This window comes from Vibrio mimicus CAIM 602, from assembly GCF_000338875.1.
In the GTDB taxonomy this organism is placed as follows: domain Bacteria; phylum Pseudomonadota; class Gammaproteobacteria; order Enterobacterales; family Vibrionaceae; genus Vibrio; species Vibrio mimicus.
Window position 1 is genome coordinate 55,905 of record NZ_AOMO01000023.1, and the last position, 42,032, is coordinate 97,936.

34 protein-coding genes, 1 tRNA gene and 7 pseudogenes (1 of these 42 only partly in view) are annotated in these 42,032 nt (G+C 48.1%); 20 read left to right on the forward strand and 22 right to left on the reverse strand.

All coding sequences use genetic code 11. The features are described 5' to 3' along the window. Positions 1–1,483: pseudogene (gene thiP / locus D908_RS0118990) on the forward strand (thiamine/thiamine pyrophosphate ABC transporter permease ThiP); it begins 114 nt to the left of the window's first position. An 8-nt stretch (positions 1,484–1,491) separates the two neighbouring features. After that, positions 1,492–2,214: a thiamine ABC transporter ATP-binding protein gene (gene thiQ / locus D908_RS14210; protein WP_005523205.1), complete on the forward strand. Its 723-nt coding sequence runs from the start codon at positions 1,492–1,494 to the stop codon at positions 2,212–2,214. 81 nt (positions 2,215–2,295) lie between these two features. On the opposite strand, the gene yjgA is transcribed toward thiQ, so the two are convergent. After that, positions 2,296–2,865: a ribosome biogenesis factor YjgA gene (gene yjgA / locus D908_RS14205; RefSeq protein WP_000101593.1), complete on the reverse strand. Its 570-nt coding sequence runs from the start codon at positions 2,863–2,865 to the stop codon at positions 2,296–2,298. Positions 2,866–2,975: 110 nt separating this feature from the next. On the opposite strand from yjgA, the pseudogene pmbA reads away from it, so the two are divergent. Next, a pseudogene (pmbA, locus tag D908_RS0118995) lies at positions 2,976–4,318 on the forward strand (metalloprotease PmbA). 73 nt (positions 4,319–4,391) lie between these two features. On the opposite strand, the gene mgtE reads toward pmbA, so the two are convergent. The 12 genes and pseudogenes from mgtE to D908_RS14150 form a co-directional block, all read right to left on the reverse strand. After that, complete coding sequence (gene mgtE, locus D908_RS14200) at positions 4,392–5,753, reverse strand: magnesium transporter (RefSeq protein ID WP_000840445.1); 1,362 nt, start codon at positions 5,751–5,753, stop codon at positions 4,392–4,394. Positions 5,754–5,924: 171 nt separating this feature from the next. After that, entirely contained in the window at positions 5,925–6,203 is a 279-nt protein-coding gene (locus tag D908_RS14195) for an HPr family phosphocarrier protein (RefSeq protein ID WP_001135900.1), read from the reverse strand. Between the two features lie 8 nt (positions 6,204–6,211). Beyond that, on the reverse strand, positions 6,212–7,072 hold the full coding sequence (rapZ, locus tag D908_RS14190; RefSeq protein ID WP_001237193.1) for an RNase adapter RapZ: 861 nt from the start codon (positions 7,070–7,072) through the stop codon (positions 6,212–6,214). Between the two features lie 12 nt (positions 7,073–7,084). Next, positions 7,085–7,531 (reverse strand): PTS IIA-like nitrogen regulatory protein PtsN, encoded by a 447-nt coding sequence (gene ptsN / locus D908_RS14185; RefSeq protein ID WP_001177162.1) that lies wholly within the window; start codon positions 7,529–7,531, stop codon positions 7,085–7,087. A gap of 2 nt (positions 7,532–7,533) precedes the next feature. Beyond that, complete coding sequence (gene hpf / locus D908_RS14180) at positions 7,534–7,821, reverse strand: ribosome hibernation promoting factor (RefSeq protein WP_001166645.1); 288 nt, start codon at positions 7,819–7,821, stop codon at positions 7,534–7,536. A 24-nt stretch (positions 7,822–7,845) separates the two neighbouring features. Further along, a pseudogene (locus tag D908_RS0119000) lies at positions 7,846–9,308 on the reverse strand (RNA polymerase factor sigma-54). A 55-nt stretch (positions 9,309–9,363) separates the two neighbouring features. Then, positions 9,364–10,089, reverse strand: a complete 726-nt coding sequence (gene lptB, locus D908_RS14175; RefSeq protein WP_000996177.1) for an LPS export ABC transporter ATP-binding protein — start codon at positions 10,087–10,089, stop codon at positions 9,364–9,366. A gap of 2 nt (positions 10,090–10,091) precedes the next feature. After that, a complete protein-coding gene (gene lptA, locus D908_RS14170) occupies positions 10,092–10,589 on the reverse strand; it encodes a lipopolysaccharide transport periplasmic protein LptA (protein WP_000830442.1) in 498 nt (165 codons plus the stop codon). After that, entirely contained in the window at positions 10,570–11,133 is a 564-nt protein-coding gene (gene lptC / locus D908_RS14165; RefSeq protein ID WP_000056799.1) for an LPS export ABC transporter periplasmic protein LptC, read from the reverse strand. Before lptC ends, lptA begins: the two co-directional genes overlap by 20 nt. Beyond that, positions 11,130–11,687, reverse strand: a complete 558-nt coding sequence (kdsC, locus tag D908_RS14160) for a 3-deoxy-manno-octulosonate-8-phosphatase KdsC (protein WP_000099417.1) — start codon at positions 11,685–11,687, stop codon at positions 11,130–11,132. Before kdsC ends, lptC begins: the two co-directional genes overlap by 4 nt. Further along, positions 11,687–12,661 (reverse strand): arabinose-5-phosphate isomerase KdsD, encoded by a 975-nt coding sequence (kdsD, locus tag D908_RS14155; protein ID WP_001133833.1) that lies wholly within the window; start codon positions 12,659–12,661, stop codon positions 11,687–11,689. Before kdsD ends, kdsC begins: the two co-directional genes overlap by 1 nt. A gap of 24 nt (positions 12,662–12,685) precedes the next feature. Beyond that, a complete protein-coding gene (locus D908_RS14150; RefSeq protein WP_005523212.1) occupies positions 12,686–13,645 on the reverse strand; it encodes a calcium/sodium antiporter in 960 nt (319 codons plus the stop codon). 503 nt (positions 13,646–14,148) lie between these two features. On the opposite strand from D908_RS14150, the gene mlaF reads away from it, so the two are divergent. The 8 genes and pseudogenes from mlaF (at position 14,149) to D908_RS14115 (ending at position 19,515) form a co-directional block, all read left to right on the forward strand. Next, positions 14,149–14,952, forward strand: coding sequence for a phospholipid ABC transporter ATP-binding protein MlaF (gene mlaF / locus D908_RS14145; protein ID WP_000083176.1), 804 nt, complete (start codon positions 14,149–14,151; stop codon positions 14,950–14,952). 4 nt (positions 14,953–14,956) lie between these two features. After that, positions 14,957–15,733: a lipid asymmetry maintenance ABC transporter permease subunit MlaE gene (mlaE, locus tag D908_RS14140; protein WP_005523213.1), complete on the forward strand. Its 777-nt coding sequence runs from the start codon at positions 14,957–14,959 to the stop codon at positions 15,731–15,733. Between the two features lie 2 nt (positions 15,734–15,735). Beyond that, positions 15,736–16,226, forward strand: a pseudogene (mlaD, locus tag D908_RS0119005) (outer membrane lipid asymmetry maintenance protein MlaD). A 3-nt stretch (positions 16,227–16,229) separates the two neighbouring features. Next, positions 16,230–16,868 carry a phospholipid-binding protein MlaC gene (mlaC, locus tag D908_RS14135; protein WP_000265668.1) on the forward strand — a complete coding sequence of 213 codons (639 nt, stop codon included), beginning with the start codon at positions 16,230–16,232 and terminating at the stop codon, positions 16,866–16,868. Beyond that, on the forward strand, positions 16,865–17,194 hold the full coding sequence (locus tag D908_RS14130; RefSeq protein ID WP_005523219.1) for an STAS domain-containing protein: 330 nt from the start codon (positions 16,865–16,867) through the stop codon (positions 17,192–17,194). Before mlaC ends, D908_RS14130 begins: the two co-directional genes overlap by 4 nt. Beyond that, entirely contained in the window at positions 17,187–17,441 is a 255-nt protein-coding gene (ibaG, locus tag D908_RS14125; protein WP_000376481.1) for a BolA family iron metabolism protein IbaG, read from the forward strand. The genes D908_RS14130 and ibaG overlap by 8 nt, the downstream gene beginning before the upstream one ends. Positions 17,442–17,448: 7 nt before the next feature. Continuing rightward, entirely contained in the window at positions 17,449–18,714 is a 1,266-nt protein-coding gene (gene murA / locus D908_RS14120) for a UDP-N-acetylglucosamine 1-carboxyvinyltransferase (protein WP_005523220.1), read from the forward strand. A 72-nt stretch (positions 18,715–18,786) separates the two neighbouring features. Further along, positions 18,787–19,515, forward strand: coding sequence for a 1-acylglycerol-3-phosphate O-acyltransferase (locus tag D908_RS14115; RefSeq protein ID WP_000561034.1), 729 nt, complete (start codon positions 18,787–18,789; stop codon positions 19,513–19,515). 81 nt (positions 19,516–19,596) lie between these two features. Here D908_RS14115 and D908_RS14110 read toward each other — a convergent pair whose 3' ends face one another. The 5 genes from D908_RS14110 to D908_RS14090 all read right to left on the reverse strand — a co-directional run bounded on the left by D908_RS14110 (position 19,597) and on the right by D908_RS14090 (position 24,343). After that, positions 19,597–19,986, reverse strand: a complete 390-nt coding sequence (locus D908_RS14110; RefSeq protein WP_000170063.1) for a Rid family detoxifying hydrolase — start codon at positions 19,984–19,986, stop codon at positions 19,597–19,599. A 167-nt stretch (positions 19,987–20,153) separates the two neighbouring features. Further along, entirely contained in the window at positions 20,154–20,621 is a 468-nt protein-coding gene (gene pyrI, locus D908_RS14105; RefSeq protein ID WP_000159857.1) for an aspartate carbamoyltransferase regulatory subunit, read from the reverse strand. Between the two features lie 12 nt (positions 20,622–20,633). Then, the gene (pyrB, locus tag D908_RS14100; RefSeq protein WP_000013849.1) at positions 20,634–21,563 is read right to left on the reverse strand and encodes an aspartate carbamoyltransferase; all 930 of its coding nucleotides are present in this window, start codon (positions 21,561–21,563) and stop codon (positions 20,634–20,636) included. Between the two features lie 249 nt (positions 21,564–21,812). Further along, on the reverse strand, positions 21,813–22,817 hold the full coding sequence (argF, locus tag D908_RS14095) for an ornithine carbamoyltransferase (RefSeq protein WP_005523232.1): 1,005 nt from the start codon (positions 22,815–22,817) through the stop codon (positions 21,813–21,815). Positions 22,818–22,966: 149 nt separating this feature from the next. Further along, positions 22,967–24,343 carry a PhoH family protein gene (locus tag D908_RS14090; protein ID WP_005523233.1) on the reverse strand — a complete coding sequence of 459 codons (1,377 nt, stop codon included), beginning with the start codon at positions 24,341–24,343 and terminating at the stop codon, positions 22,967–22,969. 410 nt (positions 24,344–24,753) lie between these two features. Here D908_RS14090 and rapA point away from each other — a divergent pair. From rapA to D908_RS14065, 5 genes and pseudogenes are all read left to right on the forward strand, one after another. Continuing rightward, positions 24,754–27,662 (forward strand): annotated as a pseudogene (gene rapA / locus D908_RS14085) (RNA polymerase-associated protein RapA). Positions 27,663–27,758: 96 nt separating this feature from the next. After that, positions 27,759–28,496: a pseudouridine synthase gene (locus tag D908_RS14080; protein ID WP_001251800.1), complete on the forward strand. Its 738-nt coding sequence runs from the start codon at positions 27,759–27,761 to the stop codon at positions 28,494–28,496. Between the two features lie 39 nt (positions 28,497–28,535). Beyond that, a complete protein-coding gene (locus D908_RS14075; RefSeq protein ID WP_005523236.1) occupies positions 28,536–29,498 on the forward strand; it encodes a D-2-hydroxyacid dehydrogenase in 963 nt (320 codons plus the stop codon). Between the two features lie 125 nt (positions 29,499–29,623). Then, positions 29,624–30,796, forward strand: a complete 1,173-nt coding sequence (locus D908_RS14070; RefSeq protein ID WP_005523237.1) for a YjgN family protein — start codon at positions 29,624–29,626, stop codon at positions 30,794–30,796. Further along, a complete protein-coding gene (locus D908_RS14065) occupies positions 30,796–31,791 on the forward strand; it encodes a M48 family metallopeptidase (RefSeq protein ID WP_001223100.1) in 996 nt (331 codons plus the stop codon). Before D908_RS14070 ends, D908_RS14065 begins: the two co-directional genes overlap by 1 nt. 112 nt (positions 31,792–31,903) lie before the next feature. On the opposite strand, the pseudogene D908_RS0119010 reads toward D908_RS14065, so the two are convergent. The 3 genes and pseudogenes from D908_RS0119010 to pepA all read right to left on the reverse strand — a co-directional run bounded on the left by D908_RS0119010 (position 31,904) and on the right by pepA (position 36,902). Beyond that, positions 31,904–34,764, reverse strand: a pseudogene (locus D908_RS0119010) (valine--tRNA ligase). Positions 34,765–34,857: 93 nt separating this feature from the next. Then, the gene (locus D908_RS14060) at positions 34,858–35,307 is read right to left on the reverse strand and encodes a DNA polymerase III subunit chi (RefSeq protein ID WP_001141711.1); all 450 of its coding nucleotides are present in this window, start codon (positions 35,305–35,307) and stop codon (positions 34,858–34,860) included. A gap of 83 nt (positions 35,308–35,390) precedes the next feature. Further along, positions 35,391–36,902 (reverse strand): leucyl aminopeptidase, encoded by a 1,512-nt coding sequence (gene pepA, locus D908_RS14055; RefSeq protein ID WP_000397175.1) that lies wholly within the window; start codon positions 36,900–36,902, stop codon positions 35,391–35,393. A gap of 192 nt (positions 36,903–37,094) precedes the next feature. Between pepA and lptF the strand changes: the two genes are divergently transcribed. Both lptF and lptG read left to right on the forward strand, forming a co-directional pair. Continuing rightward, positions 37,095–38,195 carry an LPS export ABC transporter permease LptF gene (lptF, locus tag D908_RS14050; RefSeq protein ID WP_005523238.1) on the forward strand — a complete coding sequence of 367 codons (1,101 nt, stop codon included), beginning with the start codon at positions 37,095–37,097 and terminating at the stop codon, positions 38,193–38,195. Between the two features lie 3 nt (positions 38,196–38,198). Beyond that, a pseudogene (gene lptG, locus D908_RS0119015) lies at positions 38,199–39,268 on the forward strand (LPS export ABC transporter permease LptG). 108 nt (positions 39,269–39,376) lie between these two features. Here the strand turns inward: lptG and D908_RS14045 are convergent. Further along, a complete protein-coding gene (locus D908_RS14045) occupies positions 39,377–39,850 on the reverse strand; it encodes an RDD family protein (protein ID WP_001110169.1) in 474 nt (157 codons plus the stop codon). A gap of 190 nt (positions 39,851–40,040) precedes the next feature. Here D908_RS14045 and D908_RS14040 point away from each other — a divergent pair. Together D908_RS14040 and D908_RS14035 are read left to right on the forward strand one after the other, a co-directional pair. Beyond that, positions 40,041–40,125: transfer RNA gene (locus D908_RS14040), tRNA-Leu, on the forward strand. Between the two features lie 156 nt (positions 40,126–40,281). Next, positions 40,282–41,535, forward strand: a complete 1,254-nt coding sequence (locus D908_RS14035) for an HD-GYP domain-containing protein (RefSeq protein WP_005523251.1) — start codon at positions 40,282–40,284, stop codon at positions 41,533–41,535. The last annotated feature ends 497 nt before the right edge of the window (positions 41,536–42,032 follow it).

Here is a 42,032-nt window from a genome sequence, read left to right on the forward strand (position 1 = left end):
TGGCAAGATGCTTATTATCGGCATGTTACTCAGTTCAGCTTTTATCAAGCCTTCTGGTCAACCGTGCTCAGTGTGGGGTTGGCAATTCCGGTTGCCCATGCGCTCAGTCAGCGCCGTTTTCCCGGCCATGGGTTGCTGCTGAAACTGTTCGCTATGACACTGGTCTTGCCTGTGCTGGTGGCAGTTTTTGGCTTGATTGCTATCTACGGTAACAGCGGTTGGTTGGCCAAAATACTCCAAAGTTTTGGCTTGTCCCTACCGTTTTCAATTTATGGTTTAAACGGTATTTTGCTCGCCCATGTGCTGTTTAACTTGCCTTATGCCAGCCGCTTGTTGCTGCAAAGTCTAGAAGCGATTCCCAATGAGCAGCACAAGTTGTGCGCCCATCTCGGGATGAGCCGCTGGCAGAAGTTTAAATGGGTGGAGTGGCCGCGTCTGCGCCAGCAACTTCCTCATGTTGCAGGCTTGGTGTTCATGCTCTGCTTTACCAGTTTCGCTACCGTAATGGCGCTCGGTGGTGGGCCAAAATCAACCACAATTGAGCTGGCTATCTACCAAGCGATCAAATTCGATTTCGATCTGCAAATTGGCGCGTTGTTGGCAATTTGGCAGATGTTGCTGTGTACCTTACTGACTTTTACGTTGCATCGTTTTTCTCATTCCAGGCCAATGAACAGTGCTGCGAGTGATGTTCCAACTCCTTGGATGCGTGATTCATGGCTTGCCAAGTTGTGGGATAGCAGTTGGATTATTGCGGTGTGTGCGTTGGTCTTGCCGCCATTATTGATGGTGATACTGGCTGGGTTGAACTCAAAACTAGGCAAGGTACTAAGTAGTGGTGATTTTTGGTCGGCAGTGAGTCATTCTTTGCAAGTGGCGACCTTAGCCAGCAGCTTGGCACTGGTCAGCGGGGTAGCTATGTTACTGACCAGCCGAGCACTACGTTTGAAAGCGGCAAATCGACGAGCCAATGGTGTGGAGTGGATCGCGACTTTAATTCTGGTGACGCCAGGATTAGTGGTGAGTACCGGGCTCTTTTTACTGCTGCGCAATATCACTGATGTGTTTAGTTTTGCTTACTGGATCGTGGTGGCGGTGAATGCATTAATGGCGCTACCTTATGTGGTGAAAACTTTGAGCCAGCCGATGTGGCATTTGGCACAGCAGTATGAATTGCTGTGTGCAAGTTTGGGGATGTCAGGTTGGCGTAGGTTTCGATTGGTGGAGTGGCGAGCGCTGCGTAAGCCGATCTCTCATGCATTTGCGATTGGTTTTCTGCTCTCGGATGGGGGATTTAAGTGCGATTGCCCTGTTTGGTAGCCAAGATTTTCGTACTCTGCCGCTGTATCTCTATCAACTGCTGGGTAGTTACCAGATGGATACCGCCGCCGTGGTTGCGTTAGCCATGTTGATCATGAGTGTGGGTTGGTTTTATGTGATTGAGCGGCTGTTTACCCAACGCCTGTTTGCCCAACACCGATGAGGAAAGGCATGTTAACTCTAGAAAAAGTACGTTATGAGTATGAGCACGAATGGTTTGAGTTTGATCTGACGGTGGCCGACGGCGCGATTGTGGCACTGATGGGCCCCAGTGGTGCAGGCAAATCTACTTTGCTTAGTCTGGTCGCGGGTTTTATTGAACCGGTGAGTGGCAGCATCAAAGTGAATGACCAATCGGTGTTAGGTTTAGCGCCTTATCAACGTCCGTTTTCGATGCTCTTTCAAGAGCACAACTTATTTGCCCATCTTTCGGTGCGCGAAAACATTGGTTTAGGCTTACATCCAGGCCTCAAATTGAATGCTGAGCAGAAACAACTGGTGATTCAAGCCGCGCAGCAAGTAGGTATCGCCGACTATCTGGATCGTTTGCCTGAGCAGCTCTCTGGTGGGCAACGCCAGCGTGTTGCGCTCGCCCGCTGTTTTGTACAACCTAATCCAATTTGGTTACTCGATGAACCCTTTTCCGCACTCGATCCTTTGCTACGTGAAGAAATGCTCGCTTTGGTGAAACAGTTAGCCAGTGAGCGGAATCGTACAGTGGTGATGGTGACGCATCATTTAACCGATGCGCGAGCGATAGCCAGTCAAGTCGCTTTTCTTAGCCAAGGCAAAGTGCAAGTGGTGAGTGATTGCCAGGCGGTGACTGCGCAGCATCCTCATCCTGAACTGGCTCAGTTTGTGGCAGCGGCGCTTAATGAGCCGAACTCATTTTGAAGTAAAAGAAAAAGGTTAGCTTGCGCTAACCTTTTTTGAGGATCTCTCTGAGTGGATCTGGATGGCGTGATGCCTCGCGTTTTATTCCGCTTGATCCAGATCGTCTTCACTCTCTTCTTCGATCTCTTGTTTTGCCAACATCGCTTCTTTCAGCAGTTGGAAGATCTCGCGTGAAGATTTTGGCGGCTTATTACCCGCTTTCTCTTTGGTGGCTTGACGCGCTAACAGACGCAGACGTTGACGATCCGCTTCTGGGTACAGTTCCATCGCGACTTCAATGGCGCTATCACCTTCAGCAACGATACGATCACGCAGTTGCTCCAGTTTGTGCAGCAAGGCAGTGGTTTGCGAATGTTTGTTACGCAACTTATCCAACGCCGTTTGTAGTGGCTCAGGATCAATATGGCGCATCAGTTTGCCAATGTATTGCAGCTGGCGGCGACGAGCTTCATTTTTGAAACGCTGCGCATCTTTAATTGCCTCCGCCAAATCTTCTGGCAGTGGGAATTTGGCTAACGCGGAAGGTTTTAATTCAACCAGTTCTTCGCCGAGCTTTTGCAGAGCCAGCATGTCATTTTTCATTTCGGTTCTACTGACCCAAATGATCTCTTCTTCCTCTTCCCAAGGGGCTTTTTGGTTTTTACGTGCCATCTTCTTCATCATGATGAGTTACTTATGTCGGCTATTTTAGCAAGAATCGTGGGGAGAAAGCGAAATTCTTGTTATCCTAATAACATCAATAACCAATGGTTGAATGAAATATGGATGTAAAAGAGCGAGTTGCGCTGCAGCGTCAAGAGCTGGAAGCCGCGGTTGCTAAGGCATTAGAGATGGCAGCGGCGAGTTCTGATGCTGCTGAAGTTGCAATCACCAAGAGCACTGGGTTAAGTGTCTCGACCCGCATGTGCGAAGTAGAGAATGTCGAATTTAACAGTGATGGTGCATTGGGCATTACCGTTTATCGCGGTCAGCGTAAGGGTAGCGCTTCAACGTCGGACTTGAGTGAAAAAGCGATCCAACAAACCGTGTTGGCTGCGCTGGATATTGCTCAGTACACCTCTGAAGATCCTTATGCCGGCCCTGCGCCGAAAGAGTTGATGGTGCAGGAGATTCCTGACCTTGACCTATTCCATCCTGATGAACCCAACCCAGATGTGGCGGCGCAAATTGCCATTGCGGCAGAACGCGCGGCGTTAGGTTACAGTAAGAAAATTAAACAAAGCGATGGCGGTAGCTACGATAGCCACTACGGCGTCCGTGTTTACGGTAACAGCATGGTTTACTGGCCAGTTATGCATCAAGTCGCCACAGCATTAGCTGTAGTGTGATTGGCGAAGGTCGCAACGGTGAAATGGAGCGTGATTACAGCTATACCGTTGCGCGTCATCGTGACGATTTATGGACGCCAGAAAGCGTTGGCCTGCAAGCAGCGGAAAATACCGTGAGCCGTTTGGATCCACAAAAATTGAAGACCGGTCAGTTTCCAGTCATGTTTGCTGCGGATGTCGCGACTGGCTTAATCGGTCATCTGGTGATGGCGATCAGCGGTGGCAACTTATATCGCAAATCGAGTTTCTTACTCGACCATCTCGGAAAAACCATTCTGCCTACATGGTTCAATATCAGTGAGCGCCCGCATGTGATGCGTGGTCTGGCTTCAAGCCCGTTTGATAGTGAAGGGGTACGCACACAAGATCTTGAGATCATCACCGATGGTGTACTAGCGACTTACTTACTGACCAGTTACGCGGCGCGCAAAATGAACATGACACCAACCGGTCATGCGGGTGGCATCCATAACTGGTATGTGAAATCGACTGGTCAAAACTACCAACAGATGCTCAAAGAGCTGGGTACTGGCTTGCTGGTGACCGAAGTGATGGGACAAGGGGTGAATGTGGTGACGGGTGATTACTCACGCGGCGCAGCCGGTTTCTGGGTGGAAAACGGTGAAATCAAATACCCAGTTTCTGAAATCACCATTGCTGGAAACCTCAAGCAGATGTTGCAGCAGATTGTGGCGGTGGGTAGTGATATCGAAACGCGCTCACAGATCCAAACGGGTTCTATTTTGATTGAATCAATGAAAGTGGCTGGCGAGTAAGCCACTTTCATTCAATGAAAAAAGCCGACGGAAGGTCGGCTTTTTTATGGATTAAAGATTTGGAAATCGGAAACTAACTGGCGAGCAGCAAAGTCGCTAGACCGAGAAAGACTGATAATCCAATCACATCCGTAACAGTGGTCAGTGCCATGCCTCCAGCTAGAGCGGGATCGATATTCATCTTTTTCAGCAGAATAGGGATGGTTACCCCGGCAATGCCGGCCACGATCAAGTTCGTCATCATCGCTGCGGAAATGATCCCGCCGAGCATCCATTCGCCTTTCCAGACCACGACGATCGCACCGATGATCAATGCCCACATAATACCGTTGAGTAGACCGATGGCGGCTTCTTTCATCAGCAATTCGCGCTTGTTACTGTCACCGATATGGCCCAGTGCCAGCCCACGAATAACCAGAGCAACGGTTTGGTTACCGGCCACACCGCCCATAGAAGGCACGATAGTCATCAGTACTGCAACGGCGGCCATTTGCTCAAGTGTGGCTTCAAACATGTTAGAAACCGAAGCCGCAGCAAGGGCGGCCAGTACGTTGGCACCGAGCCAAATACTGCGTTTACGGGCAGATTTCACCACGGGGGCGAAGGTATCTTCATCATCATCCATACCCGCCATACTCATCATTGAGTGTTCGGCGTCTTCACGGATGATATCAACCACGTCATCGATGGTGATCCGGCCAACCAGATGCTGATTTTCATCCACCACAGGTGCAGAAACCCAGTTACGACGCTCGAACAGATTGGCGATGTCGGAGTCTTTCATATCGACTTTGATTGCTTCATCCGCATCTTCCATCACTTCACTGACGGGGACGTCAGGTTGGGTGGTGAGCAAGGTGACAAGGGAAAGATGGCCAATCAGTTTACTTTCATCATCAATCACATACAGCGCATCGGTGGCTTCGGGGAGTTCCCCTTTCATACGCAGATAACGCAGTACCACATCGACATCCACATCCGCACGGATGGTGATCACGTCGGTGTTCATCAGACCGCCAGCGGTATCTTCCGGATAGGAAAGCGCGGTTTCTACCCGCATTCGATCCGCGGCATCCATCTGTGCCAGAACTTCGCGCGAAACATCATCGGGCAAGCTACGTAAAACGTAGGCGACGTCGTCGATGTCCATGCCTTCGGTCGCTTCGGCGAGTTTCTCTGGTGCCATTTTCGACACCAGTGCGTCCTTAACGTCTTCGTTCAGTTCGTCAAGGATTTCACCGTAATCTTCTGGGTCCGTCAGTTGCCACAGTACTTCACGAGCTTTACGTGGTGAGGCTTCCAGCAGATGAGCAATATCTTCTGGCTCCATGTCCTGCAATTGGCGACGAACATGAACAAAGCGGCCGTTATCTAAGGCTTCGGTGATTTCTTGGAGGGTGAGGTGAGCTTGGTCAAATTCGATCTGCTCGGCCATGGCTTCCCCCTAGGTTGGAATTGGAATAATGGTCAGCATGGTAACTTAATTTACCCGCTTATTTAATAAGATCTTATTAAGGAAGAAGGATTTCTTTTCTCTTCTTAGTACTTGATGTGGCAAGCGTGTTTGCTGCGCTTCAAGTTATAGGGGAATAGTACGCAGGGAGGCTTAATCGTCTTCATCAAACTTCTGTTCGATAAGCTGACAAACTGCCTGTAGCGCTTGTTCAGCTTGAGTACCTTCCGCGGAGATTACCACGTTTTGTCCTTGCGCCGATTCAAGCATGAGTAGGCCCATGACACTGTCTGCTGTCGCTTCACGACCATCTTGGCTTTGTACGGTAAGAACGGCATCAAATGACTGAGCCAGTTGTACCAGTTTGACTGCTGCGCGAGCATGCAGACCAAGGCGGTTTTGGATGAGGACGGTTTGGCTCAATTGCGGCATGGTGACTCCTAGGATTGATGTTTTTCCAATGAAGTATGGCGGATCTGAACCTGATGACCAAGTTGGGCAAAATATTCGCCGATCTGCTGAGTGAGATAGACCGAGCGATGCTTACCGCCAGTACAGCCAATCGCAATGGTGAGATAGCTGCGATTGTTTTTCTCCAGCATGGGCAGCCAATATTCAAAGAATTTTTGGATCTGCTGTTTGAGTTCCATCACTTCACTATGGCCTTCCAAGAAGGATTTGATCGGAGCATCAAGCCCAGTCAGTGGGCGTAAATCAGGTTCCCAATGTGGATTTGGCAAAAAGCGCACATCAAACACATAGTCGGCATCACTCGGCAAGCCATACTTGAAGCCAAACGACTGGAACACCATCACCAAATCTTTGCGCTCACGGCCTTCAATGCGCATACGCACCGTTTCACTTAACTCATGCAGAGATTGGTTACTGCTGTCGAGTAAAAGATCGGCTTGCTCTTTGAGTGGGCCAAGCAGTTGCTTTTCTAACTCAATGGCTTGCGCAAGAGAGGGTTTGTTTTGACTCAGAGAGAGGGGATGAATGCGCCGTGTTTCGCTGTAGCGTTTGAGCAGGGTTTCTTTGCTGGCGTCAAGGAACAGCATGCTCACATCATTGTTCTGTTTGAGCTGATCGAGCACATCCTGTACTAAGCCCGGTTCTTTGGGCAAATTACGGATGTCGATACTGACGGCCACATTTTGCTGACTACCTTGTACCGACTGGATAAACGCCGGCAGCAGACTGACCGGTAGGTTATCAACACAGTAGTAACCCAGGTCTTCAAGTACCCGAAGAGCAACACTCTTTCCGGCTCCCGACTGTCCGCTGACCACGATCAAACGCATTGTGTTTGCCTGCTATTGGTTAACCATGATGTTGTACAGCTCTTGGTCACTTTCTGCGTGGCGAAGCTGCTTGAGGATCTGCTTATCGTTGAGGCGTTCTGCCATACAAGCGAGGGTTTTCAAATGTTCTTTGCACTGATCTTCAGGAACCAGCAGTGCAAACAGCAGATCGACAGGACGATTGTCAATCGCATCAAATTCAATTGGCTCTTCACATTGCAGCAAAACCGCCACCGCTTTTTCGCTGTCGGACATGCGTGCATGAGGGATTGCAATCCCGTTGCCAATACCTGTACTGCCCATTTTTTCGCGGCTTAGCATGCACTCGAACAGTTCGGTGGCATTCTGGCCAGTGTGAAGGGCAGCGATTTCGCTGATGATTTCTAGTGCTCGTTTCTTACTAGAACATTGGACTGCACTTTTGGTGCAGTCCAATGAAAGTACTTCGCTCAATTGCATGATTAATGACTACTTAGCTTTTCTTTATGCTTGTTCAATTGTCGAACCAATTTATCCACCAAAGTATCGATGGCGGCATACATGTTTTCATCGTCCGCATGGGCGTGAATTTCAGCTTGGTTTACGTGGAGCGTAGCTTCGGCGATCTGGCGCAGTTTTTCAACACGTAAAATGACCTGAACGTGATTAATGTGGTCGAAAAAACGCTCAAGTTTGTCAAATTTGGAGTGAACATAGTCTTGCATTGAATCGGTAAGATCAATGTGGTGGCCTTGAATATTGATTTGCATAGACTTTCCTTCTCTAGTTTAGGCCTATAGCAGGCGTTTGCGCTGACTCGATGGAGCAATGCCAAGTGACTCGCGATATTTAGCAATAGTTCGCCGCGCCACTTGTATGCCTTGATCAGCGAGTAGGGTTGCGATCTTGCTGTCACTGAGTGGTTTAGCTGGGTTCTCCGCCGCCACCAGTTTTTTGATCAACGCTCTGATCGCTGTGGACGAGCACTCTCCGCCATTGTCGGTACTGACGTGGCTGGAGAAGAAATACTTCAACTCAAAAATGCCGCGAGGGGTATGCATGTATTTTTGCGTAGTGACACGCGAAATTGTCGATTCATGCATTTCCACCGCCATCGCTACATCGTTGAGCACCATCGGCTTCATCGCTTCTTCTCCATACTCGAAGAAATCGTGTTGGTGTTCAACTATGCACTTGGCAACTTTGAGCAGTGTCTCGTTTCTACTTTCTAAACTTTTGATCAGCCATTTTGCCTCTTGCAAATTGGTACGGATGTAGTTGCTCTCCGCATTATTACCGCGCATCAGGTCGGCATACTGCTGATTGATCTTTAGTTTAGGCACACTATCCGGTTGATGGTGACCAGCCATCGTCCTTGTTCTTTATACACAGAAACGTCTGGAATAACGTATTCAGCGTGATCTTGCGCAATGCGACTACCAGGGCGTGGATCCAACTGCTGGATGAGCTGCAGGATCTCGCGTAAGTCCTCTTCTTTGAGCTTAGTCTCTTTCAGAATGGTTTTGTAATCGCGATTGCCTAAATCATCAATGTATTGTGAGAGCAGTAGCCGCGCCTCTTCCAGCCAAGGAGTGTCGTTGGCGTAGGTGGTGAGTTGCAGCAGTAAACAATCTTGTAGATTGAGTGATGCAACACCGAACGGATCGAATTGTTGAATGCGTTTACGTACGGCTTCGATTTCATCCAGCTCGATGTCATCACTGCGCAAGCTCTCTTGGATTTCTTCTAGTGAGACAGTTAAATAACCGTAATCGTCTATGGCATCGATGAGTGCCACTGCAATGGTGCGATCCACATCGCTAAATGGAGTTAAATCGAGTTGCCAATGGAGGTAGTCTTGCAGGGTTTGGGTGGTTTCGCCTTGATAAATCGGTGCGTCATCATCCAGTGCTAAGCCAGTACTGCCAGTATTGGCACTGTAAACTTCATCCCAAGTGGTATCGATTTCTAATTCGGCGCTGATTTCGGACTTTTCAATCAAGTCCGAGCTATCTTGTGGCTCAGGTTCGTAGAGTTCTTCTGGCTCGCGAGAGCTCTCTTCCGTCATGCGTACACTATCGATCGATGGTGTATCGTCTTGGTTGTCTTCCACCTCTAACAAGGGATTTGATTCCAATGCTTCTTGGATTTCTTGCTGCAGATCCAGCGTCGAAAGCTGCAACAAGCGGATGGCCTGCTGGAGCTGCGGAGTCATGGCTAACTGTTGACCTAGCTTGAGCTGTAATGACGGTTTCATGCAGTAATGGATGCCTTGTTATTGTTGGTATTAGTCGAACTCTACTCTGTTTTAATCATAGACGGAATTGTTCGCCGAGATAAACCTGCTTCACTTGTTCATTATTAAGTACATCTTGTGGAGTGCCTTCCGCAATCAGTCGGCCTTGGCTAACAATGTATGCCTTTTCACAGACATCCAGCGTTTCACGAACGTTGTGGTCAGTAATCAGCACACCTAAACCACGATCACGTAAGTGCTCAATGATTTTTTTGATGTCGATAACGGAAATTGGATCAACCCCAGCAAAAGGCTCATCAAGCAAAATGAATTGCGGATTGGCTGCCAGCGCACGAGCGATCTCTACTCGGCGTCGTTCACCACCGGATAACGCCATACCCGCACTTTTACGAATATGCTGAATGTGGAACTCTTCGAGTAGGTCTTCGAGTTTGTCTTGACGTTCCTCGTGACTCAATTCTTCGCGGGTTTGCAGCACGGCCATGATGTTGTCTTCTACCGAGAGCTTGCGGAAAATCGAGGCTTCTTGCGGTAGATAACCAATGCCCATTCGTGAGCGGCTGTGCATAGGTAAGATACTGATGTCGTTGTCATCGATAGTGATGGTGCCTTCGTCACGCGCTACGAGACCAACAATCATATAAAACGAGGTGGTTTTTCCTGCGCCGTTTGGGCCAAGTAGGCCAACGATCTGGCCTGACTCAACTTGCAAACTTACGTCTGAAACCACTTTGCGTTTTTTGTAGCTCTTGGCTAAGTGTTGTGCTTTTAGAATTGCCATGGTTACTCTTGCTGAACTGCTTGTGGTTGAAGAACGGTTGAAACACGTCCTTTGCCATCGCTATCGGCAATCAACTTCTGTGAGCTGATTTTGTAGCGGATTTTGCTGCCGCGAATTTCGCTGTCATCTTGCGACAGCATGGCTTTGTTAATCATCACCAATTCGTCATCACGCACTTTGTAATACAGTTCTTTGGCTTCGCCGTAGAGGGTTTTGCCTTCATCGGTAAGCTGCGAGAAGGTGGCAACGTTACCGTAGCCTTCAATCTCTTCAATCTTGCCGTTGTCCGCATTACGGATCACGATAAGCTTATCAGCATTGATGTTGATGCTGCCTTGTTTGAGTTTTACATCGCCCAAGAAGGTGACGCGGTTGCTCTTCATATCCAGTTGTTGACTGTCAGAGTCGATGTAAACCGGTTGTTCTCTGTCGGTAGAGAGTGCATAAGCCTGAGTCGAGGCGAGCAAACAAGCAATAAGACTAAGGTGTGAGCGTTTCATATCTACCTTGTACATTGTTATAAAGTTCAGCCGAGTGATCAGCAAAGTTACCTTTCATCGATTGACCATGAGTTTCAAATTGTGGGCCACGCAGTTCAACGGGCTTATCCGCCCAGAAGTCACGACTTTTTAGTTGGATACTCATCTCACTGGTGGTGAGAGTATCAAAGCCGGAGTCTGGGAGCAGATTCTTTGCCAGTACGTCATCGTATAAAGTCAGTACTTGATCTTTGCTCAGAATGCCTCTGCGCGCAGTGATTTCCCACTCTTGTAATGTGCCTTCCCGATACACTTTGAGTATCGGGGCTCTAAACAAGGTATTACCGCTTTTCGCGTAGTGATCCAAATGGATGGAGGTGATCACATAGTTGCGAATACCTTGTTCGCTGTATGAAATATTCTCTAAATTCTCGCCACTGAACATAGGGAGCTCAAGGTTGGGAGCGACCTGAATCGTGCTGTCTTGCTCTTGCTCCAGCAAGTAATAGAGCGACCAAGAGGCGATAAACAACAGCAAGATGTAAACAATGCGCGGCAAGCTCATAGGCTCAAGCCTTTATGTACATCCAATTCGTTACGCGCCTGTAAGATCAAATCACACACTTCACGTACAGCGCCATGGCCACCTCTGATGTGAGTGACGTAGTTAGCACGTTTTGCTAGCAGTGGGTGTCCATCAGCCACACAAACACGCAGCGCGACTTTTTCCATCACTGGCCAATCGATGAGATCATCACCAATGTAGCCAGTCTGTTCAGGAGCAATGGCGAGCTTTTGACAGATGTCATAATAAGCTTGCACTTTATCATCCTGCCCCTGATAGATCAGTGAAATGCCTAGCGCTTTCATGCGATTTTCAACAATTTGTGAACGGCGACCTGTAATGATGGCGATTTCAATTCCCGCATTCATTAAGGCTTTAACTCCGTAACCATCTCGGGTGTGGAAGGTTTTCAGTTCTTCTCCTTGGTTACCCATGTAGATCAAGCCGTCAGAAAAGACGCCATCCACATCACAGATTAACAGTTTGATCTGTTTGGCAATCTCTAGCAGGGAAGGTTCCACTTCACCGTATAAAGTCGAAATGGTTGAACTCATTACATCACTCCGGCTTTGAGCAGGTCGTGCATATTCAGCGCACCGACCAGTTTGTTATCGTCGACCAGCATTAGGCCGTTAATTCGTTTCGCTTGCATCAGATTAAGCCCTTCGACCGCCAGCAAATTAGGGTGTGCCACGGTGGGTTGACGAGTCATCACATCTGCAATGGCAGTGGTGTGAATGTCGATACGTTTATCGAGGATGCGTCGTAAATCACCATCAGTAAAAATGCCGAGCAAGGTATCTTGTTCATCAACCACGGCTGTCATGCCTAGCCCTTTTTGGCTAATTTCCAGCAGCGCATCGCGGATCAAGGCTTGTGGTGGCACTTTAGGCAGAGCTTCACCACTGTGCATAATATCGTTCAGCTTGAGTAAGAGTTTACGTCCAAGTGCGCCGCCTGGGTGAGACAAAGCAAAATCTTCTGCTGTGAAACCACGAGCTTGCATGAGTGCCACGGCCAAAGCATCCCCCATCACTAGGGTTGCTGTTGTGCTTGACGTTGGGGCAAGCTCCAGTGGACAAGCTTCACGAGGAACTGTGATTTGCAGGTGAATATCCGCCAGTTTGGCCATGTTGGAGCTTGGGTTGCCCGTCATGCTGATCACGCGAATATTCAAGCGTTTTAGCACTGGAAGTAGGGCAAGGATTTCCGATGATTCACCAGAATTCGAGATGGCGAGCACGATGTCGCCACGCTCAATCATCCCTAGATCGCCGTGTGAGGCCTCACCAGGATGAACGAAGAAAGCCGAAGTGCCCGTACTGGCTAAGGTTGCCGCAATTTTCTTACCTATGTGGCCTGATTTGCCCATGCCCATCACCACTACTTTACCAGTTTGGTTGGCTAAAATCGTGGCACAAGCGCTAGCGAAATCGGCGTTAATGTACTGCTCTAACTGCTGCAGAGCGGCGATTTCAGTACGCAGAACCTGTTTGGCTACATTTTGGTAATCAAATGAATTGGGCATCCTCAACTTTCCTCTTTAGCGCACTTAAATATTCATCAACAGATAAGTAATGTAACCGATGAAAGCACACAACAGTAGTACACCTTCTAGACGTGTGATTTGACGCTTTTTGCCTAAAGCCACGGCAACCAACAGCAGCGACACGCCAAGCATAACCCAAAAGTCACGGCTCATCGCTTCTGGGCTAAGTAGAGAAGGGTTCAGTAAACCCGGTAAACCCATAACCGCCAGAATGTTGAAGACGTTTGAGCCGATGATGTTACCCACCGCCATATCATCTTCACCTTTGAGTGCGCCCGCTAAAGAAGCTGCAAGCTCTGGCAAGCTGGTACCGACAGCAATAATGGTTAAGCCAATCACCAGATCGCTCATACCGAAATGTTTGGCGATCACGACTGCGTTATCGACCAACATGCCTGCACCAATCGGTAGCAGGATCAAACCAACCACGACCCAAAAAGCGGCTTTAGAGTTGCTGACACCGACTGGAATTTCCGATTCTTGTTCATCCAGTAGTGCATCACCATTTTGTTTCTCTTTTCGGCTGACTTGTAGCATCACCAAAATAAAGGCGGCAAACAGAACAATCAGCAAGATACCTTCATGAAAGCCAAGGTGGTTATCCCACAAAATGGCACCCGCAATCAGAGTAACCCCGATCATCATAGGCAATTCACGGCGTAAAACCGCAGAGCCTACAGAGAGTGGCTTAATTATCGCTGTAATACCTAAAATTAAAGCAATGTTGGCAATGTTTGAGCCTAACACGTTACCCACGGCAGTATCTGTTTTGCCTTCTAAAGCGGCGGTAGCAGAAACCATCATTTCTGGAGCAGATGAACCCATTGCCAGAATAGTCATACCGATGACTAAAGGAGAAATACCCACATTGCGGGCTAACGCAGCTGAACCGAACACCAACTTGTCTGCACCCCATACTAGGATTGCTAGACCAATAAACAGAAAGACCACCGCTTCGAGCATGATGATTCCCAAACAATAAGTGAAAACGAAGCCCTAGTGCTTTGATACAAGATTGGCGACATAACAGTGCCTTATCATTCAGAGGGGTGAGCCATCAATAGATGAAATTGCTCGCTCTTATGCATCTTCAGCGGTTTAGGCAGAGAATTGACCGCCAATTTTGACGTGTTGGTCATTAAAAGGGAAGTCGAAGTTCCAATTAATTGTCGTTATCCCACGTCAGATCGTTGCTGGTTACATGAGTTTGTGTAACGGAGTCGATAGGCGACAAACCTGAGTGAAAAGGGTGAAAAGTCTCATTAATCAAGGTTGCCCTCAGCAAGCTATCGGCTATGCTGAGTGAGGAGTTTAAATCTTGTTTTGTGTAACAAAACGCAAAGCACAGCTTTGACAAATCTTGGTCAAGAACCGCGCGGCGTACTGATGTGTGCTTTTAATTGCACCATGTTGTGCATTATCATGCGCATTCTTTCAGGATGTCGACCTAACAGTGAAGTGCCCATATGTCTCAATCTGACTTAGTCACCATCAAAAATTTACGCTTTTCTCGCTCGCAACGAGTCATTTTTGATGACATAGATCTTCATGTCCCCAAAGGAAAAGTGACCGCTATCATGGGGCCTTCCGGGATAGGTAAAACCACACTCTTGCGCTTAATTGGCGGTCAACTACTGCCTGAGCAAGGTGAAATCTGGTTTGATGGCGACAACATTCCAACCCTCAGCCGCCGCAAGCTTTATCGTGCTCGTAAAAAGATGAGCATGTTGTTTCAATCTGGTGCGCTGTTTACCGATCTCAATGTGTTTGACAATGTGGCTTACCCATTGCGAGAACATACCGACCTTGATGAATTGCTGATCAAAACGCTGGTACTGCTCAAATTAGAAGCCGTTGGCCTGCGTGGTGCCGCGTATTTAATGCCGAGTGAGCTTTCGGGTGGCATGGCTCGCCGAGCCGCTCTGGCGCGTGCTATTGCGCTCGATCCCGAACTAATTATGTTTGATGAGCCTTTCGTGGGGCAAGATCCGATCACTATGGGCGTGTTGGTTGAGCTTATTCGTAATCTCAACCAAGCTTTGGGCGTCACTTCAATTGTGGTTTCGCACGACGTTCCAGAAGTGATGAGCATTGCCGATTGGGTCTATCTGCTGGCGGATGGTAAGGTAATTGCTCAAGGCTCACCACAAGCGTTACGTGAGAATCCCGATCCACGTGTACAACAATTTTTATGTGGTGATGCAGATGGACCTGTGCCATTTCGTTTTCCTGCACAGCCAATAGAACAGGAGCTTTTTAGTGCTAAATGATGTGATGCGGTGGGTTAGCTCCATCGGGCAGCGCACGCTTGCGGTCAGTGAAACCTTTGGTCGCGCAAGTTTGATGTTGTTTGGTGCTCTGATTGGGCGTCCACAACCGATTCGCAACTTTCCTTTATTGGTGCGTCAACTGTACAGCATTGGCGTACAGTCATTGGCGATCATCATGGTATCTGGTCTATTTATTGGCATGGTGCTTAGCTTGCAAGGCTATGTCATCTTGGTCGATTACGGTGCAGAAACCAGCTTAGGACAAATGGTGGCGCTATCACTGCTGCGTGAGTTGGGCCCTGTTGTGACCGCGCTGCTGTTTGCAGGACGCGCTGGCTCAGCATTAACCGCAGAAATTGGCTTGATGAAAGCCACTGAGCAGTTATCTAGCTTGGAAATGATGGCGGTCGATCCTTTGAAACGAGTCATTGCGCCACGCTTCTGGGCTGGGGTGATCTCTATGCCACTGCTGGCAATGATTTTCATGGCCGTCGGTATTTGGGGTGGTCAACTGGTTGGTGTCGATTGGAAAGGGATTGATCACGGTAGTTTCTGGTCTGCCATGCAAGCGTCGGTTGAATTGGGTCAAGACATAGGTAATAGCACCATCAAGTGTGTAGTGTTTGCCTTCACCGTGACTTGGATTGCTCTATTTAATGGCTATGATGCCATTCCGACTTCGGAAGGGATCAGCCGAGCCACAACCCGCACTGTAGTGCACTCATCACTGGCCGTACTCGGGCTGGATTTTGTTCTAACCGCATTGATGTTTGGGAACTGATCATGCAACAAACACGAAAAATTGAATTTTGGGTTGGCAGCTTTGTACTCGCAGGAATTTGCGCGATTTTAGTGATGATTTTTCAGGTCGCTGACGTGAAAGGTCTGGGCTCTAGCGATACTTACCGCCTGACAGCTGAGTTTGACAATATTGGTAGCTTGAAAGTGCGTTCTCCGGTGAAAGTTGGGGGCGTGGTCGTTGGACGAGTTGAGTCAATTACGTTGAACCCCAAAAGCTTGCTACCTACAGTAACGCTGGCGATTGATAGCAATATAACCAGTTTTCTGAGAACTCAAGCTTACAGATCCTGACTTCGGGTCTTATCGGTGAACAGTATTTAAGTCTAGTGCCTGGGTTTGTGTTTGAAGATGAAACCATGCTGAAAGAGGGTGATCGAATTGAAGACACCAAGTCTGCATTAGTGTTGGAAGACTTGATCGGCCAAGTGTTGTATAGCGTAGGCGGCGGATCTGACAAGGATAAAAAGGAATAAATGATGTGGAAGAAAACCCTGTTATTGGTTAGTGCTCTATTAATGCCTTGGTTGGCAACGGCTGCCACCATTGATACCAGCAATCCTTATCAAATGATGAAAGCGGTGGCTGAGAAATCCTTTGACCGTCTTAAAAACGAACAAGAGAAAGTGCACCAAGATCCGCAATACCTAAAAGTGATTGTGGAAGAAGAATTGATGCCATACGTCAATGAGCAATACGCCGCACTTAAATTGCTTGGGCCTAACCTCAAAGGGGCAAAGCGAGAAGATGTGGCTGAATTTGTGAAAGCCTTTCGGGCGTATTTGGTTACCAACTATGCACAAGTGCTGACTCAATACACCAATCAAACCATCGAGTTTGGTCCAGAAATGCCGCTGGAAGGCGATCGTCGGATCACCAGTGTTAAAGTGGAAATCGTGGATACACCGCGTCCCAATATCAAACTTGAGTTTAAGCTTCGCCAAGAAAAATCCGGTGAATGGAAAGCGTTCGATATGATTGCTGAAGGCGTGAGTCTGCTTTCAAGCAAACAATCAGAGTGGAGTGGAAAAATTCGTCAGCAGGGCATTCTGGCGGTAGCGCAAGAATTAGATCAGTTGGCAAATCAACCGATCCGTTTTGAGAGCCAAAACCAATGAGTCATCCACAATGGCTAGTCGAAAATGAACAAAAGTTCAGTTTAATTGGCGAATTGGATCGAGAAACGGTGCCTGAATTGTGGATCTTTCTCAAAAATTGGCAGCCGCAGGTAAAGCAAATCGAGATTTCTTTGCAGCAAGTTGTCAGAATCGACTCCGCGGGAATGGTGCTGTTAATTCACTTAATAGAGCATGCAAAAGTGAGAAACTGTCATATAATGCTCAGCTTCGTGCCAGAGCAACTGCGCACACTATTTCAGTTGAGCAATATTGAACATCTGATGTCTCAACACATAGCCAAACCAGCAGAGGTGAATTGTGGATAGCGCACAAGTCCAACAAATTTTACAACAAGCCCTTAATCTTGAAGAAATTCATGTGAAAGGTGAGGGCAGCCATTACGAAGTGATCGCTGTCGATGCTTGTTTTGCCGATATGAGCCGAGTGAAGAAACAGCAGATGATTTATGCCCCTTTGATGGGTTACATCCAGCGTAATGATATTCACGCGGTCACAATGAAAACATTTACCCCACAAGAGTGGGCACGCAATAAGAAGTTGATGTCCCTTTAAGGTTTTTATGGAAAAGTTTCGTGTTATTGGGTCAACTCAGCCGCTACAAGGTGAAGTGACCATTTCAGGCGCTAAAAACGCCGCCCTACCGATTTTATTTGCTTCAATCCTGGCTGGAGAGCCCGTTGAAGTGGCCAACGTTCCTCACCTACGTGACATCGACACCACCATGGAACTGCTTGAGCGCTTGGGCGCGAAAGTTGAGCGTAATGGCTCGGTTCATGTTGATGCAGGTCCTATCAACCAATACTGTGCGCCTTATGATTTGGTGAAAACCATGCGTGCTTCGATTTGGGCATTAGGTCCGTTGGTGGCCCGTTTTGGTCAAGGACAAGTTTCTCTACCTGGTGGTTGTGCGATTGGCGCTCGTCCAGTGGATCTGCATATCCACGGTCTGGAACAGCTTGGTGCGACCATTACTTTGGAAGATGGCTATGTAAAAGCCCACGTTGATGGCCGCTTGCAAGGCGCGCATATCGTGATGGACAAAGTGAGCGTGGGTGCCACGATCACCATCATGTGTGCAGCAACACTCGCTGAAGGCACCACTGTGCTCGATAACGCAGCGCGTGAACCTGAGATTGTTGATACCGCCATGTTCCTCAATAGATTGGGTGCGAAAATTTCAGGTGCAGGTACTGACAGCATTACCATTGAAGGCGTAGAACGTCTTGGCGGTGGTAAGCATGCTGTAGTACCAGATCGTATCGAAACTGGTACTTTCTTGGTTGCGGCTGCCGTATCGCGTGGCAAAATTGTTTGTCGTAACACCCATGCACATCTATTGGAAGCGGTCTTAGCCAAGCTTGAAGAAGCAGGTGCTGAGATTGAAAGTGGTGAAGATTGGATCAGTTTAGATATGACTGGGCGTGAGCTGAAAGCGGTCAATGTACGCACTGCGCCACATCCAGGTTTCCCAACCGACATGCAAGCTCAGTTCACACTGCTGAACATGATGGCAAAAGGTGGTGGCGTGATCACTGAAACCATTTTCGAAAACCGTTTTATGCATGTGCCTGAGTTAAAACGCATGGGCGCAAAAGCGGAAATCGAAGGCAATACCGTGATTTGCGGTGATGTCGATCGTTTAAGTGGTGCGCAAGTGATGGCAACTGACCTGCGTGCATCTGCAAGCCTCGTAATTGCGGGTTGTATCGCCAAAGGCGAAACCATTGTCGATCGTATCTATCATATTGATCGTGGTTACGAGCGAATTGAGGACAAACTCTCAGCGCTTGGCGCAAATATTGAGCGTTTCCGCGACTCGCGTTAAACTCCCCAGTTCTGAATGGGCCGAAATCCAAGGGTTTCGGCCTTTTTCTTCCAGCTCCTTTGGAGAATTTGCATGATTGCGTTATTGCGAATCTTGGCAGTGGCTGTGTTCGCTGTCTTTATGTTTGTGTTTGGTTGCGGCTATTGTTTATTGAGCCCACGTAACCCTAAACATGTTTATACCTTTGGTAAGAAGTTTGCGGCGATGTCAAAAGTGTTTGGCATTAAGCTCGAGTACCGTGCGCCTGCGGATGTTGATCAGCGTGGCCAGCATATCTACATTGCTAACCACCAAAATAATTGGGATCTGTTTACCGTATCCAAAGCGGTGACGCCAAAAGTGGTAACGGTAGGTAAGAAAAGCCTCGCGTGGATGCCGTTGTTTGGTCAACTCTATTGGCTGACTGGCAATATCCTGATTGACCGTGCAAACAAAACCAAAGCCAAAGGGACTATCGATCAAGTTATTGATTACATGAAACAAAGCGAAGTGTCGGTATGGATGTTCCCAGAAGGTACTCGCTCGCGTGGCCGTGGTTTACTGCCATTTAAAGCTGGTGCATTTCACGCTGCGATTGGTGCAGGCGTACCGATTATTCCGATTGTGTGTAGTTCCACCGATAAGCTCAACTTCAATCGCTGGAATAACGGCCATGTGATTGTGGAAGTGTTACCGCCAATCAGTACGGAAGGTTACAGCAAAGAGAATATCCGCGAGCTGTCACAGCTTTGCCATGAGCAAATGAAAGCGAAACTGGCTGAGTTGGATGCCGAAGTAGCAGAGCGTAATCGTAACGCGTAACGGTAGTGTTTTGCACTGTTGCTTCAAAAAGAAAGGGTTGCCATGGCAACCCTTTTTGCATTTTAACGCCAACGAGTGGGGTTATTTGCGTACCGCGATCGCTTCGATTTCGATGCCAACATCTTTTGGCAGACGCGCCACTTCAACACAAGAACGTGCTGGGTAGTGAGCAACGTTATGCTCATCAAAGAACGCGCCATACACTTGGTTTACGGTGCCGAAATCATTGAGATCTTTCACGAATACGGTCATTTTCACAATGTCACCCACAGTTAAGCCAGAGGCTTCAACCACCGCTTTCACGTTGTCCAGTGATTGGCGAGCTTGCGCAGCGATGTCCGCAGGAACTTCACCTGTGGTTGGGTTTACTGGGATTTGACCAGAAGTCAGCACCATATTGCCGAGATCAACACCTTGAATGTATGGGCCAATGGCAGCAGGGGCCGCTTCAGTATGTAGAACTTTTGTCATCTTTCTTATCCGTTAGTTGTTCCAAAATCGCTATTCAGTTTGCCTGTAAAGCTTGGGTAGGTAAAGCGCCGCTCTCTCATTTATCCCCTTACTACTTGAAGCTACAACGCTACCCATATTGCTACAGCACTCAGTTGTTTGGGGATACTCAACTTGCTTGGAGGTGATTAAGCTTCGATTTCCGTGACCACATCGCGAGCAAATACTTTTTCACAGTATTTGCATTTCAGGCGGATGTCGTTGTTCTTCTCAGAAATCTTGAAGCTGCTTTCTACAGGCTCGTTGTGCGAAATGCAGTTGCTGTTTGGGCAGGCAAACACATTATTAATGCGCTCTGGCAGTTGCAGTGCCAACTTCTTCACCACTTCGTAGTTTTCAATTTGGTTAACGGTCGCGTGTGGTGCGTACAGGGCGAGTTTGTTAGCTTGTGCCTCACTGATGAACACATTTTCAATTTTGAGCAGATCTTTGCTGCCTAGAGCTGAAGAAGGCAGATTGAGGCCGATGGTGACACGCTGCGCTGAATTATGCATATCAAATAGCTTCAACACTTTAATGCCCACTTTCGCTGGAATGTGGTCAATCACGGTGCCGTTTTTGATCGCTTCAACTTGTAATTTAGTCTCTTTTGTCATGATCTGCTCTCCTTACAGCGATTCGTTCAAAACCAGAGCCAGCAAAGCTTCACGGGCGTAAACCCCGTTTTCAACTTGTTGGAAATAGTAGGCGTGTGGGGTTTTATCTACATCGGTAGTGATCTCATCCACGCGTGGCAGTGGGTGCAGCACTTTCAAATTGCTGCGCGCATCGCTCAGGTGGGCAGCAGTCAAGATATAAGCGGATTTGATATGCGCGTATTCCGACTCATCAAAACGCTCTTTCTGTACACGCGTCATGTAGAGAATATCCAGCTCTGGGATCACGCTTTCCATATCGCTGAACACTTGGTATTTCACGCCTGCTTCATCCAGCTCTTCACAGATGTAATCTGGCATCGCCAGGGCTTCAGGAGCCACAAAGAAGAAGCGGTTGTTATCAAACTTAGCCAGAGCTTGTGCCAGCGAATGTACGGTGCGGCCATATTTTAAATCACCGACAAACGCGACATCGAGGTTATCGAGACGACCTTGGGTTTCATAAATCGAGTAGAGATCGAGCAGGGTTTGCGATGGGTGCTGGTTTGAACCGTCACCCGCGTTAATCACGGGGGTGCCATTAGAAAACTCAGAAGCCAAACGTGCCGCGCCTTCTTGTGGATGACGCATCACGAAAGCATCAACATAGGAAGAGATTACGCGTACCGAGTCCGCTAAGGTTTCGCCTTTCTTCGCTAGCGACGTATTGCCGCCGTTATCAAAGCCAATCACGCTGCCACCGATACGTTGAATCGCCGTTTCGAACGAGAGGCGAGTACGGGTAGAAGGTTCGAAGAAACAACTGGCCACGACCTTGTGCTTAATCAGTTCTGGATTCGGTTGTGCCTTAAGCTGGCCTGCGGTTTTCACAATCAACTCCAACTCAGCGCGTGAGAGTTCAGCAATGGAGATGATGTGCTTTTGGTAAAGCGAATTCGCCATGATCGTCTTCCCTATATTTTCTAACAGCCATAAAAAAGCCCCCCATGAGGGAGGCTTTAACAAATCGATGAGGGGAAAAACAGTAGTGCCAGTAAGCCAACTTGCTTACTACGATGGACACTGCTTTGAGCTGCACGCTGTGCACATTTCATTGGCTACCCCTCAGACAAACGGTCGGCATTATACGCCGAAAGTTTGTGAGCGCAAGCGATTACATCACAGAGTTAAGGGATATTAAATCGCTGGCATTCACTTGCCTAAAGTGGCAACCATGACTGCCTTGATGGTGTGTAGTCGGTTCTCCGCTTCATCAAACACAATCGAGTATTCAGATTCAAAGACTTCTTCGGTGACTTCCAATCCTTGCATACCGTATTTGGCTGCGATCTCTTGGCCCACTTTGGTTTGGTCATCATGGAATGCGGGTAAGCAGTGCATGAATTTCACCTGTGGATTGCCAGTGGCTTTGATGACATCCATGTTGACTTGATACGGCTTCATTAACGCAACCCGCTCATCCCACGCGTCCGCGGCTTCGCCCATAGAAACCCACACATCGGTGTAAAGGAAATCACAGCCTTTAACGCCTTCATGCACTTCTTCACTCAAGGTGATTTTTGCTCCGGTTTGCTTGGCAATTTCTTGGCAGCTTGCCACTAAGGCGTCATTTGGCCAGTACGCTTTCGGCGCAACTAAGCGAATATCCATGCCCATTTTGGCTGCACCAACCATGAGTGAATTACCCATGTTGTTACGTGCATCACCAAGGTAAGCAAACTTCATTTCATGCAGTTGTTTACCGCGCCCATGTTCTTGCATAGTCAGAAGATCGGCCAAGATCTGCGTGGGGTGAAACTCATCGGTTAAGCCATTCCATACTGGCACGCCAGCATATTTACCGAGTACCTCAACAATCTCTTGGCCAAAGCCACGGTATTGAATGCCATCGTACATACGGCCTAATACGCGCGCGGTATCTTTCATCGACTCTTTATGGCCAATTTGCGAGCCGGAAGGGCCAATGTAAGAGACTTGCGCGCCTTGATCAAATGCTGCTACTTCGAATGCACAGCGAGTTCGGGTAGATGACTTTTCAAAGATCAACGCGATGTTTTTGCCTTGCAGGGTCTTCTGCTCGGTGCCTGCGTATTTCGCGCGTTTTAGCTCGGCAGACAGATCCAGTAGGAAGTGGATCTCTTTTGGGGTGAAGTCGAGCAGTTTTAGAAAGTTGCGGTTACGTAAATTGAAAGCCATTTCCCTATCCTCGTTTGGCGATTCCAGTTGCGGCTAGTAAAGCATGAAAATGCTATAAAAGTGAATAAATATTTTAAATTAAAATAAAGAAAATCAAGAATAGATTGAATTTGTGAGGCGAGATGCACATAACATCTCGCCAAAAGTGATTATAAATTCTCTTCGGCGAATTCAGCCAAGCGGCTGCGTACTACGCCATTGAGGTGGATGTTGGCGCTGCCTTCAAAGTTTTTGAAGCGCTCAACCATGTAGGTGAGACCTGAGGTGACAGGGGTTAAATAGTGGGAATCAATCTGCGCTAAGTTACCTGAACAGACGATCTTAGTACCTTCACCACAGCGGGTGATGATGGTTTTGATCTGCGAAGCCGTCAGGTTTTGACACTCATCGAGCAACACGAAAGCATTTTGGATTGAACGGCCGCGCATAAAGTTGATCGATTTAAACTGAATGTTGGCTTTATCACAGATGTATTTGAGCGAGCCATCCGTGCTGTGGTCGTTTTTGTGCAGCGCTTCCAAGGTATCGGTGACGGAAGCCAGCCACGGCATCATCTTCTCCTCTTCGGTACCGGGGAGGAAACCAATCGACTCACCAATATCAGGCGTATTACGAGTGACAATGATCTTATCGAACATTTTGCGTTCGACGGTTTGTTCCAGTGCTGCTGCCATCGCCAGTAAGGTTTTACCGCTGCCCGCCGCGCCAGTCAGGATCACTAGATCAATATCGGGATCGAGCAGAGCGTCCAACGCCATTCCTTGGTAAATATTTTTCGGGGTGATGCCCCACGCTTTGCGATGCATCATGCGATCACGGCTGAGATCGCGCAGCGTCAATTTATCGCCATCAATGTTCTCGACTCGTGCAGCAAAGTCGCTGTCTTCATCGATCACATATTGATTGAGGAAGGTTGGATCAAATGGAGCACGATCCAGCTTATGGAAAGTTTTGCCACCTAATGTGTAGCTGGCGACATCTTCCACACTGTCCCAAAAACTGCCGGGACGAGTTTGAAAGCCCTTGGTCAGGTATTGAATATCATCAATCAGTTGATCGGTGCGGTAGTCTTCCACATACAACACCCCTGCACCTTTGGCGCGCAGCCGCATATTGATGTCTTTGGTGACCAGCACGACGGCACGGGGTGCACGTTGAGCTTGGAGATAAAGCACTGCATTGAGGATCCGGTTATCACCTTCTTTGTCGGTAAAGGCTTTTACGGTTTCATGCAGTTCATAATCGGCGAGGATCGAGATGGTTCCTGTTGCGCCCTCTTGCTTAGAAAGCGGGATCCCTTCGGTGATTTCTTCGGGAGTGGCATCGTGGAATAAGTGCTCCAAAGCCCGAATCGCTACGCGTGCATCGCGCGCCACATCGCGTTTGCTGTCTTTGATCCGGTCGAGTTCTTCAAGAACGGTCATTGGGATGACCACGTCGTGCTCTTTGAAAGAGTAAATCGCGAGAGGTTCGTGGAGTAGGATATTGGTATCCAGTACAAACAGTTTCCGATCGGTATCGCCCATAAGCGTCTCCTTGCTACATGTAGCATGCTTTGTCGTGTATGTTCACAAGCGGCCTGTAGGATCGTACGCTCAGGTGAGCGTTGCGATCATTGTCGACTTGCTGCAAACCCGTGTTGATACTCTCTGTTTGAACTTGCAGGCTTTATGCCAATCTAATTGTTGACACAAATGCCGCATCTTCAAACTGAGTATAGCAATCATCCTATTAACAAATGCCACTCGTTTTTGACATTTTGATGTCACGAAAAAAAAGCGTATTACGACGGGGAATGGGCGTGACCTGTGTCACGCCATCAAGTAAGATTAGCGGCCTTTTTCTGCACCCTGAGCCGCCAGCATCCATAATAAAAGGCTGACTGGAGTGAAGTGCAAAAATTCTCTGCAACGCTATTTGATGAGGTAGTCCATTCATGTCATTTGCTTTAGGGCAACGCTGGATAAGCGATACGGAAAGTGATCTCGGGTTAGGCACTGTGGTGGCGCTTGATGCGCGTACAGTGACCTTGATGTTTGCAGCATCGGAAGAAAATCGTGTTTATGCACGTTCAGATGCGCCGGTCACCCGTGTGATCTTTAATGTCGGCGATGTGGTGGATAGTCAGCAAGGCTGGTCGTTACAAGTTGAACAAGTGGTGGAAGACCAAGCGTCTACACCTATCTAGGCACGCGAGTGGATACCGAAGAAAGCGGTGTCGCGCTGCGTGAAATTTTCCTCAGTAACCAAATTCGTTTTAATAAACCGCAGGACAAGTTGTTTGCCGGTCAAATCGATCGCATGGACAACTTCGTGCTGCGTTATCGCGCTCTAGCCAATCAATATCAACAGCACAAAAGCCCAATGCGTGGCTTGTGTGGTATGCGCGCCGGGCTGATCCCGCATCAGCTTTACATTGCCCATGAAGTAGGTCGTCGCCATGCACCACGCGTGTTACTGGCCGATGAAGTAGGTTTGGGTAAAACCATCGAAGCGGGCATGATCATCCATCAGCAAGTGCTGACCGGGCGTGCTGAACGCATCCTGATTGTGGTACCTGAAACGCTGCAACACCAATGGTTGGTGGAGATGATGCGCCGTTTCAACCTGCACTTCTCGATTTTTGATGAAGAGCGCTGTGTAGAAGCCTTTAGCGAGGCAGATAACCCATTTGAAACTCAGCAGTATGTGCTGTGTTCACTCGATTTCTTGCGTAAAAGCCGCCAGCGTTTTGAACAAGCGTTGGAAGCGGAATGGGATTTGTTGGTAGTCGATGAAGCGCACCACTTAGAGTGGCACCCAGAAAAGCCTAGCCGAGAATATCAAGTGATTGAAGCGCTCGCTGAGCAAACTCCGGGTGTGCTGCTATTGACGGCAACACCTGAGCAGTTAGGTCGTGAAAGCCACTTTGCTCGTCTGCGCCTGCTGGATGCAGATCGTTTCTACGATTACGAAGCCTTTGTTAAAGAAGAAGAGCAGTACGCACCGGTTGCGGATGCGGTCACTGCGCTGTTCAGCGGTGAGAAGCTGAGTGATGAAGCGAAAAACAAAATCACTGAGCTATTGTCTGAGCAAGATGTGGAGCCGCTGTTTAAAGCGTTGGAAAGCCACGCCAGCGAGGACGAAATTGCTTTAGCTCGCCAAGAGCTGATCGACAATCTGATGGATCGCCACGGTACTGGTCGCGTGTTGTTCCGTAACACGCGTGCGGCAATCAAAGGCTTCCCAGTACGTAATGTGCATTTGCTGCCATTAGATATCCCCTCTCAATACACGACTTCAATGCGTGTCGCGGGCATGCTCGGCGGTAAACTGACGCCAGAAGCGCGCGCGATGAAAATGCTCTACCCAGAAGAGATTTTCCAAGAGTTTGAAGGCGAAGAGTCAAGCTGGTGGCAATTTGACTCACGCGTCAACTGGCTGCTCGAAAAAGTCAAAGCCAAACGCAGCGAGAAGATCCTCGTCATCGCTTCACGTGCCAGCACCGCATTGCAGCTAGAGCAGGCATTGCGTGAGCGTGAAGGCATTCGCGCAACGGTATTCCATGAAGGCATGTCGATCATTGAGCGTGACAAAGCCGCAGCTTACTTTGCCCAGGAAGAGGGCGGCGCGCAGGTGCTGATCTGTAGTGAAATCGGCTCCGAAGGTCGTAACTTCCAGTTTGCCAACCAATTGGTGATGTTTGATCTGCCGTTCAACCCAGACTTGCTTGAGCAGCGTATCGGGCGTTTGGACCGTATCGGCCAAAAGCGTGATATCGATGTGTACGTGCCGTACCTGACCGAAACGTCACAAGCGATTTTGGCGCGTTGGTTTCAAGAAGGTTTGAATGCCTTTGCGGAAACCTGTCCAACCGGTCGTGCGGTTTATGATGTGTTTGCTGAGCGTTTGATCCCAATCCTTGCTGTCGGTGGTGGTGAAGAACTGGAAGTGATCATCGAAGAGTCAGCCAAGCTGAACAAAACGCTGAAATCCCAGCTGGAAGTTGGGCGTGATCGCTTGCTTGAAATGCATTCTAACGGTGGCGAAAAAGCGCAGCAGATTGCCGAGCAGATCGCTAAAACCGATGGTGATACCAATTTGGTGACTTTTGCGTTGAGCCTGTTTGATGCGATTGGTCTGCATCAAGAAGATCGTGGCGAGAATGCGTTGGTGGTCACTCCTGCCGAACACATGATGGTGCCAAGCTATCCGGGTCTGCCGTATGAAGGAGCAACTATTACCTTTGATCGTGACACCGCACTGTCGCGTGAAGATATACACTTCATCAGTTGGGAACACCCAATGGTGCAAGGCGGCATTGATTTGCTGATGAGTGAAGGGGTGGGGACTTGCGCGGTTTCGCTGTTGAAAAACAAAGCGTTGCCGGTCGGTACTATCTTGCTGGAACTGGTGTATGTGGTGGATGCCCAAGCGCCGAAACGCAGTGGTATCAGCCGCTTCTTGCCCGTCTCTCCAATCCGAATTCTGATGGATGCGCGCGGTAATGATCTCTCTTCGCAAGTGGAGTTTGAAAGCTTTAATCGTCAGCTCAGCCCAGTGAATCGTCATTTGGCCAGCAAGCTGGTGAGTTCAGTACAGCATGATGTGCATCGTTTGATTACGGCAAGCGAAGCGGCGGTTGAGCCGCGAGTGAGCGCAATTCGTGAACAAGCGCAGCGTGATATGCAGCAGAGCCTCAACAGCGAGTTGGAGCGTTTGCTGGCACTCAAAGCGGTTAACCCGAACATTCGTGATGAAGAGATCGAAGTGCTGGAGCAGCAAATCAAAGAGCTGACTGACTATATTGCGCAGGCGCAGTATCAGCTTGATTCACTGCGTTTGATTGTGGTGGCACACAACTGATTACGTAGGCCCTCGAAACGAGGGCCTTGTTTTATTCCCCGTTGGCGACATTTTGCGTATATAATGCGCCGTTTTTTGTGATACGAGACGATAGCGATGGCAATGACCGAGTACAATCCACCCAAGGAACCGTGGATTGATGTGATTTATGAGGATGAACACATCATCGCAGCCAACAAGCCTTCTGGTTTGTTATCTGTTCCTGGGCGACCTGTTGAGCACTACGACAGTATGTGGGCTCGTTTGGTGGATTACTGCCCTGATGTGAAGGTCGTACACCGTTTGGATATGTCGACCTCTGGGCTGATCCTGTTTGCGAAAGGCAAACATATGGAATCGGCGTTGAAGAAGCAGTTTCAGTATCGTCTCACTCATAAAATCTACTATGCCCGCGTATGGGGTGTGATGGAGCAAGACGAAGGCGAAGTGAATTTGCCGCTGTGTTGTGATTGGCCAAACCGCCCGAAACAGAAAGTCTGTTTTGAAGAGGGACGTGATTCTCTGACGCGCTATCAAGTCGTAAAGCGTGAAGAGAAAACCACAGTCGTACGCCTCATCCCGATCACTGGACGCTCTCATCAGCTGCGTGTGCACATGCAATCGCTCGGCCATCCGATTGTTGGTGATGATCTCTACGCGCCACAAGAAGCCGTCGAGTTTGCCGATCGTCTGCAACTGCACGCCGCGGAGCTGTGTTTCTACCATCCACGTAGTCATTGGCTGCGCACTTTATTTGTCCCTTGTGACTTCTATCCCGAAGCCGAGGAGCAGATTTTGCAGCATTTCGATCCTGAGCGAAAATTACCGGACTATAAAAAGCTATCCCAAGACTAATATTATTGTGGGTAGCGGATAATCAGACCCGGAGTCAGCATGTCACTACCCACTTTAGTTTTTCTAGACCGCGCTACTATTCCGCGCCATATCCCATTACCTGCTCTGCCTTTTGAACACCATTGGGTTGAGTATGATGCATGTGAGCCTCACCAAGTGGTTGAGCGCCTCTTAGCGGCCGATATCGTTATCACTAATAAAGTGGTACTCACCCGTGAAATGCTGGTTCAGTTGCCTAAGCTCAAGTTGATCGCCATTTCTGCCACGGGCACCAACAACGTCGATTTGCAGGCGTGTCGTGACCTGAATATCGCGGTGTGTAATGTGCAAGGCTATGCCACGCGCTCTGTACCAGAGCATGTGATCGCCATGATGTTTGCTCTAAGACGTAATCTTATCGGTTATCACAATGATATTGCGGCCGGAGAGTGGCAGCGCCATAAGCAGTTCTGTTTTTTCACGCATCCCATTGGCGATATTGCGGGTTCAACCATGGGCATTATCGGCAGTGGTGCATTAGGACAAGCGACGGCGAATTTGACTCGTGCATTAGGTATGCAAGTGCTGTTTGCTGAACGTAAAGGTCAGTTGGAATGCCGCGCAGGGTACACGCCATTTGAACAAGTGCTGGCGCAGTCGGATGTGCTATCACTGCACTGTCCGCTGACGGATGAAACGCGAAATATTATCTCGGAAGCGGAATTGGTGCAGATGAAGCCCAATGCTCTGTTGATTAATACCGGGCGCGGCGGTTTAGTGGATGAACAGGCGCTGGTGGATGCGCTGAAAAGACGTCAAATTGCTGGGGCTGGGGTGGATGTGTTTAGTGTCGAGCCTGCGGATATGGATAACCCACTGATTGCCAACCGTGATTTGCCTAATCTCCTGCTGACACCGCATGTGGCGTGGGGCAGTGATTCCTCGATACAACAACTCGCGACTATCTTGATCGACAACATTAGTGCATTTATGCGTGGTGAAGCGAAAAATCGAGTCGTCTAGAAGTTGCTTTGTTGATTATGTGTGTGATTTATATCGCCATAATTTAATTGGTGTTGTGAATGGTTCTTACAGGTTGTTACACTCGGAGCGCTTTTTTACTCTAAGAACAACGTCAGGAATCATTCATGGTTAATCAACATAAACATACCGTCACCTTCAGTGGTGAGGGTAAAGAATTTTTTGGGATCTGGAGTGTCAATCTTCTGCTCTCCATTATTACCTTAGGCATCTACTCTGCATGGGCTAAGGTGCGTACTAAGCGCTATTTCTACGGCAATACTTTCATTGCGGGCGATAACTTTGAATATCATGCCCTGCCGATGCAAATCCTCAAAGGGCGTTTGGTCGCATTCGCCGCTGTTCTCGTGTGGTTCGTGGCTAACTCTTTATTCCCGATCACTTCATTGCTGTTGCTCTTGGTGTTTTATTTTGCTTTGCCTTGGCTGCTTTGGAGCAACGCCCGCTTTGATTCGGCGATGACCAGCTTTCGTAATGTGCACTTCTCCTTTAATGGCACACTGCAAGAAGCCTATTTCTCGTTTATGGGCAGAGGGATTGGCGCATTAGTCGCGTTGCTGATCTACTTTGTTATTGCTTCGGTCTCAGCGTCTGTTTCGGCAAGTCTTTCTGTCGTCATGTTTATTGGCTCTTTTTTAGTGATGGCGGCGCTCTATGCTTGGGTTATTGCAGGCGTACAAAACTATTTTGCTAATGGTTACCGTTATGGGGATTGGCAGTTTAGCGCCCAACTGACTACGCGCTTCTTCCTGCATACCTATTTAAAAGCAGCGGCAATTGGGGTTGCCTCGGTGCTCGCGATCATCTCTATGGTGCTTATCATGGTGTTCGGCAGTATCGATTTCTCTAATCTTACCAATTGGGAAAGCTCGCTACTTGCGAGTGGCTCACCGTTTATGCTGATCGCTACTGTGTACATAGGGATGATCGTAATGGGTATCGCGGTGACGGCTTATATTACTTCACGGGTACGCAATTACATTTTCTCGCAACTGGTGATGCAGCAAGCTCTGAACGAGGACACAGCCTTTCGATTTGAATCCACTCTCAGTGCTCGTGGTTATACTGGCTTAGTGATCAGTAACTTCTTACTGCAAGCCGTGACAGTCGGTATCGCACGCCCATGGGTGATGGTGAGAACGACGCGCTATCTGGCTGAACGCACTGCTGTGATTGGCGATATGGATGCACTCAAATCGACCGATCAATCTTCAGATGTAAAATCGGCTATCTCGGATGAGTTGGCTCAAGCGTTTGATCTCGGTATCGGGATCGGCTGATGCGTATTACCGGAACCGCTTTCCCACCTCGCAGCTCATTACGTTGCGAGGCCGAGCTCGATCTCTCACAACCCCATTTTCTCGCTTTGCATGTCGATGGTGAGATCATTAGCTGTGCGCAGAGCGATGCTGAAATCAGTGCTCCAGTGGGAAAATTACCGATTCGTTTTCAATTACCCAGTGGCTGGGTTTTCGTTTGTGAACGCAATGCGCAGTTGAACTCTTGGTTAGAACAACACAATAAACCGGGGTGGGTGGATCGGCTGGAAGGAAAGTGGAGCGCTTGGCTAATCGCCGTGGTGCTTGGCATCGGTTTATGTGTTTGGGCTTATGTGGCATTTCTACCTTGGCTAAGCAAAGAGGTGGCGGAACGAGTTCCTGAATCTGCCGCTGTGGTGCTGGGTGAGAAAATTCTGCAAACGTTAGATCGCGATTTAAAACCGAGTGAACTTTCTCTCGCGCAACAAGATGAGATAAAGCAACGAGTTTTCTCCCATCTTAGCCAACTCGAGCCGCTACCTTATCCGATCAAAGTGGAGTTTCGCCACTCAGATATTGGCGCTAACGCGTTCGCTTTGCCCGGTGGAACCTTGGTGTTACTGGATGAGTTGGTGCTACTGGCCAAAACGCCCGAGCAGTTAGACAGCATTATTCTGCATGAGCTGGGGCATGTACATCATCGCCATATGCTTAAACGCTTGGTGCATTCGAGTGTACTTTCGATTGGTGTGGCGCTGCTGACAGGTGAAAGCTCTGGGGTGGTGGATAATCTGGTTGGGATTGGGGTGTTTACGCTCTCCAACGGCCAATCCCGCGATGCGGAAGAAGAGGCCGATCAATACGCGAAACAAGCGATGCAGGCGATTTACGGTAGCAGTGAACCGCTAGCTGAAATGTTTGAACTGTTTCAGCAGCAAGAAACGATTGAGGTTCCGGCTTGGCTCAGTACCCATCCTGATCTCAAACAGCGGATCGATGCGGCGCGTCAGCCTTAATCTCAGGTAAAAGCATTCAGCATCGTTAATCCAAATTAGGTATACCCAAACAAAAAGGCAGCGAAATCGCTGCCTTTTTTCTTTCTATCTATTTTTCTATAAAAAGCTTGGCTTACAGTGCAGCGATGGTCGCTTTCTGCTGCTCAAGTTTCACCAGTGCTTCTTGGTAACCCGCGAGCTTTTCACGCTCTTTGGTAATTACCGCTTCTGGTGCTTTCGCCACGAAACCTTCGTTACCCAGCTTGCCTTCGATGCGCGCAATTTCACCTTGCGTCTTAGCAATCTCTTTGGCCAGACGATCCAGCTCAGCGTCTTTATCAATCAGACCTGCCATTGGGATCATCAGCTCAGACTTGCCAACCAGTGCGGTTGCACACGCAGGTGTCGCTTCGCCATCCGCCAATACACGAATGCTTTCGAGCTTGGCCAGTGAAACTAGCACTTGCTTGTTCGCTTCGATACGCGCGGCATCTTGCTCATTCGCCGCTTTCAGCATCACTTCCAGAGGCTTACCAGGGTTGATGTCATACTCAGCGCGCAGGTTACGGATGCTAGTGATTAAAGCTTTCACCCATTCAATATCATCCAAGGCTTCTTGGTTGAAGTTTGCCGCATCGTACTGAGGCAGCGCTTGCAGCATGATGGTGTCGCCTTCCACGCCATCCACCAGTGGCTTAACACTTTGCCAGATGGTTTCGGTGATGTAAGGGATCACTGGATGCGCCAAACGCAGGGTTTTCTCTAGTACGGTGATCAGCGTGCGACGTGTTGCGCGTTGCTGAGCTTCCGTGCCTTTCCACAGAACCGGCTTAGTCAGTTCTAAGTACCAGTCACAGAATTGGTTCCAGATGAATTCGTACAGCGTATTGGCTGCCATATCCAGACGGAAGTTATCAATGTGACCATTGAACTCTTTCGCAGCCAGCTCGAACTGTGATTCGATCCACTTGTCGGCCAGTGAGTATTCAAGCTCTGCACCTGCTGCAAAACCGCAATCTTGCTCTTCGGTGTTCATCAGCACGTAACGGCTTGCGTTCCACAGCTTGTTACAGAAGTTGCGGTAACCTTCTAGACGCTTCATATCCCAGTTGATGTCACGACCGGTTGAAGCCATGGCCGCGAGGGTGAAACGCAGTGAGTCAGTACCGTAGGCTTCGATGCCGTTTTCAAACGTCTTACGGGTATTTTTCTCGATCTTCGCCGCTAGCTGAGGCTGCATCATGTTGCCAGTGCGCTTCTCAACCAGTGACTCTAGGTCGATACCATCGATCATATCGATAGGGTCAAGTACGTTGCCTTTCGACTTCGACATCTTGTCGCCGTTTTCGTCACGGATCAGACCCGTTACGTACACGGTTTTGAACGGAACTTGTGCTTTTCCATCTTCATCTTTACAGAAGTGCATGGTCATCATGATCATGCGCGCCACCCAGAAGAAGATGATGTCGAAACCCGTTACCAGAACATCGGTTGGGTGGAATACGTTCAGCTCAGGCGTTTTTTCTGGCCAGCCAAGCGTTCCGAAGGTCCACAATGCAGAAGAGAACCAAGTATCCAACACGTCATCATCTTGACGAAGAGCAACATCTGCTGCGATGTTGTTTTCTGCACGCACTTCTTCTTCGTTACGACCTACAAACACATTGCCTTGCTCGTCATACCAAGCCGGAATGCGGTGACCCCACCACAGTTGTCGAGAGATACACCAGTCTTGAATGTCACGCATCCAAGAGAAGTACATGTTCTCGTACTGTTTTGGTACAAATTGAATATCGCCATTTTCTACCGCTTCAACCGCTGGTTTCGCCAGAATACCTGCGCGAACGTACCATTGGTCAGTCAGCATTGGTTCAATCACCACGCCACCGCGGTCGCCGTAAGGAACCGTTAGGTCGTGATCTTTGATTTCTTGCAGTAGACCCAGTTCTTCAAATTCCGCCACGATCGCTTTACGTGCAGCAAAACGCTCCATGCCTTGGTATTTAGCAGGGATCTCTGTGCCGTAAGCATTGCTTGCTTCGCCGTTTGAGTTGAAGACTTCGGCTGCATCACGGATGTTGGCATCAAAGGTCAGAATGTTGATCATCGGTAGCTGATGACGCTTGCCGACTTCATAGTCGTTGAAGTCGTGCGCAGGGGTGATTTTCACACAGCCCGTGCCTTTCTCCATATCGGCGTGCTCATCGCCCACGATAGGGATGCGACGACCTACGATTGGCAGAATGATCTCTTTACCAATCAAATCTTTATAACGAGGATCTTCTGGGTTAACCGCAACACCAGTATCGCCCAGCATGGTTTCTGGACGTGTTGTCGCAACCACGATGTAATCTTTGCCATCGGCCGTTTTCACGCCATCCGCCAGCGGGTAGCGGAAGTGCACATGTGACCTTTGGTCTCTTTGTTTTCCACTTCCAGATCGGAGATCGCGGTGTGCAGTTTTGGATCCCAGTTAACTAGGCGCTTACCGCGGTAGATCAGATCATCTTTGTAGAGACGCACAAACACTTCTTGCACGGCTTTGTAGAAGCCATCATCCATAGTAAAGCGCTCACGATCCCAATCGACAGAGGCACCAAGACGACGTAGCTGCTTAGTGATGGTACCGCCTGATTCTGCTTTCCATTCCCAAATCTTGTCGATGAACGCATCACGGCCGTAATCATGCTTGGTTTTGCCTTCTTCTGCAGCGATCTTACGCTCAACCACCATCTGAGTTGCGATACCAGCGTGGTCAGTACCCACTTGCCACAAGGTATTTTTACCTTTCATACGCTGACAGCGGATTAGAGTATCCATAATGGTGTCTTGGAAGGCATGACCCATGTGCAGGCTGCCTGTGACGTTCGGTGGCGGGATCATGATGCTGTATGCTTCTTTTGATGTGTCACCGTGAGGCTTAAAGTAGCCTTGCTCTTCCCAAGTCTTATACAGATCTTGTTCGATTGATGTTGGGTTGTATGTCTTTTCCATAGTGCTCTTTAATGGATGCTGTGATGGTTAATTCAGTCTATCGCTATAAGTGAGTTCTCTTGGGTAAGAGAGCTTAACTATAAGGATGGACGGTTATGGATACTGAATCTCAACAGTTTGCAGCTGATAACCTGCTTGTCGATAGAGTTTATACCGCTCGCGTGCTAGCTGCTTGGCATTTTCTGCGCAGGGCACGAAGTCTACCACTTCGGCAAAGGTGCGCGCAAAGGTTGTCTGATTATCCGCCAAATTTATTGCCAATTGACGATTCCAAGAAGGGGAGACACCCACATAACCTATCTCAATCGCGGTGCCGGACTTGGGGCCTTCACCCACCAGATTGTGCGCTAAAAACTGTTCGGGTTCGACTTGCCAAAAACGCTCGGCTAATTGCTCGGCATGTTGCTTATCTTGGCATTGCAGATAAATGCGTGCGCCTTGAGAGGCAAAGTGACGAGTCAAATACAGCACGTATTCAGCAAAGCCCGTTGGCGTCGATTGAGCAGAATCTGGGGAAATCAGGTAAAAAGTCGCGGTTGGCATCTTGGTCTCTTGCAAACAATCACCACGCCTGTGGCAGTGGTTTAGGTCTAGCAATGAAAAAGGGCCCGAAGGCCCTTTTGCGATTACTCTTCAGCGTCTAGGCCACCGCTGCGATTAAGCAGGAATTGGACTAGTAGCGAGACAGGACGACCGGTTGAGCCTTTCGCTGCACCCGATTTCCACGCAGTACCCGCGATGTCTAAGTGTGCCCAGTTGTATTTCTTAGCAAATTTAGACAGGAAACAAGCAGCAGTAATTGCGCCACCTGGGCGGCCACCAATGTTTGCCATATCGGCAAATGGGCTCTTGAGCTGCTCATGGTATTCATCAGCCAGTGGCAGACGCCATGCGCGATCGCTCGATTGCTCAGAGGCATTCACCAACTCATGTGCCAGCGGGTTGTGGTTCGACATTACTGCACTGATGTGGTGACCTAAAGCAATCACACAAGCACCGGTTAGTGTTGCTACATCCACCACACATTCAGGCTCAAAACGCTCAACGTAAGTCAGTACGTCACACAGTACCAAACGACCTTCGGCATCGGTGTTTAACACTTCCACGGTTTGACCTGACATCGTAGTCAGAATGTCACCCGGACGGTAAGCATTGCTGCCTGGCATGTTTTCACAGCCAGCCAATACGCCAATCACATTGAGTGGTAGGCCGAGTTTGGCAATGGCTTTCATGGTGCCGAAAACAGATGCTGCGCCACACATGTCGTACTTCATCTCATCCATACCTTCACCTGGTTTGAGTGAGATACCGCCTGAGTCGAAAGTCAGACCTTTACCAACCAATACGATTGGCTTGGCTTCAGGATCTGGATTGCCTTTGTATTCGATGACCGACATCATCGATTCATTGCGTGAGCCACGGCCTACCGCGAGGTAAGAAGCCATGCCGAGCTTTTCCATCTCTTCTTCACCAATGATTTTGGTGGTGATGCTCTCGTAATCGTCAGCCAGACGACGAGCTTGTGAAGCGAGGTAAGCTGGGTTAGCAATATTTGGTGGCATATTGCCAAGATCTTTACAGGCTTTCACGCCAGAAGAAACCGCCAAGCCGTGGGCAATCGCACGTTCACCAAGATTCAATTCACGGCGAGTGGGTACGTTGAACACCAGCTTACGTAGTGGACGGCGTGTTTCTGGTTTCACACTTTTGAATTGGTCAAAGGTGTACAGGCCATCTTTGGTTGCTTCAACCGCTTGACGCACTTTCCAATAGGTATCGCGACCCTTGACGTGCAACTCGGTCAAGAAGCAGACCGCTTCCATAGAGCCGGTTTCATTTAATGTGTTGATGGTTTTCTGAATGATCTCTTTGTACTGACGTTCACCCAGTTCGCGTTCTTTACCGCAACCGACGAGCAGTACTCGCTCAGACAACACACCTGGTACTTGATGCAGCAGTAGCATCTGCCCCGGTTTACCCTCTAGATCACCGCGACGCAGCAGTGAACTAATATAGCCGTCGCTGATTTTATCAAGCTGTTCTGCGACTGGAGAAAGGCGACGTGGTTCAAACACCCCAACAACGATACATGCGCTGCGCTGTTTCTCAGGGCTGCCACTCTTAACACTGAACTCCATGCGTACTCCTACATCCTGAAGACAAATAGAACTAAATGGTAGATAATGCGCTCTTACTTGCTGGATCCCATAAAGGATCGACCTTTTGCATACGCAACCTAACCGTTAGCGAAATTTTCAAAAAATAAAAGGTTCACCGGGAAATTATAGTGATTCAATCAAAAAAACAAGTTTTGCATAGGTAATTTCAGCGTGATTATTGTTAGATATTTGATCCGAGAAACAATAAAAAGCCAGTTTGCGATCTTTTTTGTGCTGTTTTTAGTGTTTCTCAGCCAGAAATTTATCCGTGTTTTGGCGGATGCCTCCGACGGTGAAATTCCTACCAGCATGATCTTATCCATCGTTGGATTGAATATGCCGGCTATGGGGCTGTTAATGCTGCCACTAAGCCTATACATCGGGATTCTGCTCACTTTTGGCCGTTTGTATGCTGAGAGTGAGATAACCGTGATGAATGCGACCGGAATCGGTAATAAATTTTTGATCCGAGCTGCCTTGTACCTCGCTTTGATCACTGCTTCTATTGCTGCTTTTAACGCGCTCTGGTTATCGCCTTGGAGCCAAGATAAAGAAGCGCAATTGATGGAGCAATTTGCGGCGGAAAACAGCGTTGATCTACTGCAAAAAGGCCATTTCCAACGCTCTCCAGATGGCTCGTCAGTTGTCTTTATCGATAATATTGAAAACCGTAAACTGCATAATGTATTTGTTGCACAGTTGGCACCGCGTGATTCAATTTTACCTAGCGTGATGTTTTCTAACTCTGGCGATGTGAAAGAGCTGAGTGATGGCCGCCAGATCATTACCCTCTACAATGGTACTCGCTACGAAGGAGTTCCGACCCGGGTGGATTACATGATCACCAATTTCGATTCTTACGATGGCTTGATTGGTCAGCGTGAAGTGAAATCTTCTGGTCGTGATTGGGAAGCGCTACCTACGCTGAGTTTGTTAAAAAACTCCGATCTTCAAGCTCAAGCTGAACTGCAATGGCGACTTTCTTTAGTTGTGTGTATCCCGTTACTGACGATGTTGGTGGTGCCTTTATCGGCAGTGAATCCTCGGCAAGGGCGCTTTGCCAAAATGGGACCCGCCATTTTGATCTATTTGACCTATTTCCTTGCGCTCAGTGCGACAAAATCTGCTATTGAAGATGGCTCATTGCCAGTGATTATTGGTTTATGGCCAGTGAATGCGGCATTGCTCATCGCGGCTTTGGTTGTTAATACCATGGACAGCATTCCTGTGCGCCGTTTCAAAGATCGATGGAAACAGAGAAAGGTGGCTTAAGTCGTGTTTAAAATTCTTGATTGGTATATCGGTCGTACCATTGTTGCTACAACAGCATTAGTTCTGGTTACCTTTGTTGGCCTATCCGGCATCATCAAATATGTCGAACAGTTGCGTAAAGTGGGTGAGGGGAGTTACGACTTACTGCAAGCTTTACTCTTTGTTGTGCTCAGTATTCCTCGTGATGTGGAAATGTTTTTCCCCATGGCTGCGCTTTTGGGGGCTTTAATTGGTTTAGGTGCGTTAGCATCCAGTTCTGAGTTGGTGGTTATGCAGGCCGCCGGCTTTTCTAAGCTTGATATCGGTTTATCTGTACTCAAAACTGCTATCCCGCTCATGATCGTGGTTACTTTGCTCGGTGAGTGGGGGCCCCACAAGCGCAAAAGTTAGCGCGTGATATGCGAGCATTTGCGACATCTGGCGGCGCTATCATGTCGGTGCGCACTGGTGTGTGGGCACGTGATGCTAATGACTTCATCTTTATCGGAAAAGTAGATAATGAACAGCTGATAGGAATGAACCTGTGGCGGTTTGATGAACATAAGAAACTGAGCACGGTGATTTTTGCAGAGCAAGTGGACTACGTCGGTAACAATGAGTGGTTGATGAAAGATGCTCAGTTAACTCGCATGGTAAACGAAATCGAAATCAGCAAGGAAATCTTGCCAGAGTATCGTTGGCGTACTTCATTAGCTCCCGACAAACTTGCCGTGGTGACTGTAAAGCCGGAAGAGTTATCACTCAGTGGCTTAAGTGATTATGTGTATTATTTGAAGGCTTCAGAGCAAGATTCATCCCGTTATGAGCTCGCATTTTGGAGAAAAATGACACAGCCAATCTCCATTGCCGTCATGATGCTGATGGCGCTCTCTTTTATCTTTGGTCCATTGCGTAGTGTAACCATGGGAGCGCGGATTTTATCTGGTGTGATCGCTGGATTTACCTTCTATATTTCCAGTGAGTTTTTTGGACCACTGAGTTTAGTCTATGGGTTACCTCCATTATTTGGCGCAGTAGCGCCAAGCTTGGTTTTCTTGACAATTGCGTTAGGTCTACTGGGTAGAAAGCTGTGATGCTGTTTATGTGTTAGCTTTAAGATCCCACAAATATAAAAGAGAGGAAGGCATTGCCTTCCTCTCTTTTATTACATGAGTAGTCATAATATGAGTGATAGTTTCTTTTTAATTTACTTTAGGTAAGACCACAATCTTGGTTTTCGCCCAGATATCATGAAAGCCACGTTTTTTCGGGTCAAACAACACCGTTAAGTTGGCCAGCCCAAAGCCTGATGTCGCTAGACGGATTAATGCTTGTGTGACGGAAATGCGATTACCTTCTTCTGTGCAAATATGCAGTTTCCAGGCGCGCATTCCTAACGTTTGACCACCACGAGTCCAGAAATAAATGAAGAAGTAGATCCAAACGAAAACAAGATAAGCGGTGTACACAGGATTCCAGATTGGATGACGGGTGAGTAGGTCACTCGCATCCAGATAGGGAGCATAAGAGATAAGCCCTGCAGCCACCAAAGCCTCGAGCGCGGCGATCACAACACCGCCAGCCATCATTAATATCGCCATCACGATCAATGCGTCATAAATCCAAGCTCCCATACGGCGAAAAAAGCCAGCAGGAGGAAGATCCACATAATTCATAGTAGTCATTCTTGGTTGCTTTAAAGGTGGCAAGCATAGCCAGTGCAAAATCTGAAAGAAAGAGAGCTAACGCACAGCTTAAGACTTTGTGGCTAAATAATCAGCAAACGATTTTATTTTCAATATTTTGCTATTGCGTGGTTTAACTTCTTACGTATAATGCGTTCCATCAAAGGGCAACAGCCCAGATGCCGATGTGGTGAAATTGGTAGACACGACGGATTCAAAATCCGTTTCCTTCGGGAGTGACGGTTCAAGTCCGTCCATCGGTACCATAATTTAAAGAAGCCGACTCAATGAGTCGGCTTTTTGCTTTTTTCCATTTCAAAAGTTCAATCGGTAGTTTCGTAATCCTTTGTTACATGGCTGATGAAGTTATTATTAACTTCTTCTATGATATTTGAGTTATTCACTCAGATGTAATGTAGATTGTGGCAAGCATTAAAATTACAGTAGATAGATTGCAACCAGGGCTTTACATTCGGTTGCCAGTAAAATGGAATGAACATCCCTTCCTATTCAATAGTTTTAAAATCAAATCACAAGAGCAGATCCAACTGATCAAGCATCTTGGTATTCAACATGTTTTCCTTAACCCAGGGCTGAGTGATACTCAACCATTGCCGCCTAATCTTGAAGAAAGTGCACCTGCGGAAGTTCTGCCATCAGTAGATAGTGAAGCGGAAAAGCTCTGGCAGGAAAAACAAAGTCGTATTGAAAAGCTCAATGCTTATCGACGTCGAGTTCAAACATGTGAAAAAGAGTTTGAACGTTCTTTAGCTCGTATGCGTGCAGTCATTAACAAAATTCGTAACCGTCCAGCCGATGCCGTCGGAGAAGCGATACAACTGGTTGATGATATTGTTGATAAGTTACTGAGCGACGACAATGTCACCTTGCATCTAATGAACAGCAAAAGTGAATTTGAAGACATCTATTTCCACTCTCTGAATGTGGCAGTGATTGGCATGATGATAGGTAAAGAGCGAGGTCTTCCTGCTGCGACGATCAAAGAGCTGGCTTTTGCTGCACTATTTCACGATATAGGCAAAGTACGAGTTCCCACAGCGATAGTTCGTAAAAAAACGCGATTGACTGAGCCTGAAGAGAATTACCTGCGCTTACACACTAAATACGGCATCGAGCTGGCGAACAATATTGAAATATTCCCAGAAAGTGCAAAACGCGTGATTGAGCAGCACCATGAGTTAAGAGACGGTTCCGGTTACCCTCTTGGCATGAAAGGGGATGAAATTGATGAGCTCGCGCAGATTGTGGCAGTAGCAAATGCTTTCGACAATTTATGTCACCCTAATATTCCTTCTGAACAAAAGATCCCCTACGTTGCTTTGTCTTATCTTTTTAAGAACTGCAAGCATCTCTATCACGCGGAGAATTTAGGGATCCTAGTTAAGTTTATGGGGGTATTCCCGCCTGGAACGGTAGTGCAGCTCTCTAATGATATGGTGGGATTGGTTATTTCAGTGAATGCAGGGAATCTTCTGTACCCGAATGTGCTTATCTATGATCCATCAGTACCACGTTCTCAAGCTCCGATCATCGATCTTGCTGATAGAGACCTAAAAATCGTTAATGCAATACTACCCAATAAGCTGCCCGACAAAGTTCGTGATTATCTTAATCCCCGCTCTCGCATCTCTTACTTTTTCGATAGTGAGGAATAAAAGAGGCGAAATGGTAGTTCGACAAAAGGCAGAGAGAGTCAGATTATTGCCCAAAAAGATTGGAAAATAATCACCTTGTGGCCTTTTTATTCTAATGAACGTTTTTTTAGAAAAAACTGCGTTTAGGGGCTTGCATTAAAAACGGAGCTCCCTATAATGCGCCCTCACTGACACGGCAGACGCCACAAGGCTTCAGGGCTAGTCAGTTAGGCAAAGACGCTTCGATGAAGAAAGTTGAAAAAAAGAGTTTGACTCTAACAATTATCTCGCTAGAATGCACACCCTCTTCGGTAAGAAAGCTGAAGCAAAACGCTCTTTAACAATATAAACCAATCAATCTGTGTGGGCACTCGTTGATGATAATCGCAAAAGATTTATCAATGAACTGAGTGACCATTTGAATGAGCAATCATTCAGCACAGTCAATTCAACATTACAATGTAATGTTATCAGTATTCATTGAGCCAAACTTTAATTGAAGAGTTTGATCATGGCTC

Bases quoted from the DNA above. Each gene is read 5' to 3' on its own strand.
- pepA (WP_000397175.1), bottom strand. From the start codon at position 36,902: ATGGAGTTCAGTGTTAAGAGTGGCAGCCCTGAGAAACAGCGCAGCGCA.
- murA (WP_005523220.1), top strand. From the start codon at position 17,449: ATGGAAAAGTTTCGTGTTATTGGGTCAACTCAGCCGCTACAAGGTGAA.
- mlaE (WP_005523213.1), top strand. From the start codon at position 14,957: ATGCGGTGGGTTAGCTCCATCGGGCAGCGCACGCTTGCGGTCAGTGAA.
- D908_RS14110 (WP_000170063.1), bottom strand. From the start codon at position 19,986: ATGACAAAAGTTCTACATACTGAAGCGGCCCCTGCTGCCATTGGCCCA.
- lptA (WP_000830442.1), bottom strand. From the start codon at position 10,589: ATGAAACGCTCACACCTTAGTCTTATTGCTTGTTTGCTCGCCTCGACT.
- kdsD (WP_001133833.1), bottom strand. From the start codon at position 12,661: ATGCCCAATTCATTTGATTACCAAAATGTAGCCAAACAGGTTCTGCGT.
- thiQ (WP_005523205.1), top strand. From the start codon at position 1,492: ATGTTAACTCTAGAAAAAGTACGTTATGAGTATGAGCACGAATGGTTT.
- D908_RS14130 (WP_005523219.1), top strand. From the start codon at position 16,865: ATGAGTCATCCACAATGGCTAGTCGAAAATGAACAAAAGTTCAGTTTA.
- D908_RS14080 (WP_001251800.1), top strand. From the start codon at position 27,759: ATGGCAATGACCGAGTACAATCCACCCAAGGAACCGTGGATTGATGTG.
- pyrI (WP_000159857.1), bottom strand. From the start codon at position 20,621: ATGACAAAAGAGACTAAATTACAAGTTGAAGCGATCAAAAACGGCACC.
- lptB (WP_000996177.1), bottom strand. From the start codon at position 10,089: ATGGCAATTCTAAAAGCACAACACTTAGCCAAGAGCTACAAAAAACGC.
- D908_RS14060 (WP_001141711.1), bottom strand. From the start codon at position 35,307: ATGCCAACCGCGACTTTTTACCTGATTTCCCCAGATTCTGCTCAATCG.
- D908_RS14070 (WP_005523237.1), top strand. From the start codon at position 29,624: ATGGTTAATCAACATAAACATACCGTCACCTTCAGTGGTGAGGGTAAA.
- lptC (WP_000056799.1), bottom strand. From the start codon at position 11,133: ATGAGCTTGCCGCGCATTGTTTACATCTTGCTGTTGTTTATCGCCTCT.
- argF (WP_005523232.1), bottom strand. From the start codon at position 22,817: ATGGCTTTCAATTTACGTAACCGCAACTTTCTAAAACTGCTCGACTTC.
- D908_RS14065 (WP_001223100.1), top strand. From the start codon at position 30,796: ATGCGTATTACCGGAACCGCTTTCCCACCTCGCAGCTCATTACGTTGC.
- mlaF (WP_000083176.1), top strand. From the start codon at position 14,149: ATGTCTCAATCTGACTTAGTCACCATCAAAAATTTACGCTTTTCTCGC.
- D908_RS14150 (WP_005523212.1), bottom strand. From the start codon at position 13,645: ATGCTCGAAGCGGTGGTCTTTCTGTTTATTGGTCTAGCAATCCTAGTA.
- D908_RS14115 (WP_000561034.1), top strand. From the start codon at position 18,787: ATGATTGCGTTATTGCGAATCTTGGCAGTGGCTGTGTTCGCTGTCTTT.
- hpf (WP_001166645.1), bottom strand. From the start codon at position 7,821: ATGCAAATCAATATTCAAGGCCACCACATTGATCTTACCGATTCAATG.
- pyrB (WP_000013849.1), bottom strand. From the start codon at position 21,563: ATGGCGAATTCGCTTTACCAAAAGCACATCATCTCCATTGCTGAACTC.
- mlaC (WP_000265668.1), top strand. From the start codon at position 16,230: ATGTGGAAGAAAACCCTGTTATTGGTTAGTGCTCTATTAATGCCTTGG.
- yjgA (WP_000101593.1), bottom strand. From the start codon at position 2,865: ATGGCACGTAAAAACCAAAAAGCCCCTTGGGAAGAGGAAGAAGAGATC.
- kdsC (WP_000099417.1), bottom strand. From the start codon at position 11,687: ATGAGTTCAACCATTTCGACTTTATACGGTGAAGTGGAACCTTCCCTG.
- D908_RS14045 (WP_001110169.1), bottom strand. From the start codon at position 39,850: ATGAATTATGTGGATCTTCCTCCTGCTGGCTTTTTTCGCCGTATGGGA.
- mgtE (WP_000840445.1), bottom strand. From the start codon at position 5,753: ATGGCCGAGCAGATCGAATTTGACCAAGCTCACCTCACCCTCCAAGAA.
- D908_RS14075 (WP_005523236.1), top strand. From the start codon at position 28,536: ATGTCACTACCCACTTTAGTTTTTCTAGACCGCGCTACTATTCCGCGC.
- ptsN (WP_001177162.1), bottom strand. From the start codon at position 7,531: ATGCAATTGAGCGAAGTACTTTCATTGGACTGCACCAAAAGTGCAGTC.
- rapZ (WP_001237193.1), bottom strand. From the start codon at position 7,072: ATGCGTTTGATCGTGGTCAGCGGACAGTCGGGAGCCGGAAAGAGTGTT.
- D908_RS14090 (WP_005523233.1), bottom strand. From the start codon at position 24,343: ATGGGCGATACCGATCGGAAACTGTTTGTACTGGATACCAATATCCTA.
- D908_RS14195 (WP_001135900.1), bottom strand. From the start codon at position 6,203: ATGCCGCAATTGAGCCAAACCGTCCTCATCCAAAACCGCCTTGGTCTG.